Origin of the sequence: Streptomyces sp. NBC_01224 (assembly GCF_036002945.1) — a bacterium.
GTDB lineage: Bacteria > Actinomycetota > Actinomycetes > Streptomycetales > Streptomycetaceae > Streptomyces.
The window spans coordinates 3,393,136-3,449,211 of record NZ_CP108529.1 but is presented as its reverse complement, the minus strand read 5'-3'; the positions used below and the strand labels follow the sequence as shown (position 1 = coordinate 3,449,211).

Genomic DNA, 56,076 nt, shown 5'->3' with positions numbered 1-56,076 from the left:
CCCGACGGCGACGGGCCTCACGAAGGGGCCGCCATCGGCCGGCGGAGTCGACGGCCCGGCCCCTTGCGCGCGGAAGCCGCTTACGGCCTGATCCACTCTCTATCGTGCACCAGGCCGTTACTTCGTCACAGCGTTCAACGCGTTCACGATCCCCCGCCCGTAGAACCCGTTGTGGTTCTTCGGCCCCTTGCACACGGCGTCGATCTTGCCGTCGGAGTCGATGTCGTACGGATCCGTGCACGGCGTGGCGTCGGCCTGGGAGTACAGCAGGGCCTTCACCTGGCCGGCGGTGGCGTGCGGGTGCGTCGACTTGATGAGGGCGGCCACCCCCGCGACGTGCGGGGACGCCATCGACGTGCCCTTCTTGTAGGCCCACGTGCCGCCGGGCATCGTGCCGAGGATCCGACCATCGGTGGCCGGCGCGGCCGGGGGCTGGTAGAGGGGGGAGTCGCCTCCGGGCGCGGCGATGTCGATGACGTTCAGACCGTAGTTGGAGAACGACGACTTGATGCCCTTCGCGCCGGTCGCGGCCACGGTCACCACACCGGGCAGCTGGGGCGGTAGGACCAAGCACTTGTGCGGGTCGATCACGCGGTCGCCCGGCGTGCCGTCGTTCGGGGAGGCGGGGTCGGTGAGGGAGTCCGCGTCCAGGTCGCGGCTCTCGTTGCCCGCGGCCGCGACGTTGACCGTGCCCTTGCGCTCCGCGTACCGCGAGGCCCGCGTGGTGGCGTCGACGAGTGCCCTCTGGTCCGGGTCGTCGAGGCAGTTGAAGTTCCAGGGGTCGGTGTAATAGCTGTTGTTGGTGACGTCCACGTGGTGTTCGGCCGCCCAGACGAAGCCGCAGACCACGGCCTCGGTGTAGACGTAGTCCTCCGGGTCGGACACCTTGATGCCGGCGACCCGCACGCCGGGCGCGACGCCGGTCATGCCGATGCCGTTCTTGGCTGCCGCGATCACACCCGCGACATGCGTGCCGTGGGCGGCGCCCTCCGACGCGCTCGGCCGCCAGGCCCCGTCCGCGGTGTCCGGCTTGCCCGAGACGCAGTTGACGGACGCCTCGCGGTTGAAGTTCGGGGCGAGGTCGGGATGGGTGTCGTCCACGCCGGTGTCGATGACGGCGACCGTGACGTCGCGGCTGCCGAGCGTCTTCTCGTGGGACTTGTCCGCCTTGATGGCGGGCAAGTCCCACTGCGACGACTCCAGGGGGTCCTGGCCTTCGGCCGACTGAGCGCTCGCGACCTCCTTGGCGCTGAGCACCCGCGTCGCGCCGGCCTCGGTCGTCGACTGCGCGGCAAGGGGCGCGTTGCGGGTGACGCCGGCCGACTGCACGCCCGGAACCTTACGGACGGTCCGGGCGAAGTCGCGGTTCGAGGAGTGGACGACGATCACGCCGATCCGGTCGTACGAGATCACGATGGTGCCGCCCGCGTCGGCGATGGCCTTCTTCACCGTCGTGGACGGGCCTCGTCCGGTGGCGACGTTGACGATGTAGCTGAGGGAGGTCGCGTCGGCCGTCGTGGCCACCGTGGCCGTCGGGACCGCGTCGGCCGCCGACGCCGTGACGTTGGGGAGGAAGGCGAGGGCGGTCGCCATGACCATCCCCAGCGGAAGGGCGACGAGGCGACGGGAGCACGTGCGCGGCGCTGTCATAGAGGTCTCCAATTGGTTCGCGGTACGGGTGGTATGACGCGTGTGGAGACTCAACAAGTTGATCGACGGGGTCACTTGACTGTTCGCAGGGCGTTGACGATGCCGAGCCATGGAACCCGTTCACGCGCTCGCCACCCGTGCAGATCGCGTCCACGACCCCGTCGCGGTTGTGGTCGTAGCGGTTCTTCGGCCCGGATCAGCGGGTGCGGCCCGCTCCCCGTACCGCTCGGCCCGCCAGTTCCTGGGTCCGGTGGCCGTCCTCGATGACGAAGCGGCCGTCGATCAGCACATGCGGGATGCCGGCCGGCGGCGTACGCGGTTCCTCGAACGTGGAGCCCGCCGCCACCGTCGCCGGGTCGAAGAGGACCAGGTCCGCGCGGTAGCCCTCGCGTACGTGTCCCCGGTCGGTCAGACGCAGTCGCTTCGCCGGGCGGGAGGTGAGGTGGGCGACGCACTCCTCCAGTGACAGGACGCCCAACTCCCGTACGTACCGGCCGAGATACTGCGGGAACGTGCCGTACGCACGCGGGTGCGGCTTGTCACCCTGGAGAATGCCGTCGCTGCCGCCGGTGTGCACACGGTGGCGCATGATCTGCTGGACGTTCTCCTCGTGGCCCACGTGCTGGAGGATCGTGGAACCGAGCCGGTCCTCGATGAGCAGCCGGCGTGCGGTCACCCAGGGGGCCTCGCCGCGCAGGCGGGCGGACTCGGCCACCGTACGGCCGACATGGCCGGCGAGACCGGGCGCGCTGACGCCCGAGATCTCGATCGTGTCCCACTCGATCGGCACGCCGTGGCAGCCGTCCGAGCCCAGCACCTCCATGTGGTGCCGGATCCGCTCCGCCGCCCTGTCGTCCGCGAGGCGGGTGAGGATCGACTCGGGTCCGCCCTCGCTCGCCCAGCTCGGCAGCATCGCGACGAGGGTCGTGCAGCCCGGCGTGTACGGGTAGGTGTCGAGGGAGATGTCCGCGCCCGCGGCGAGGGCGTCGTCGAGCAGGGCGAGGAGGTCCGGTGCCTTGCCCTTGTTCACGCCGAAGTTCATGGTGGCGTGGGCGAGGTGGAGGGCGCAGCCCGCGTTCCTGGTGAGCTGCACCATCTCCTCGTACGCGCCGAGCGCGCCCGCCCCGTACGAGCGGTGGTGCGGGCAGTAGTAGCCGCCGTACCCGGCCACCACCCGGCACAGTTCGGTGAGTTCGGCGTCGTTCGCGTACATGCCGGGTGTGTACGTGAGGCCGGAGGACATGCCGACGGCGCCGTCCGCCATGCCCTGGGCGACGAGCTCCTTCATCCGGGTCAGCTCGGCGTCGGTGGCCGGGCGGTCCTCCCAGCCCATCGCGTACATCCGGACCGTGCCCTGCGGGATGAGGTAGGCGGCGTTGACCGCGATGCCCCGGCCGTCGAAGTTGCGGTCCAGGCGGTCCAGGTACTCGCCGACCGTGCGCCAGTCGAAGTCGAGGTCCGAACCGTCGCCGTTCCAGCCGGTGATCGTCTTCCGTACCTCGGCGAGCGTGCGGTCGTCGACCGGGGCGTACGACAGGCCGTCCTGGCCGAGGACTTCGAGCGTGACGCCCTGTGCGGCCTTGGCGCTGTGGTCGGGGTCGCGGAGCAGTGCGAGATCGCTGTGCGCGTGCATGTCGATGAAGCCGGGGGAGAGGGCGAGTCCGTCGGCGTCGAGGGTACGGCGGCCGGTGGGGCGCGGGCCGGAGGCGTGTTCGGGGTGGATCTGGACGATCCGGCCGTCGCCGATGGCCACGTCTGCGCGGTGGGCCGGGGTGCCGGTGCCGTCGATGACGTGCGCGTTACGGATGACCAGGTCCATGGGGTGGGCCGCCTTTCGCCAGGATCAAGCCCCTCCGGCGATCGAGGAGTGGGTGTCCGGGGGCGGAGCCCCCGGACACGGGGAGGGGCGGGCAGGGATCAGAAGAACGTGCGGATGTAATCCGTGACCGTGCCGTCCGCCTCCACCAGCGGAATCAGCTGCCACTTGTCGAAGCTCGTGCACGGGTGCGACAGACCCATCCCCACCCAGTCGCCCACCTCCAGCTCCGCGCCCGGCTCCGTACGCACCCATGTGTGCTGGTCCGACAGGCCGCTGACCGCGACACCCGTCGCGGGCCGGACCGTGCCGTCGCGGCCGGACCGGACGACCTGTGCCTGCGGGAGGTCGAGGTCGTACGCCGCGTCCCGCTTGCCCGCGTTGAGGAACGCCTGCTCGGGGGAGGGCCGGGAGACAACCTGGCCCCAGAGCCGGAAGGCGGGCTGCAGGGCCCCTTCCTCCGGGACGCGGTTGAACGGGGTGAGGTGGCGGTAGTGGCCGTCGTCGTGCGAGACGTACGCCCCGGAGCGCAGCAGCTTGAGCACCGGACCGGAGAGTTCCGGGATCCGGGTGAACACGTCCGCCACCGCGTCGAACCACGCACTGCCGCCCGCGCTGATCACAATCCCCTCGTCGGCCGCCGACGCCGCGAACCGGCCCGCGCGGTCGAAGGCGACGGCCAGCGCGACGAGCCGGCGCAGCCACTCCCGTACCCGCTCGCCGGACGCGTCGGGCACCTCGCCCTCGTAACCGGCCACGCCCACCAGACGCAGCGTCGAGGTCGCGGCCACCGCGTCGGCGACCGCCACACACTCGGCCTCGGTACGGACACCGGTACGCGCGCCCTCGCCCGCGCCCAGCTCCACGACGACGTCCACGGGGCGGGAGGCGCCCGCCGCCCGCAGCGCCTGGTCCATCAGCTCCACGCCGCGCACCGAGTCGACGTAACAGATGAAGCGGAAGTCCGGGTCGGAGTCCAGCTCACCGGCGAGCCAGCGCAGGGCCACGGCGTCGACGAGCTCGTTGGCCAGGAAGATCCGCCGGATTCCGTACGCCCGGTAGACCCGCGCCTGGTGCGGCACGGCCGCGGTGATGCCCCAGGCGCCGTGCTCCAGCTGGCGGGCGAAGAGCTGCGGGGACATGGAGGTCTTGCCGTGCGGGGCGAAGGCGAGCCCGTGGCGCTCCGCGTACGTCTCCAGAAGGGCGAGATTGTGCTCGACCGACTCGGCGGACAGGGCGAGCACCGGGGTGGTGAAACCGCCCGTGAAGAGATTGCGTCGCTCGGCGGCGAGGGCGCCGACGGTCAGGCCCTCCGCGTCAGGCGGGAGCGCCTTGAAACGGTGGTCGACCAGCTCGTCGGCAAGTCCGGCCACAGGACGGTCGGCGGCCAAGGGGGCCTCCTCGATCGAAGTCAGTTGCAGCATGTGCAACACCCATTGCGCATATCGCTTAACGCTGTCTAACATCCGAGCCGACGCCGGGTCAATGGCGAGAGCCGACAGCCGGCGCCGCACCGCCCCGAACCACTGCCCCGACGCACCCGCCACATCCGCCGCATCACCGAACCAGCCGACCCCGCGAGGAGCCCCGAGTGTCCGGAACCCAGGCCAGGACCGCCGACGCCGCCACGGCCGCCGAAGTCGTGTGCCTCGGCGAGTCCATGGTGACGTTCCTGCCCTCGCAGCCCGGACGCCTCGCCGACGTACCCTCCTTCGGCCGCGGTATCGGCGGCGCCGAGTCCAATGTCGCCTGCGCGCTCGCCGCCGCCGGGCACCGGGCGGCCTGGGTCAGCAGGGTCGGTGCGGACGGGTTCGGGGACCATCTCGTCGAGGCGGTCGCCGGCTACGGGGTCGACACCTCCGCCGTGCAGCGCGATCCGGCGCGGCCCACCGGGATCTACTTCCGGACGGCGACGGACCGGGCCACCGATGTGCACGAGGTCGCGTACTACCGGGCCGGGTCCGCCGCCTCCGCGATGTCCCCGGACAACGTCCCGTACGAGGCGCTGTTCGCGGGCCGCGTCCTGCATCTGTCCGGCATCACGGCGGCGCTCTCCGTCGACTGCCTGGCTCTGCTCCGCGACCTGACCGCCCCCCGGCCCGGACGCCCGCTGATCTCCTTCGACGTCAACCACCGGCCGGGCCTGTGGCGCGACGCCGACGCGGCCCCCGAGGTGCTCCTGGACCTGGCCCGCCGCTCCGACCTGGTCTTCGTCGGCGAGGACGAGGCGGAGGAGGCGTGGGGGATGAAGGGCGCGGAGGCGATTCGCGCGGCGTTGCCGGAGCCGGACGTGCTGGTCGTGAAGCGCGGATCCGACGGGGCGGCGGTCTTCTCGGACGCGGGCGAGGCCGACGACGTCACCACCGTCCCCGCCCTCCGGGTCGACGTCGTCGCCCCCGTCGGCGCCGGTGACGCCTTCGCCGCCGGGTTCCTCTCCGCCACCCTCCGCGACCTCCCCGTGCGCGACCGCGTCCGGCACGGCCACCTCATGGCCGCCGCAGTCCTCACCGTCCCCGGCGACCTCACCGCCCCTGCGGCCCGCGCTCACGCCGACGCCCTTGCCGCACTGGACGACGAGGCCTGGGGGAGACTGCGTCTCGGCCCCGGGTGGACGGGGGACGACCAGGAGGTACGTACGACGTGAGCGGGCGCAGCGAGCGAACAGACAAGAGGGGCGTCCCGGGCGAGGACCGGGCCGAGGGCAGCGAGGCACGCGCATGAGTCAGACCGTCGACCGGGCGCTGAGCATCCTGCCGCTGCTCGCCCAGGGGCCCGCCGACCTCGGGCAGGTCGCCGAGCGGCTCGGCGTCCACAAGTCCACCGCGCTGCGCCTGCTCCGTACGCTCCACGAGCACGGACTCGTCTACCGCCAGCAGGACCAGCGCTACCGCCTCGGCGCCCGCCTCTTCGCGCTCGCGCAGGAGGCCGTCGAGAACCTCGACGTACGGGAGATCGCCCACCCCCACCTCGTCGAACTCAACGAGAGCTGCGGCCACACCGTGCATCTCGCGGTGTACGAGGAGCACGAGGTCCTCTACATCGACAAGGTCGAGAGCCGCTACCCGGTCAGGATGTACTCGCGGATCGGCAAGCCCGTCGCGATCACCGTCGCCGCCGTCGCGAAACTGCTTCTCGCCGATCTCACCGAGCCCGAGCGGCGCGCCATCGCCGAGAAGCTCGACTACCCCATGTACACGTCCCGTTCGATCCCGAACGCCGGTGCGTTCCTCAAGGAACTCGCTGTCGTCCGCGAACAGGGCTGGGCCACCGACCTCGGCGGCCACGAGGAGTCCATCAACTGCATCGGCGCCCCCATCCGGGGTGCGGACGGGCGGGTCGTCGCCGCGATGTCGGTCTCCGCACCCAATGTCGTCGTCACGGCCGAGGAACTCCTCACCCTGCTCCCCCTGGTGCGCCGCACCGCCGACACCATCAGCCGGGAGTACTCCGGCACCAACCAACCCAAGAAAGCCTGAACAGCCATGACCGAGAAGATCGCCCTCACCCCGAGCACCCACACCACGCCGCCCGCGAAGTTCTCGCACGGCGTGAAGAAGGGGAACATCCTCCAGGTCGCCGGCCAGGTCGGCTTCCTCCCCGCCGTCGAGGGCCAGGCCCCGACCCCCGCCGGTCCGACGCTGCGCGAGCAGACCCTCCAGACCTTCGCCAACGTCGAGGCGATCCTGGAGGAGGGCGGCGCGAGCTGGGACGACGTGATGATGATGCGCGTCTACCTCACGGACGTGGACCACTTCGCCGAGATGAACGAGATCTACAACGCCTACTTCGGCGAGCAGAACCTCAAGGCGGCCCCCGCCGCCCGTACGACGGTCTACGTCGGCCTCCCCAAAGGCCTGCTGATCGAGATCGACGCGCTCGCGGTCCTCGGCTGAACCAGCTGATCCACTTGCCGCACCCGCTCCACCGCATCACCACGCACGGCACGGCGCCCCGCACCACGGGAGCGCCGTGCCGCGCTCCCCCCTACCCAAAAGCCCTCTCCGACAACGGAGTTACCCATGCTGCTCGCCGCCACCCCACCCCCGGCCGAGACACCACCCCACACCGGTGGACTCCTCCTGCTCATCGACGGCACCGCCGGTCTGCTGACCGTCGCGGCTCTCGGCATCGCGCTCCTCCTCTTCCTGATCATCAAGGTCAGGCTGCAACCGTTCGTCGCGCTGCTCGCCGTCTCCATAGCCGTCGGCCTGGGCGCCGGTCTCTCCGTCACCGAACTCTTCGGCACGGTCCAGAAGTCCGCCGCCGTCTCCGTCATCGAATCCGGCATGGGGGGCATCCTCGGCCATGTCGCGATCATCATCGGCCTCGGCACGATGCTCGGCGCGATCCTCGAAGTGTCCGGCGGCGCCGAGGTGTTGAGCGCCCGCCTGCTGAACCTCTTCGGTGAGAAGCGCGCCCCGCTCGCCATGGGCCTGACCGGCCTCATCTTCGGCATCCCGGTCTTCTTCGACGTCGGTATCTTCGTCCTCGCGCCGATCGTGTACGCCGCCGCCAAGCGCTCCGGCAAGTCGATCCTGCTCTACGCGATGCCGCTGCTGGCGGGCCTCTCGATGACCCACGCCTTCCTGCCGCCGCACCCGGGACCGGTCGCCGCCGCCGGGCTCTTCCACGTCTCGCTCGGCTGGGTCATCCTGATGGGCGCCGTCGTCGGCATCCCGTCCGTGCTCGCCGCCTGGGGCTACGCCGCCTGGATCGGAAAGCGGATCTTCGTCGAGGTGCCGCAGGACATGGTCGACGCCGCCGAGGAGGCCAAGGCCGCGGTCGTCGCCGAACAGCGGGCCGCCGGGGTCACCCCGCGCGAGGAGCCGGTCGGGCTCGCCACCGTACTCACGATCATCGGCACCCCGCTGGTGCTGATCCTCGCCGCGACGTTCTCCTCCATCGCGCTGGACCCCTCCACCTTCCGATCGGTCATCGAGTTCTTCGGCAACCCCTTCGTCGCTCTGACGATCGCGCTGCTGCTCGCGTACTACCTGCTGGGCATCCGCCGCGGCTGGTCCCGCAAGTCCCTCGAATCGGTCTCCACGTCATCCCTGAAGCCGGTCGGCAACATCCTGCTGGTCGTTGGCGCGGGCGGCATCTTCGGCGCCGTCCTCAAGGCCAGCGGCATCGCGGACGCACTCGCCGACACCTTCAACGACGTCGGCCTGCCGGTCATCCTGCTGGCCTGGCTGATCTCCGTGGTCCTGCGCGTCGCCCAGGGTTCGGCGACGGTCGCGATCGTCACCACCGCGGGCATCGTCGTGCCGCTGGTCGAGGGCCAGGACATGTCGCAGGCGCACCTCGCCCTGATCATCATGGCGATCTCGGCCGGCTCGATCTTCGCCTCGCACGTGAACGACGGCGGCTTCTGGATGGTGTCGAAGTACTTCGGCATCTCCGAACGCGACACCCTGAAGTCCTGGACGGTCCTGGAGACGGTCCTGTCGGTGGCGGGGTTCGCGGTGGCGGCGCTGCTCAGCCTGGTGATCTAGGGTCTGCCGGACAGGATCCGCCGGACATTCCGATCGGGCTGTCGCCGATGGCGTGATGCCGCGGTCAGTCGACCGCCATGGTGCAGAGCGCCGTCTTTCCGGCGTGCACGGTGTAGATCCAGTAGCGCTCCTGGTCGTACCGGGACTGGGAGCAGAAGCCGTTCCCGTACGACTTCTGGCTCCGGTAGAGATCGGTGATCTGCAGAATCCTGTTGTACCCGTTGGGAACGGTGTCCTTGCCGCAGTCCCAGACGGTCATCAGCCGCGCCTTGGTCATCTTGTCGCCGTCGGCCTTCGCCACGAAGCACTCGCCCTTACGGAACTGGCGCGACACACAGAGGGTGGTGCTGAACGCCGACTGTGATCCCGCGTGGTACCAGTACCACGCGCCGATGTCGGTCGGACAGTCCGTGATGGCGATGCCGCGATACGCCGAGGTCACCAGGAGGTAGGCATTGGCGGCATCGCAGTCCACCGTCTCCGGGGTCCGGGTCGACCACGCGTCATAGCCGTCGTCGTAAGCGTTGATGCAGTCGCCGCTTGATACCGAACGGAAGGCGACATCGCTGGCGTCAGGGGTCGGGGAGGGCGGCGGGGTGTACTGGCTGCCGCCGGTACTGGTACTGGTGCTTGTGCTTCCGCTGCTCGTCCTGCCGCTGCTGCCGGTGTCGGACTCGCAACTGTTCCAGAGAAAGAGTCCGACGATGAGAAGCGGGATGATCACCCAGCCGTCGGAGGACTTCTTCTTGGCGGGAGTGGGAGTGGGAGCGGGGGGCGGGGTGGCTGCTGCTCCGGCCGCTGTACGCGGCGGACGCGGCGGTGTGCGTGCCGACGACTGCGCTGACGACGCCTCGGAAGAAGACGCCCGGGCCCGCGCCTGCGCGCGCTCACGTTCGGCCCGTTCCTTCTCCGCCTGCTCCCTCTCCGCCCGCTTCTTCTCCTCCGCCGCCATGCGTGCGGCTCGCTCACGTGCCGCACGTCTCTCCTGCCGGGCGGCCTCGGCGCGGGCATGTTCACTCGCTGCCCGCTCGCGTTCGCGGTCCCGCAGTTCCTGCTGGCGTGCGGCCCGGGCCGCGTCGTCGTGCGTCTGCGTGTACACCCGCGTCGGACCCGGAGGTGGTGTCACGCTCGTACGCTGATCGACGGTGGGTGCGCCGGGATCCACCTGGACCGTCCGCTCCAGATCACGGCCCTGACGCTCGTACACCTCGATCAGCTCGGTCCATCGCTGCGGCAGCCACCGGCTACCGCTCCTGGACACCGGCAGGCCGGCCAGCGACTTCCTGAACCAGCTGAGCATGTCGGCCGGCCGGGGCCGCTCTGCCGGATCGGCCGCCAGGCACGGGCGGATGAGCGGCGCGATCTCCTTCGGCAGCCCCGTCAGGTCCAGTTCACCTCGTTGCACCCGGGCCAGAAGGGCGAGTGTGTCCCCGTCCACTCGGTACGGCGGCCGGTTCATCGCCAGGTGGAAGAGGGTCGCACCCAGCGAGTACACATCGGAGGCCGACGTCGAGGCATCGCCGCGTGCCTGCTCGGGAGAGGTGAAAGCGATCGTGCCCAGGGTCAGGCTGGTCCGGGTGATGTCGGCGGCGTGCGAGATGCCGAAGTCGATCAGGCGGGGGCCCGCCAACGGCAGCAGGATGTTCTGCGGCTTCACGTCCCGGTGGACGATGCCCTCGCCGTGCAGCGCGACGAGCGCCTCCGCAGTGCCCGCCGCCAGCCACTGCACGGCAGAGGCGGGTAACACCCCTGCGGTGCTGACCAGTTCGGAGAGGGAGGGGGCGGCGATGTAGTCGATGGCCATCCAGGGCATTTCGGCATCCGGGTCGGCTTCCCTCACCCGTGCCGTGAACGCGCTGTCGATCCGTTGCGCCACCTTCACCTCGCGGGCGAACCGGCGCCGGTCGATGGCGCTCACCTCGCCCTCGGCCAGCAGCGTCTTGACCGCCACGAGCTGCCCGTCGGCGGCCCGCGCCAAATAGATCCGCCCCATGCCGCCGGACGCCAGCCGACCGAGCAGTCGGTATGCCCCGAGTGCTGCCGGATCGTTCTCGCTCAGTCCCTCCAGCTGTGCCCCCGCCATGTCGCTCCCCCCCCGTCGCTGCATGGTGCGGTGAACAGGGTCCCACGAGGGGCCGGTGGACGACATGACTCTCTCCGTACCGGATCGGCAACTCCCCTTCCTCATCCGGGAGATGGGTGAGGAGAGGTCAAGGATGTGATCCGGACCCGGACGTGCAGCAGCGCCGCCGGGGGAGCGGCGGCGCTGCTGGTCACTGAAGCCGGACAGTGGTTACGGCAGGCCGTGTACGTGCGGGGCCACCGCGTTCGACCAGGCGTTGCCCGACTTGGCGTCCCAGTTGGTCGACCAGGTCATCGCGCCGCGGAGACCCGGGTAGGTCTTCGCGGGCTTGAACGTGCCGCAGTTGGTGCCGACGGCCAGGCAGTCCAGGGCCGCGTTCACGATCGACGGAGAGACGTAGCCGCTGCCCGCGCTGCTGGTGGAGGCGGGGACGCCGAGGCCGACCTGGGACGGGTCGAGGCCGCCCTCCAGCTGGATGCAGGCGAGCGCGGTGAGGAAGTCCACCGAGCCCTGTGAGTAGACCTTGCCGTCGCAGCCGAGCATCGAACCGCTGTTGTAGTACTGCATGTTGACGACGGTCAGGATGTCCTTGGTGCCGAGCGCCGTCTTGAAGTACTCACCCGAGGTGGACTGCATGTCGATGGTCTGCGGCGCCATCGTGATGACGAGGCCGGAGCCCGCCTTCTGTGACAGCGAGCGCAACGCCTTCGTCATGTAGGTGGAGTTGAGGCCGTTCTCCAGGTCGATGTCGACGCCGTTGAAGCCGTACTCCTGGATGAGCGAGTAGACCGAGTTGGCGAAGTTGGTGGCGGAGGCGTCGCTGTTGACGGAGACGGACCCCTTCTCACCGCCGACCGAGATGATGACGTTCTTCCCGGCCGCCTGCTTCGCCTTGATGTCGGCCTTGAACTGGTCGACGGTGTAGCCGTTCAGGCCCGCCGTGTCCAGGTTGAAGGTGACGGCACCCGGTGTGGTCGTGGCGTCGGCGAAGGAGACCGCGATGATGTCGTAGTTCGCGGGTACGTCGCCGAGCTTCTGCACGGTCGCGCCGTTGTTGAAGTTCTGCCAGTAGCCGGTCACCGCGTGCTTGGGCACCGAGGTGCCGGGGTTGGGGTTGCCACCGCCGTCCTTGGCCGTACGGCCGCCGACAGTGGCGGACTTGACGGACTCACCGGCCGCGTTGGTGGCGCTCACCGCGAACTGGTACGCCGTGTCGGCGGTCAGACCCGTGATCGTGGCGGAGGTCCCGGTGGCCGTGGTGGCCTTCGCGCCGTCCTTGTAGACGGTGTAGCCGGTCGCGCCGGACACCGCGTTCCAGGACAGGGCGATGGACGAGGGCGTGGTCGCGCCGACGGTGAGACCGGCGGGCGCCGCGGGGATCTCCGGAGTGGGGTCGGTGCCGCCACCGCCGTCGGGGCCGCTGACCGAGATGTCGTCCGCCAGGTAGGCGGCCTGCCCGTACCAGCCGTGCGTGTACACCGTGACCGAGGTGGTGCTCGGGCCGGTCTTGAAGCTGGTGGTGAGCTGGGTCCAGCTGCTGGAGCCGGGGGACCAGGTCGATACGTCGGTGGTTCCGGTACCGCTCGCGCCGAGGTACGCGTACCCGCCCTGCACCCAGGAGCTGAGCGTGTACGTCGAGTCGGGCTTCACGGCCACGGCCTGGGTGCACTTCGCGTTGTCCTGGCCGGCCGGGGTGGCCTTGAGGGCGGCGGTGCCACCGTGCACGGGGGAGGAGACGGTGGTGCCGCTGCCACCGGAACAGGTCCAGTTGGCGAGCCCCGACTCGAAGCCCGCGTTCTTGGCGACGTTGACATCGGCGGCCTCGGCGTTGCCGACGAGACCGGTGGCGGTCAGCGCGCCGGCTGCGAGGACGGCCATGGCTCCGCCGAGGAGCGGCCGGCTGTGGCGCCTGCGGATTCTGTGGCCGCTGACGGGGGAAGGTTCCACTTGCTGCCTCCGTGGGGGAGTTGGGGATGCCGGGCCGGGTACCTGGGACGAGCCGGCGGGGTCGACCGGCGGTACCCGGGCTGTCCGGGGGGTGGCGTGGAGATGAAGGGGGAGTGCAGTTGAACGACGGTGGTCACCGCTGGCCGATAAGTTGGTCCAGACCAATCGAGTTGTCAAGACCTCTGGCGCTGCCGACCGTTCGGTCCGTGCTCGCCGGGCGCTCCGAGGCCGCCCCGTCGGCCACCCGTGAACGACCGTTCAGGGGTTCCGCAACGGCCGTGGGCCGCCGAAGAATTGACGATTTGTTGAGCATGCTCGCCCCCCGTGCGGGTGATGCGGCTCAGATGCCCGGACGGTGACGATCCGCCACCGCCGGAGCCCTGTGTGGCAGGTTTCGCATCCGGCCTGACGTGCGGAGATGAATTTCGGGCCGCAGGTAATCGGAAGGTGGATTCGTAACACTCCGCAGTGGTACAGGAGTTAACGATTTTCGATTTGATCCGATTTAGCATGGAGATGTTGTGCAGGCGGCTCGCACAGGTTGTCGTACTGACCTCCGAAAAGTGTTCTCTGCCAGGTAGGACGTGGATAAAGTGCTGAGGCAGAACCGCGGAGCAGGAGCGATTGCGGCCGACGTCATGACCGTCGTTTGGCCGGAGCCGAAACGGGGAACAGCGTGCCGACCGCAATAGCAGTGACCAGTGCTGATTTGGTACTACCTCCGACCGACCAGCAGACACCGACAGCAGCCCTGCTGCAGGCTCCCGACGCCCAGGCGTTGGAGATGGCCATCGGTGACATGCATGTGCTGCTCGAACAGCACGGCTACGTCGTCGCCGTCTACCCGACCGGCATCGCGCCCGCCCATGAACGCCGGCTCTACTCCGTACGGTCCGTTCTGGAGAGCGACCGCATCGCCCTGCTCAAGGTGGACCTCCCCCCCTTGGGCGTCGCCGTACTCGTAAGGCAGCTCCGCCAGTTGTCCATCTGTGACTTCAGCCCGGGAGTGGTCGCCTCCGCCGCCCGGCTGCTGTCCCACTACATCCACGCGGGCGCCCTGCTGAACTCCGTCACCAAGTTCGACCGGGTCCCGGTCGACCTCAGGACGCACGCCAAGTCCTGGGTGCCGGGCTCCCAGTTCGCCGTGGTCGCGGGGCCGGACCCGCAGCTCGTCAAGGTCGGCCCGAAGGCGGACCCACCGACCGGCCCGGAATTCGCCACGGATCTCTTGATCGCCAAAGGGCAGTCGCAGTCCGAGTGGGTGAAGCAGACCCTGGCACCCGCGTGGCAGGTCCAGTCCATTCACGAGGCCGCGCTTCCTTCCGAATCCCCGGCATGGTGGGGAACCGGGAAACTGGTTGAATTCGCTGCCTATCTTCCAGACATCTCCACCCTGTACCAACTGGTGTCCTCCGTACGTCGCGAGAACTGCCACTGGTGCGGAATGGACCTCATCGGTGACCGCTGCGGGTTCTGCTCCTCCCCGCTACCCGCAGCTGAGAGCCGAATGCACCCTGCCGGTGTCCTCAGCCATGGAGCGCCCGCACCACCGCAGTCCTAGCGCTTCCGCTTTCCTCCGTAGACGCCCTTCTGTCCGCTGCCCCACGCATCCGATTCGAACGAGGTTGTCCGGCCCATGAACTCCCGCCAGCGCCGCGGCGTGATACTCCTGCTTTTGTCGGTTCTGTGCGCCTTCGGCGCCTTCGCCGGCGTGCTCTCGGTGATCAGCGATGTCAACACCAAGGTCGGCCCCGAGGTCTCGGCCTACCAGCTGAGGTCCGACGTAGCGCCCTATACCGCCCTGTCGTCCGGCCAGTTCGAGAAGATCTCGATGCCGAAGCGCTGGCTCTCCACCAACGCGGTGACCGACCTCTCCGAGGTGAACGGCAAGATTGCCGTCACCCAACTGCGCAAGGGCTCGCTGCTCCAGTCCGACATGATGCAGAAGCGCCCCGAACTGCAGCCCGGGGAGCAGGAGATCGCCATCATGATCGACGCCGCGACCGGCGTCGCGGGCAAGATCACCCCCGGTGCCACGGTCAACATCTACGCCACCTTCGCCGGTGAGCGCGACGGCGACCCCTCCCAGTCGAAGGTCATCGTCTCCAACGCCAAGGTGCTGGACGTCGGCAAGCTGACCGCCCTGGAGCCGAGCCGCGACGGCAAGTCCAACATGGGCACCGAGGCCGTCCCGATCACCTTCGCGCTCAACACGCTCGACACCCAGCGCATCGCCTACGCCGAGTCCTTCGCGGAGCACGTACGCCTTGCGCTCCTGGCCTCCGGCAGCGACAGCACCATCAGGCCTGGCGATCGCACCTACACGCTCAACAAGGACAAGTGAGGATCGAATGACCACCAGGATCCTCCCGGCCGTCGGTGACGTCGACGCGGCCAGATCCGTCACCACCCTGCTCAGTCAGCTCCCCGACGCGGAACCGGCTGCTCCCGTCGGCGACTCGACGCAGCTCATCGACACCCTCGCCCGGCTCGCGGGCGAATCGCTCGACGAACTGCCCGAGGTGGTGGTGGTCCACGAGCGGATCGGCCCGGTGCCGGCACTGGAACTGATCCGGGAGGTCTCCCTGCGCTTCCCCGCCATCGGGGTCGTGCTGATCACCGCCGATGTCACCCCCGGTCTGTTCGCGTCCGCGATGGAGTCGGGGGCACGCGGTGTCATCACCCTGCCCCTGAGTTACGAGGAACTGGCCAACCGGATCCAGTCCGCCGCCCAGTGGTCCGTCGGCGTCCGCCGCCACCTGAGCACCGGAGCCGATGTCTTCACCGGCCCCGGCGGCACGGTCATCACGGTCAGCGGCGCAAAGGGCGGGGTCGGCGCCACCGTCACCGCCGTACAACTCGCCCTGGCGGCCCAGGCGTCCGGACGTACCGTGGCCCTCGTCGACATGGACCTCCAGGCCGGCGACATCGGCTCGTACCTCGATGTGCAGTTCCGACGTTCCATCGTCGACCTGTCGACCATCACCGACATCTCGCCGCGTGTCCTGTCCGACGCCGTGTTCACCCACGGCTCCGGCCTCGCGCTGCTCCTGGCGCCCGGTGAGGGCGAGAGCGCCGAGGAGGTCAGCGACCGATCGGCCCGGCAGATCGTCAGCGCCCTGCGTTCGCGCTACGAGGTCGTGGTCATCGACTGCGGCAGCCAACTGCAGGGAGCCAGTGCCGCGGCCATCGAGATGGCCGACTCGGCGCTGCTGGTCACCACACCGGATGTGATCGCGGTGCGCGGTGCCAAGCGCCTCGTACGGATGTGGGAGCGGCTCCAGATCCGCAAGGCGGAGGAGACGGTCACCGTCGTCAACCGGTTCATCCGCAACACCGAGATCCAGCCGCAGCTGATCGAGAAGATCACCGGAACCCGGACGGCCAACACGGCCGTTCCCGCGAACTTCAAGGAACTCCAGAGCGTCGTCGACGCGGGCCGGCTGCACGAACTCGATTCCAAGAGCACCGTCAAACAGGCCCTCTGGGCCCTTGCGGGCGAGCTGGGCATCGTGAAGGTTCCTGAGAAGGCGGAGAAGAGCGGCGCGAAGAGCGGCGGAATGTTCAAGAACGACCGGGGCTCGATCGGGCGCCCACGCGTCGGCCGACGCGACGGCGACGCCCGGAACCGGGCGACGACCAAGGGGGCAAGTTGACCAATGGCACTTACCGAGACGACAGACACGGAGATACGGGGAAGGCGTTACGGTGATCCGTCCCCGGCGCGAGGCCGGGTGCGGGGCTCGGTGCATGGCCGGATGCTCGGCCGCAGGCGTGACCGCGGCCAGACCGCGATCGAATTCCTGGGCGTCACACCGCTGATCATCCTGCTGGCGGTCGCGCTCTGGCAGTGCGCGCTGATCGGATACACGTTCAGCCTGGCGGGGAACGCGGCGGACAAGGCGGCGCACCAGGGGGCCATCACGGAGGGCCTGCGGGTGCAGGAATGCCGGCAAGCGGCCAAGGAGCACCTGCCGAAGGCCTGGCGGAAGTCGATGAAGCAGACGACGTGCCGTTCCAGGTCCGGCATGTACAAGGCCGAGGTCAAGCTGCAGGTGCCCGTCCTGGTGCCCGGTGTACTCAACTGGCCGTTCCGCGTCGAAGGCAACGCCGCATTCCCGCTGGAGGGCTGAGCGATGAGCAAGCGCACGCACACACCCGGCCGGACGGCCGCTACCACCACCGACACCCCCCGCCGCGACCGCGGCCAGGTCGCCATCGAGTATCTGGGCTTCCTCCCCCTGCTGCTCCTGGTCGGCCTCCTCGCGATTCAGGCGGGCCTCGCCGCGTACGCCGCCAACCAGGCAGGGACCGGGGCCCGGGCGGGAGCCCGTATGGCCAGCATGTCGACGGGCGACTGCGACGAGCAGGCAGCCAAGGACGCGATGAGCGGCTGGACCGCCGACCGGGTCGATTTCCCGCCCACCCCCTCCTCCTTCGACGAGGTCACCTGCACCGTCAGTGTCGACGTGCCCGACATCATCCCGGGCGTCCATATCTGGGGTCGGGCCGAACGCAGTTCCACGATGCCGCGCACCTGACCCCGCGGCGCACGTGCCGCTTCCTCACCAGCGGTTCAACAAGCAAGTCGGAACGAGGAGTTACGGAATGAGTCTGCGGGCACGCATGACCGCCCCCGAGAAGAACGGCGGGGCGCGGGAGGACAGCCACATGGTGGCCACCTACCGCGCCAAGCTGCTCGAAGAGATCGACCTGGCGGAGATGTCCTCGCTCGCCGCCGCAGACCGGCGGGCCCGGCTGGAGCGTGTACTCAGCCACATCATCAGCCGCGAAGGACCGGTCCTCTCGACCGTCGAACGCACCCAGTTGATCCGCCGGGTCGTCGACGAGGCCCTCGGTCTCGGCATTCTCGAACCGCTCCTCGAAGACGCGTCCATCACCGAAATCATGGTGAACGGACCGGACCAGATCTTCGTCGAGCGCAGCGGCAAGGTCGAACAGCTCCCGATGCGCTTCAGTTCGCACGAGCAGCTGATGCAGACCATTGAGCGCATCGTCTCGACCGTCAACCGCCGCGTCGACGAGTCGAACCCCATGGTTGACGCGCGTCTACCCAGTGGTGAGCGTGTCAACGTGATCATCCCGCCGCTGTCGCTGAGCGGCGCCACCCTCACCATCCGACGGTTCCCGAGGGCCTTCACGCTCCAGGAAATGATCAACGTCGGCTCGCTCGACGAGCAGATGCTGATCCTGCTCTCCGGACTCGTCCAGGCCAAGCTGAACGTCATCGTCTCCGGCGCCACCGGTACCGGGAAGACGACGCTCCTCAACGCGCTCTCCGGCCTCATCCCCGACAGCGAGCGCATCGTCACCATCGAGGACTCCGCCGAGCTCCAGCTCCAGCAGAGCCATGTGATCCGGTTGGAGTCCCGTCCGGCGAACGTCGAGGGGAAGGGCCAGATCACCATTCGTGACCTGGTCCGCAACTCCCTGCGTATGCGCCCCGACCGCATCGTCGTCGGTGAGGTCCGTGGTGGTGAGTCGCTCGACATGCTCCAGGCGATGTCGACCGGTCACGACGGCTCGCTCGCCACCGTCCATGCCAACAACGCCGAGGACGCGCTCATGCGTCTGCAGACTCTGGCCTCGATGTCAGAGATCAAGATCCCGTTCGAAGCGCTGCATGACCAGATCAACAGCGCCGTCGACGTCATCGTCCAGCTCACCCGGCACGCCGACGGTTCCCGCAAGATCACCGAGATCGCCGTCCTCGACTCGCACGGCCGCGATCCCTACCGCATCGTGACCGTCGCCCGGTTCGACGCTCAGCCGATGGACGCCGAAGGACGGATCAACGGCGAGTTCAGGTACCTCCCGATCCCGCGCAAGATCGCCGAGCGTCTCTACATGGCCAGCCAGCCCGTCCCGCAGGCCTTCGGGGTCGCCGAATCCGCCGAACAGCTCGCCACCCGAGAGGCCAACTAGGTATCGTGCCATGACGAATCTCCCTCTTCTCACGATCGGCGTCACACTGCTCTGCGGCGTCACGGGCGTCACGGGCCTGCACGCCTACTCCGGCGGAAAGGCCGACCGGGACGCCCTGGTGGACCGCCTTTCGCACACCGGCCACATCCCGGAGACCGGGCGCCGCCGCCGATTCCGGGGACTCGACAGCAGGCTGCGCAAGACCGGCCTGGGCCGGAAGCTCGAACTGAAGCTGGCCGCTACCGGCCTCGACATCACACCTGGCGAGTTCTTCGTCTACGCGCTCGCCGCCATGGCCGGCCTCTGGTTGATCGCCTCGTCCATGCTCGCCAGCTTCTTCGGCCCGGTCGCCGCCCTCATCGGCCTCTGGGGCACCAACGCCTTCCTGAACTGGCAGCGGACCAAACGCACCGAACGCTTCATCAACCAGCTCCCTGAGCTCGCCCGTATCCTCGCCAACGCCACGCAGGCCGGACTCGCCCTGCGTACGTCCATCAGCATGGCGGCCGACGAGATGGAGGACCCGGCGGGCGAGGAGCTGGCCCGGGTCTCCCGACGCCTCGCCGTTGGTGAACCCCTCGAGGACGCGATGAGCGAGCTGACCGACCGGCTGCCCTCCCGCGAACTCGTTGTCCTCGTCACCACCCTCGTCCTGTCCAACCGAGCCGGCGGTACGGTCGTCAGCTCACTGCGCAACCTCACGGAGACGCTGGAGGAGCGCAAGGAGACACGGCGCGAGGTCAAGACCCAGCTCTCCCAGGTCACCGTCACCGCATACGCCGTCCCGATGTTCGGCCTGGGCGCCATGCTCCTGATGAACGCGGTCATGCCCGGCGCACTCGACCGCATGACCGGTGCCTTCATCGGCCAGGTCGCGGTGGTCGTCTCCATCGCCCTGTACACGATCGGATTCATCGTGATCCGCCGCATGTCCCGGATCGACGTCTGATGGGCGGGGCGCACATGGGCCTGCTGCTCGCCGGCGTCATGGGTCTCGCGGTGTACGGAGTCATCGCCGGCATCCGCATGTACCGGCGCGATGCGAAGCTCCCCGGCGACCTCGCGATCGCCCTGGAAGTCGGTTCCACCCGCACCAGCGCGGTCGGTTCCGGCATCGACCGGCTCGGCATGCGCTGGGCCCCTGCGGTCCTGCGGATGATGGGACCCAAGGCCGTCAACAAGAAGCGCCGCCAGATCGACCTGGCGGGCAACCCCGGCGGTCTTACGATCGACCGCTACGCCGCCCGTCGCGCTGTCTACGGCGGCCTCGGCGCGCTCGGCGCCTTCACGATGCTCCTGCGCGGCCAGATTTTCCTTGCGCTACTGCTGATCGCATTCGGCATCTTCTGGGTCGAGGTCGGCATCTGGTCGGCGGTCCGCGTCCGTCGCGACCACATCGACCGGACGCTCCCCGACTTCCTCGACGTCCTCGCCGTCGTCGTCTCGGCGGGCCTCGGCTTCCGCCAGGCGCTGGGGCGCGTCGCCGAGAAGTACGAGGGCCCCTGGGCCGACGAACTCCGCATCACCCTGCGCCAGATGGACATGGGTGTCAGCCGACGCGAGGCCTTCGAGCAACTGCGCAAGCGCAATGACTCGGAGCAGGTGGCGATGTTCGTGACCACGCTCCAGCAGGGCGAGGAGCTCGGTGCGCCGATCGTCGAGACGCTGATCCAGATCGCCAACGACATGCGCCGCACCGACGCCCAGAACGCCCGCCGGAAGGCGGCCAGGGCCGTACCCAAGGCGACCTTCGCCGTCACGACGTTCCTGCTTCCCGGAACGCTGGTGCTACTGACGGTCGGCTTCGTCTATGGGGCCGACATCGACCTCGGCTTCCTCACGGGCGGATGACGTGAACGAGGCGGACGGTGGGCACGACGGTCGGAAGGAGGTGACAGGCACATGTCGTTCCAACTCGGTGGCATTCAGGCGGGACTGAATGCTGAGGTACGCCGGGCGATCGCCGATCCCGGTTCACGCCCGGCGTTCGCGATCCAGCTGAACGCGCTCCAGGCGATGTGCCGCCAGGTCTTCGGCTTCCGGCTCGCGATGATCGCCATGGCCACACCGTTCGCCATCGGTCACACAGCCTCCGGCCCGGCCTCCTGGCTGATCGGCTCGGCCATCCTCGTCACCTTCATGGGCAGTTACGTCCTGTTCCGCGACTGGGAACGCTTCGGACCTGTCCTCCTCCGCCACCCCTGGCTGCTCGGCATAGACGCCTTCTTCGGCGCCCTGCTGCTGATCACCGCCAGCCCCGAGTCCACCCTCGCGTACGTCACCGTCTGCACCCCGCTGTTGGCCGGACTCGTCTACGGCTGGCGTGGCGCTGCGGTTTTCGCCGCACTCCAGACCGTCATCGTCCTCGGCGTATACGCCACCGACCCGAAACTGCAGCCCGCCGACGCCACGGCGTTCCTCCTCCCCGGCTTCTGCGTCATCGCGGGCGCCGTCGGCGTCACCCTGCGCAATCTGCTCCTCCGCTTCGGGGCGGCCAGCCAGGCCCTCACCGAAACCAGGGCCCGCCTCGCTGTCAACGAGGCCGTGGAGGGCGAACGCACCCGGCTCGCCCGAGAAATGCATGACTCGGTCGCAAAGACCCTGCATGGCTTGGCGCTGGCAGCCGACGGCCTGGCCGGCTCCTCCGATCGCCTGGACCCGCTCACCGTCAAACATCAGGCCGAACTGGTCGCCCGCGCCGCCCGCCGGGCCGCCGCCGAGTCCCGCGAGCTCCTCTCCGACCTGCGCCGTGAGTCCGGACTCGATGGCGGCGTGGATGTCGTACGCGAACTCCGGGCTCGCGCTGACGACTTCACCCGACGTCACGGCCTCACCGCCACCTTCAGACTGCTCAACGACGCGCCGATCCCGCACGTCCCCCAGGTCGTCGCGCGCCAGCTGCTCACCGTCGCCTCCGAAGCGATGGAGAACGCCCACCGCCATGCTCAACCCACCTACCTCGTCGTACTGGCAGGTGTGGCGGGCGGTGTCCTGCGCGTCAGTGTGTACGACGACGGGCGCGGCCTGCCCGCAGGCACGACGCTCGACGACCTCCGGCACGCCGGGCACTTCGGCCTCGTCGGCATGGTCGAACGCGCCGCATCCATCGGCGCCCGCATTCGCATCGGAAAGGGCCAGGCGGCAAAGGGGACCGAAGTGCGCCTGGAACTCCCGATCGCCGCTCTCAGTACCGCTCTCGAAGCAAAACAGTCCGACTGAACAGCTCAAACTCCACCCTCACCCCCCATAAAACCCTGAGAGGAGGTCGCAGATGCCGGACGACGTCTCCCGCGCTTCGGGCCAGAACTGGGCAGCACAGAACCACGCCTCCCAGCACACGTCCTCGCACGTCACCCCGCTCAACTCGGAGCCCAGCTCCGATGCGTTCCCCGTCCCCCAGCAGTCCGCGGCATCCGAGTCCATGCCTGCCTTCCCCGCGGCGCTGCCCATGACCGTCCCCGGTGCCCTGCGGGTTGTTGTCGCCGACGACAACCCGGTGGTCCGGGCCGGCCTGGGCGTCCTGCTCTCCGGCCGCGACGACATCGACGTCGTGGCCGAGGCCGCGGACGGCCGCCAGGCCTACGACATGGCCGTTCTGCACCGCCCGGACGTCGTCCTGCTGGACGTCCGCATGCCCGGTGTCGATGGCATCTCTGCTCTGCCCCACCTCGTCCAGGTTGCACCGGTCATGATGCTGACCTACAGCCGCGAGAGCGAGATCGTCCACGAGGCGCTGCGCCTGGGCGCGAGCGGCTACTTGGTCCACGGCGAGTTCACCGCAGACGAGTTGGTGCAGGCCGTACGCGACACCAAGAACGGCAGAGCCCACTTCACGGCCACCGCAGCCAACGCCCTTCTGGCCCACATGCGCCAGGGATCCGGCCCCCAGGGGCGAGCGCTCCCGGAGGGTCTCGGCGCGGCCCTGACCACGGGTGTTCCCTACCAGGGGCCCGGCTACGAAGGCCACATCCCGAGTTCCGCTCAGCAACACGGTGCACCCGCACATGTGCCCAAGGCCGAACCGTCTCCACCTGCGGCGCGATCGACCCGACCCGCGCAGGGTCTTTCGCATCTGCAACCGGTTGTGGCACAGTCTTCCATGACCGGGAGGCCGAGCGTGGGTCCCAACAGGCGGCAGTACGGGCTGAGTTCACGGGAGGTGGAGGTCATGGAGCTGATCGCGTCCGGCATGAGCAATCAGCAGATCGCCGCCACCTGCTTCATCAGCGAGAAGACGGTCAAGAACCACATCAACCGCATCTTCACCAAACTGCACAGCGCCACCCGCAGCGAGGCTATCGCCCGCTGGCTCGGCACGGCCCCCACGGCGGGTCCAGGGGCACACGGGACCGGTGGTCATCGTGGCTGAACGTCGCAGCGGGAGCGCGGTGGTACGTGCGGGGCGTGGGGCCCCGCACATGTCGGCGCGTGAGGCCCAACGCACGCTTTGGGCCCGGGAATGGGCCCTGGGGCCCTCCGGCGAGCAGGGTATGCCGCCGTATGTTTCTCACGTCGCCGGCGGTTCCGGCCAGGAGGAAGCCGGAACCGATGGCGACACCCAAGAAACGTGCGAGTCGGCCGCCTACCGGTCGGCCGAACCCGGAGGGGAACACCATGTCGGACATCACCCTGAAGACCGCCGTCCGCGTCAACGGCTGGGCCAACACCGCGGTCAGCGCGATCCAGAAGCGCTACGAGGCCAAGGACCGCGGTCAGACGGCGTTCGAGTACCTGGGCATCATCCTGGTGGTCGTGGCGATCATCGGTGCGATCATGGCCACGGGTATCGGCGGCGCGATCAGCACGAAGATCCGGAACCTGGTGGACAGCATCACCACTCAGTGATGACTGGTCGTTCGCGCAATGATGCAGGGCAGGCCTTCCCCATCTACATAGTGATGGTGGCGGGCCTGCTCTTCCTCGTGTTCGCATTCTTTGCCGTCGGCAAGGCGTCAGCCTTGCGCAATGGAGCCCAGGGTGCGGCGGACGCAGCCGCGCTGGCTGCCGCTCAACAGAATCGTGAGGACTTCGAGGCCCCGTTCCTCGCGTCGCTCCCCGGGGACATGCTGGAGCAGTTCCTTCAGGCCCACGCGGTTTACGGGTGCCCTGCGGCTAAGGCACTTGCCGCAGCGAATCAGGCGAAACTCACCGGCTGCTGGCCGACGCTTGGTGGCCATCGAGACCAGATCAAGGTTGAGGTCAAGGGCCGTAAACCGGTGGACTCGTCGGTGATTCCCCGTACGAAGAGGATGTACGCGAAGGCCACGGCCACTGCCATTGTCGAGTTCCGTTGCCCCGGGTGGAAGGCCTTGGACTTCAACGATGACGGTGTCAAGGACTTGTACATCTTCAACTGCCAGGGCGCCGGGATGGTCGAAATCGCGCCGGGCAGCCCCCCGCCCTGGTCTGAGGTGAGCAAGATTCTCTACGACGTGCACCTGGTCGACAATTGACAGCGAACGACGAGTAAAGGAATCCGAACCCATGAGCATTCGGCGCTCCACCAAGTCCCGAAGGGCAGTAGCAGCCGTCTCGCTGACGGCGGCACTGGCCCTGGCCATCTCCGGCTGCGGCACTGATGGTGGCGGAAAGACGAACGACGTCGGTTCGTCGCCGTCCTCCGCGCCTTCCAAGTCCTCTGATGAGAACAAGGAGGCGAAGCAGGAGGACACTGCTGCCGGGGACAACGTGGACCCGAATGTAAAGCTCGCCGAGGTCAAGGGAGATGGGCTGACGCTTGTCATCAATCAAGTGAAGCGTGACTCCGGAGGCTTCGTCACCGTTCAGGGGCAGATCAAGAACGAGAGCGGCGAGACGCGCAATACCAGTACTTGGGCGGGCACCGAGAGCACGGTTTCCTCCAGGAACCCGAACTCTGTTGCCGGTGCCACGCTGGTGGATAAGACAGGGAAGAAGCGTTATTACGTCCTGCGTGACACGGAGGACCGGTGCCTTTGCACCACAAGTATCCCTCCGTTGCTGGCCGGTAGGACGACTCCGGTCTTCATGCAGTTCCCGGCACCTCCGAGTACGACGACCGAGGTTGATTTCACGCTGCCGTCGTTTGCGACGGCTTCCCTGAAGATCTCAGGGTGACGGCTGACATGACCTACAACCGAACCCGGCTGAAGCCAATCGGTGTCGCCGGACTCTCTGTCGCGTCAGCCATGGTGGTGGCGAGCACCACCCTGTTCGGGGCGACTCCGGCGCTCGCCGACGACGGCCCGAGCGTGCCGCCAGGCACCGAGGCGACGTCGGCGCCTCCGGTCAAGCTCGACCCCAACGATCCCGACCTGAAGATGCCCGAAGGCGGCACGCTCGCCCCGGCCAAGGTTCTCGACATCGTTCAGGTGATCGAGGACGAGGGTGGCGAGGAGCGTCGCGAGGACAGCAACGCGAACATCAAGTTCGCGCTCCAGGCAGAGGTCCTCTTCGGCAAGGACAGCGCCAAGCTGAGCTCCGCCGCCAACGCGCGTATCGCGGCCATCGCCACCGAGATCAAGAAGCAGAACGCCACCAAGGTGCGCGTCTTCGGCTTCACCGACAATCTGGGTTCCTCGGCCCACGGTGACGTGCTGTCCAAGCAGCGCGCCAACGCCGTGCAGTCGGTGCTGGTCAAGCAGTTGGGCCCGAACATCACCTTCGATATCCGTGGTTACGGCGAGCAGTACCCGATCGCCGACAACAGCACGGAAGAGGGCCGCAAGAAGAACCGCCGTGTGGAGGTCTCCTTCCCGCGCGGCGGCGCTTCCTGACGTACCCACACGCAGAGGCCCGGCACCGCGAGCGCGTCGCGGTGCCGGGCCCTTGTTGTCACAGCAGGTGGTCGGCCTTGCCGGCCTTGATGTCACGGATCATCTGCTGAAGCGCTTCGCGGCTGTCGGTGAGGAAGTGCTCCTCAGAACCCACGACGCCGATGTAGCTGTTGCCCCGTTCGTCTGTCCCGAGGCGGTAGCAGCTGGCGCCTTCGCCACAGAATGGTTCCTCCCACGCGACGTCCTGCATGGTGACTCCCCTCAGAGGTGACGTGCGATGTCATGGATGAAGTCCCGCGACTTCTGGGGCGGCAGTGCGATCCGCTCCATCCAGTCAAGATGTGAACGATACTTCGCCAACTGTTCTTCCCCGTAGAGGAATTCGGGACCATGGGTGCTGTCCACTTGAACTGTGTCCAGCTGAGGTACAGGTCCCTCTGCGTAGTTGACCGTCTGCCCCGCGCCGGGGAAGGCGCCCGCTTCGAATGGGATGACTCGCAGCGTGATGTGATGGCTTTCGGAGACGGTGAGCAGGTGGTCGAGCTGCGCTCGGGCCACTTTGCGACCGCCGAACTGCATCCGTAGTGCCGCCTCGTGTATAACGCCCACGTACTCGGGTGAGGCGGCGCCCTCCAGGACCTGCTGTCGTTCCACGCGATGAGCCAGCCGCAGAGCGACTTCGTGTTCCGGGAGGGCCGGGACGACTACTCGGAAGATGGCCAGAGCGTGGTCACTGGTCTGGAGGATTCCTGGGATGTGTACGGAGTGAGCAGTCCGCATCCGTAGGGCGTTGGCCTCCAGCTCTGCGATGTCGAGGAGTCCTTCCGGAAGCGATTCGCGATACCGTTCCCACCAGCCCCGCCTCGCAGGCTTCACCATGCCGGCCAGTGCCTCGACGTACGCCTGGTCCTGACAGGCGCAGGCATGGGCGAGAGTGCGCAGACGGTCCTCGCTGATGGCTCGGATGCCCTGCTCGATGTTGGAGAGTCTGGGCCGGTCGACCCCGAGAAGCCCCGCAGCAACCTCGGCGGAGACGTCGGCGGCCAAGCGCATCTTCCGGAGTTCGCGCCCCAGGCGCTTCTGTCGTTCGGTCGGGGACGTTCGCGATGCCATGTCAGTCCTTCCGTGACCTTCTCCGTGAAGTCTGCCGTGTGGATGGCACCCTGAGCCACGCAAGGGTCAATTTTTAGGGATTGGGTGGCCAATATGACCCACAGCACCCTACATTCAGTAACGCACCGCTCACACAGCGACGACGAGCTGGAAGTGCATCGCGCGGTCCTGCCTGCAACCTCCTGCCCTGGGAGGGGCAGTCCCGCGCCAGGGAGACAAGCCACTGCTCGTCCACAACGCAACCGTGTGAGCCCCTCGTGCGCACCCACGCGAAAGAGAGACTTCGCCAACTCGCCACCCGTATCAGGGGAGTCAGCCATGCACTCATCTCCATTCACCGCACTCTGTCCGGCCGTCGCCGAGACGCGTACGCCGGTCCCGTATCCGTATCCGTATCCCGGCAGCCCGTATCCCAACACCCAGCAGTACCCAAAGCCATATCTGCGCTCCAAGGGCCGCTCCAGCCGTGGGCTCGCGATGAGCTTCACGCTGCCCGGCGACGTCCGCAGCGCGCGCATCGGCCGTACGGCGATCGCCGCCGCGCTGAAAGCGCACGCGCTCGCCCCGTACGTCTGGCCGACCACACTCGCAGCGACCGAACTCATCGCTGTCACCGCCAGGATGAGCCCGGGCAAGGAGCTCTACGTATCTCTGCGCCACCGGGACGACGCGCTCCGCCTCCTCGTCTGGGACCAGCACCCCCAGCACTCCGAACCGGACGTGGCCACACTCTGCGAGACGCGGCGTCGGCGGGCGCTCTGGCTGCTCGCGGCTGTGGTCGACGACTGGGGCGGTGAGTGGGGTGCCTGCGAAGCTTCACCGCCGCAGCTGGGTATCAAGTCCTGGGTTCTGTTGCCCCGTTGATCTTCCGATCGGGAAACTGTGCCCCGCCCAAGCTGCCAGAGATTCCCCGCTCACGGTGCCCACCGGCGCTCAGTTGTGCTGCCTGGGCAGTAAGCGGCGAACACGAAGGGCCGCCCCTGCCGCATCTCCACCCATCCCTGTAGCGCCGCCTCACTGGCCTGGTGCATCGTCTGCTGTTTCCATTCGTGGCGCTGTTCGGCACACTGCGGAAGTGGACTCCAACCTCTATCCCGATCTCGCTGCTGTGGGCAGCCTGGCCTCCGCGCTGGAGCGGGCGGCGGCCGGTCTCGGTGTCGATCTCGTGACGGTGCCCGGCGGCTGGGGATCAGCGGTTTCGGCGGGCATCGCTGCCTCGGTTCCTGAGCGCGAGCCGCTGTCCGTGCACATCGGGGCCGAGTACCGCTGGTTCGGCTTCTCCGGCTGGAGCCGAGGGGTCGAGCTCATTACCGGAGCGACATCAGCCCTCGAAGATGTCGTGCGGGCAGGCGTGGCGTGGGGAGAAGGAAGGAGCCTGCGGGCACTGCAAGAGTTGCTGCCGTTCGTGCATTTCAGTGAGCTCACCGAGGCCCACGAACGCGGGCCGGCCGCGGCGGTCGAGGTGCGGTGGCGTCTGATTCGGGAAGAGGCGGCTGAGGCGCCGGACTTCCCCGAGTTCGGCCTGCTCGTGGAGGCGGCGCATGCGGAACCGCGGTTGCGACAGTTGTACCCGTTCTCCAGCCACTGGACGCTCGGCTTTAACGCCCGCACCGGTATACCTTGCCCACCCGAGGTCGCCATTGCCCCGTCGTACGAGGGCCTCCCCTATCGTGTCCAGAAGTTCCCTCACGGCGGTGTCATCGCCGAAGCCGTCACCGTGGAGGAGGCAATCGCCCTCGCGGTTGCTCACCTCCCCGCTGGTCTTGGGGCCGCCGTCGCGGGAACTTCCGAACCACCTCGATGATGAGTGCGGGACAGGGGGCGAGATGACGCAACTGTTGCGTGGGGGCATTCGGCAGAAACAGGGGGCCGCACCGTCGTCGGTCTCGATGGCTGTGCTGTGGGTGGAGGGCTTTGGTCTGCTTCTGGCGATGCCGCTCTTCGGAGTAGTGCCAGAGGCGAGGTCAGTCTTTGTGCTGCCCCTGGTTCTGTTGGCTCTTCTCTTTATCGGCTCGTTGGTATCTGCCGCGTACGTACTGCCTTCCGTTGCCCTCGGCCATTGGATGGGGGAGCGTTGGGGCAGCGGAAGGCGTTGGTGGTGGGTGGTGACCGCTGCCATGTTGGTACTGGTGCCCGTAGTGGGCCTGCCGCTGGTCGTGGCCTTCTACGGACGAGGGCCTGTGTTCAGTTCATGGCAGGACATCCTCGACTGGTTGTTGTACGCGTCAGCCCTCTACTGCATCTCCATACCGGCCGCGCTGGCCGCGCACAGAACGGTTTTGCGTGAGGACGCCGGTCACCCGGTTCGGTCTGTTGGCCAGATCCTCGGATACGGATCACTCGTGTTGCTGGTGGAGTTGGCAGGAGTCCTGATGGCGTTGATGGTGCTCGACTGAGGCGGACCGACTGTCAAACCGGAGTGGCGGGCCCGCTGTTGAGCCCTACCTTCTTTGCCGCCGGTCAACGGCTGTCAGAAGCCTGCTCCTCAGAGTTGTGGCAGGTGCCGCGCAGTCTGCGGATCTCGTCGCATGCGGTCCCGAGGCGCCGAGACGCCTGGTGAGGTCACGAGGTCATACGGGCCCGGCCACCGCGAGCGCGTCGCGGTGGCCGGGCCCTTGCTGTTACAGCAGGTGGTCGGCCTTGCCGGCCTTGATGTCGCGGATCATCTGCTGAAGCGCTTCGCGGCTGTCGGTGAGGAAGTGTTCCTCCGCACCCGCGACAGCGATGTAGCTGTTGCCCTGTTCGTCGGTTCCGATCCGGAAGCAGGAGGGAAGCTTTTCCTGGCCGGCCGACCACGGGCCGGGACCCTGACTCCTGCGGTCCCGACCCTTTCGCATGCGCTTTCTCAGACGCCCACGGTTCGCACCCGGTCTCCGCAGAGTTTGTTCATGTCGTCCACGTCCGATGTGACGACGACCCGTGGACCCGCGTAACTCAATGCCGTTGCGGCCACGACGGAATCGATGGCGTACTTGTGTCCATGGAGGTTCGCATTGCGAAGCAGGTCGATGGCCTGCCACGTGATCGTCTCGGTCACAGGTAGCACTTCGAGACGGGACACGTGCCACCGAAAGCGGTCCATTCGGACCTTTGAATGCCAGGTCTCGATCAGCGTCAGGTTGCTGACAGCGACCAAGGTGTCCTTGGACTGCGCAGCCCGGACCAGTCCGACGATCCGGGGATCATTGTCGACGAACCGGTTCAGCCCTTCGGAGTCGAGGAGAAGGACGCCGTGGCTCAGCTGGCCTTGTGGGCGTCCCACCTGGATTCCCCCTCCGCTGTCGGCTCGACGCTTTCCTGCAGCGACAGGCCTTCGGCTTCCCGGAAGATTCCCGCAGCCCAATCCTGGATCTCCTGGTTCGGTGGGCCGATCTCTGCTTCCTTGGCCTGGAGCAGCTCCTCCAGCAGATCACGCTGTATCTGCCGCTCCACGGCCGCACTGATGTAGGCCGAGAAGCCGCGGGCTCCGACCCGTGCCTTCACGGCAGCGATCCGGCCGGCGGGCATGGAAACGCTGACCTTCTGGGCGGGGCCCTCGTCGGGTCCGTATTCCGCAGGAGTATCCATGAGCCGATGGTAGCAATTGATGTGGTAAATCTCTCACCGGGCGTCTGCTGCCCCGCGCGCGCGGGGGGAGCGCTCTGAGGGCGGTGGGCGACCGGCGGCCTGCTGCAGCAGGTGGTCGGCTTTGCCGGCCTTGATGTCGCGGATCATCGCCGTACCCCGCCGGGCCGGTGGATCGGCCGGTCCGCAGGATTACCGGGAGCCGGGGTCACCACTCGGAGCCTTGACCGTGACCAGCAGGCCGGCGAGCAGGCCCGCGAGTAGCGTGAGGCCGACCGCCCACCAAAGGATGACGGAGTAGCCGCCCAGGACCGCCCTGTCCATCTCCCTCACGACGCCGGACAGCGCTGCCGGAAGCTTCTGTCCGCCGAGCAGGACGCCTTGTTCGGCTGCTTTGTTCATGCCCTCAGGAGCGCCTGATGTGTGGTCCAGCCGGGCGGCGACCGCCGAGGCGAGGATGCCGCCGAACAGGGGCGAGGCGGCCCAGCCGCCCGACTGCTGGGCCGTGTTGGCCATCGCCGCGGTCCCGCCGGAGTCCTGCGGGGAGATCCCGCCGGTCGCGGTGGCGAAGAGCGGTACGAAGGCCAGGCCCAGACCGAAGCCGATGAGGAGAGTGCCGGGCAGCACCTGGGTGGCGTACGCACTGTGGGCGTCGAGGCCGGTCAGGAGCGCCAGGCCGATCGCCACCAGCACCAGGCCCGGCACGATGATGCCGCGGGGCGCCAGCCGGCGGTACAGGCGGGCGGAGACCTGGGTGGAGGCGATGACGACCGCACCGGCCATGGGCAGCAGGGCCACGCCGATCTGGAACGGGGTATAGCTGAGGGCAAACTGCAGGTACCTGGTCAGGACCAGGTGCTGGACGAACATGCCCATGCCGATGAAGGTCAGGGCGAGGCAGGAGCCGACGCGGTTGCGGTCCTTGAAGACGTACGGCGGCAGGAGCGGGCTGGTCGTACTGGTCTGCCACCAGGCGAAGACCAGGAGCAGGGCGAGCCCGCCCACGAGGAGGACCACGACCAGGAGATCGGTCCAGCCGCGAGGCTCGGCCTGGCGGAAGCCGTAAACGAGGGCGGCAAGCCCGACGGAGCCGAGCAGCAGGCCCGGTACGTCGAGGCGGGCAGGGGAGCGGACCGGGCTGTCGTGCACCAGGGCGGCCGCACCGATCAGGGCTGTCACGGCGAGCGGGATGCCGGCATACAGGCACCAGCGCCAGCTCAGACCGTCGATCAGCCATGCGCCCGTGAACAGGCCGATCGCCGTCCCGCCGCCGGTGATCGCCGCGTAGATCCCGAAAGCCCTGCCTCGCTCCTTCGGATCGGTGAAGCCGGCCGACACCAGGGCCAGCACGGCCGAGGAGAGCAGCGCTGCGGACGCGCCCTGCAGGACGTTGGCCCCTATGAGCACGCCGAAAGAAGGGGCCGAGCCGCCGATCGCGCACGCCACCGCGTAGCCGGCCAAACCGGTGATCAACGTCCGTTTACGGCCGAGGAGATCAGCAAGGTGTCCGCCGATCAGCAGCAGTATGCCGAATGCCAGTCCAGAGGCGAGGGGTATCAAGTCCAGGTCGTCGGCAGAGGGGTGCAGCTCGGCGTAGATCGACGGGATCGCCACGCTCATGGTCGTCGTGCCGATGAGCACCAGCAGCTGCGCCAGCGCGGCCACTCCCAGTCCCCACCACCGCCTGGGGTGCGGACCATGGACGTCGGCCGGGGCCGGTGACGGAGGCCAGGCACCTGGCACCGGGCCTGCGGACGGTGCGAACCACGGCGGCGCCGGGTGGAGGTCCGCCGGGGTCGTCGGGGTGTAGGCGGGAGGCGGGGGAAGTGGCTGGGGCTGCGGTGGACGCTGGGCCTGGGCAGGGATGCGCGGGTCCGGCTGCGCGGCCCGCGTCTCCGGAGTGAAGTCCAACAACTGGGCGGCATGGCGTCCGAGTTGGGCGAGCACGGAGCCGGGTAGCCATTCGCCGTCCTGGTCGGTGGCCGTACGGGCGGCCACGTCGGCGGGCGTGGGCCGCTGTGCCGGGTCCTTGTGCAGGCATGCGCGTACGAGATCGACGAGTGACTCCGGTACGCCGGTCAGGTCCGCTTCCTCCTCCGCGATCCGGAAGAGGTGTGCGTTCAGGCCGGTTTCCGTGGCGCCGAAGAGGAGGCGGCCGGTGGCGGCGTAGACGAGGACGGCACCCAGGCAGAACACATCACTGGCCGGTGTGAGGTCGAGGCCGCGTACCTGTTCGGGCGACATGAAGCCGGGGGATCCGATGAGCATCCCGGTGCGGGTGTGCAGGCTGTCCCCGGCGAGGCTGTCCATGGCCCGTGCGATACCGAAGTCGATCACGCGCGGGCCGTCCACCGTCACCAGCACATTGGACGGTTTCAGGTCGCGGTGGATCAGGCCCGCCCCGTGGACCGACTGCAGAGCCACTGCCAGGCGGTTGGCGAGGGTGCGGACCGAGTGCTCGGGCAACGGCCCGAAGTCCTTGGCGACCACGGTGGTCAGATCGGGCCCGGGGATGTACTGGGTCGCCACCCAGGGCACCGGGGCCTCCGTGTCGGCGTCGAGCACGGCTGCCGTCCAGGTGCCGCCCACCCGGCGGGCAGCCGCCACCTCGCGTGCGAACCGCCTGCGGAATTCAGGGTGCTGGGCGTGCTCGGCCTGCACCACCTTCACAGCCACTGTTCGTCCGGCTTCGGAGCGGCCCAGATACACCAGGCCCATACCGCCCGCGCCCAGCCGGGCTATCAGGCGATACGGACCGATGCACATCGGATCCTCGGTGATCAATTGGTCCACGGCAGTAAGGTAGTTGAGCCGCCCTTACCTCGGTGTCGAATCACGGTGAATCACCGATGCAGTGTGCCAACGCCATGCAGTCGGTACCGGTCAAGGGGTAGGGCGGGCCGTGACCTTCGAGATCCGTGGTTACGGCGAGCAGCACCCGATCACATGCTCCACACCGGCATCCAGTGGGAGTTCCTGCCCTTAGAACTCGGCTTCGGGTCGGGCATCACGTGCCGACGTCGGCTGCGGGGCCGGAACGACGCCGGGGAACAAGGGGCGTGCGACTCCCGGCCGTCGGTGTCACCAGCCGCTGTGGCCGCTGCCCCCGTGACCGCCGCCGTGGTGGCCGGTGCCGCCTGCGCCACCCTCGGACCAGCTGCCCGGGTCCAGGTCATGGCCGAGGCCGTGGCCGCCGGTGGTGAAGTCGGCGTAGAGGTCGCTGAGTTCGTCGGTGAGTTGTCGGGTGAGGACGTCGGCGCCGGTGGTCAGTGCCGCAGCGAGTTCCTCGTCGGCGGCCGGAGCCGCTCCGGCGGTTGCGGGGGCGAGGCGGCCGGTCGCGGTGAGGGCGGCCAAACGGCGGCGGTCGGTGATGCCCCGCAGGCCGGGGTAGACGGCAGGGGCCAGGCCCGCGGCCTGGACGAGGGCGGCGAGGGTCAGGTCGCGGTCGGCGGTGGACGTCGCGGAGCCGGAGCGGATCACGCTGTCGAGGCGGGCCAGCAGTGCCTGGCGGCGCGGCAGGTCGACGGAGAGAATGTCGTGGCGCTTACGGCCGCTGGGGTCGCGCCACCGGCGGACCCGGACCGCCCTCTGGTCCTCCAGTCGGGAGAGGTACTCGGTGGCGAGGGAGCGCGGTGTCCGGCGCAGCCAGTCCTTGAGGCTGGGCGGGGGCGCAGTCGCGCCCAGACTGTGCAGGATGTTGTTCAGGCGGCGGTCCTCGACGCGCCGGGGGTCCATCACCTCGATCCGTCGGGGGCGGAGGGCGATCCGTCCGGCCAGGCCCAGGTCCGCCAACTCCGAGGCCCGCAAGGCGAACCGGAGCCGGTCCTCGGCCCGTATCCGGATTCGCCGCCTGCCCGGGACTATCGCGAGCAGGAGCAGTTCATCCCCCGTGGTCATACGTGCCAGGGTATGCGCGGCCGTACGCGGAGGGGAGTCCTCCGCGTACCCTCCGTGCCGGCTTCCGCAACCGGCCGCCCGGAGAGCAACGCGGCGTACTCGGCTTCCGATTCCTGGGCGCTGCCCGGTGCCGCAAGCCCGGCGGCCGTCCTGACCGTCCCGGCGGGCCCTCACAAGGGGCGGAAACAAGCGGCAAAGACTCGCCATTGACGACCTTCCGCCAGTCGTGGCTGTTCCGGGGCGGTGAGCCGGTCCGCTTCACTTCCACGGTCATGCTCGGTTACGACGTGCCGTTGAACATCCTGAACCAGGCGGCGGCCGGCCGGGCGTTCGCCTTCACCGTGGACGCCGGTCGTCCCAAGGGCTGGACCGGGTCCGGCGGCATCGCCGGCGCCAAGGTGTCGGTCTCCTACGACGACGGGGCCACCTGGAAGTCCGCCAAGGTGCTGCGCAAGGACAGCAACTCCTTCCGGGCCCTTGTGCTGCATCCCAAGGCGGCGGACACCAACGGGTTCGTGACCCTCAGGACCGAGGCCTGGGACGCCGCGGGCAACCGCACGGTCCAGACCATCACCCGGGCCTACGCCCTCAAGTAGCGCTCACGCCGGGCTGGACGCGGCGACTTGCGTGCTCGGCGCGAGCCCGTCGTTCAGCTCGGCCCTGTCCGAGGCGAGCAGCCAGGACCCCGAAGGGCCACGGGTGAAGGTCAGTGTGTGAGGAAGTGAGTACTCCTCGTACTCCGGGGCTCCTTCCGCTGCTTGAGCGGAGGTGAACGGGTGGTGGAGGCGGGTGTCCTCCGTGATGTGCAGTGTCACGGTGTCACCCTCCTCCGCCGCGTCGTTCACCGTCACATCGACCGTGGCGCGGATGTACCCGCCGTCGGCCTGCCGGTAGGCGCGGCCTTGACGGACCAGCGCGGCGAATTCCGTCCGCAACTCGGTCCGCATCGACGGTGTGGCCGCGGCCGGTGGTTCGGGGGTGGGGGACTGCGCGACGGCCCGGGTCACCAGGTCGGCGCGTTGTTGCAGGTAGCTCCGAGCGAGCTGGGACAGCCGGGCCCGGTCTGCCGCTGCGGGTGTCCGGGGAGCGAAGTTCCCCGATGCTGTGACACCACCCGCGATTGCTGCCGCAGTCAGTGCCGCGGCGAGGACGCTCATACGTGACCCGCGTGCGCGCACGTGTTTCCTCCCCCGTAGGCGTATGAACGGTCGGGATCGAGGATGTCCTTCGCAACGTCGACGTCGCGAGCGAGGCGAATCAGTGTCCGAGAAGGGCCCATCTTTGACCCGTATGCGTCGGCCGGGCGGCAGGAGCGGTGCTGTGACGCGCGAGCCGCACACCCCGGCGACCCCGGCGGTATCCGTGGCCTACCCGTGCCGAGCGCAGGGTCCGCTCGGCCGGGCGTGCCGAAATGCCGATGAATCCGACCTCGCGTAGCGTGACGAGTGACTGCATAGCGTAATTGAATGGATGCGAACGGGCTCACGGAACGTGCCACCGCCGCGAGGAACCTGCCCGACCGCGAGTACGTGAGCGTCGACGCGGTGCAGAGCGAGTACGCCAAGCACGCGTCCTGAACACTTCGGCCGGGACGGCGACGCCGTCCCGGCCTGCTCTCCCTTGACCCGCGGAGGTCGGACGTGAATCTCGGCTTGCACTACTGGAACTACTCGACACCGGCCGACCCCGCGCTCATCGCGCCGACGCTCGCGGAGTCGGTGAGGATCGCCGAACAGGCGGGGATCTCGTCGTTCACCGTGATGGACCACTACTTCCAGATGGAGACCGGGCAGACCGTCGCCGACGACCCGATGCTGGAGGGGTACACCACGCTCGGCTACGTGGCGGCGGTGAGCGAGCGCATGACACTCGGCCTGATGGTCACGGGTGTGATGTACCGGCACCCCGGGCTGCTGGCGAAGATCGTCACCAGTCTCGATGTGCTGTCGCGTGGCAGGGCCAGGCTGGGCATCGGCGCCTCCTGGTACGAGCGGGAGCAGTACGGGCTCGGAGTGCCGGTGGTTCCGGTTGCCGAGCGGTTCGAACGGCTGGAGGAGACGATCCTGATCTGCCTGCAGATGTGGAGCGACGACAACGGCCCGTTCCGGGGCCGTCATTACCAGCTCGCCGAGACGCTGTGCGTGCCCGAGCCGATCGGCGAGCGCCCGCCGATCATGATCGGCGGCGGGGGCGAGAAGAAGACCCTGCTCCTGGCCGCCCGCTATGCGGATGCCTGCAATCTGTTCGCCACCGACCAGGAAGAAGTGGCGCACAAACTCGATGTGCTGCGCGCCCACTGCGCCGCGGAGGACCGTGACTACGACGCCATCGCGAAGACCGTGATGTACAACGGCCCGGTGCTGGCCAGGCCGGACGCGTTTCTCGCGGACGCGGAGGCGTACGCGAACCTGGGCATCAGCGAGATCCAGGTGCTGCCCGACCGGCACCCGGTCAGCTTCACGCACCAGATCGCCGAGCACATCGCACCTGGCATTGCCGCGATGGGGTAGCCGGACAGGGAAGGACTCCGGGAGGCCGGAGTTGTTCACCACCCCGGCGCCCCTGGCACAGCACCGCCCGACCAGGTGTATTGACCACAGTGTCGTTGGCGCGGGCGATGGACGGGTTGCCTCGGACTGGTGAGGCGCGCGCGGCGCGGCGCGGTCATCATGGGAGACGAGGGCGATGGCGCCTCACCCCCGAGCGCTTGGCGCCCCTCGGACGGATGCGTGGCAGGAGAGGCTCCTATGGCTGCGACGACAGATGCAACCCCGTCACCCCAGCCCGAGCGCCCGGGCATGAAGGATGGGGTGTGCAGCGAGTTCACCGTCTTCACCAAGATCAAGCCGGGGCATGCGGATGCGCTGCGTGAGGATCTCGCCACGCTCGCGGGCGGGTCGGCTGACGAGGCGAACCGTGCGGCGCTGCGCCAGATCGGCACCCTGCACGATGCACGCCACGTGATTTTCGACAATGACACCCGGCACATGTTCGCCAGCGTCTTCGACGGCTCCTGGGACACCTACATCGACGACTTCGGCAAGACGGTGGTCGGGGGCCGCTTCGACAAGGTCTTCTCGCACACCGAAGGGTTCCCCGGCATCGCCGATCCGGGGGTGAAGGACTGGTTCGTCGCCCAGCAGGCGCCTGCGGGGGTCTTCGTCAGCTCCTATCCCGATCTGACCGTTCAGCAGATCTGGAAGGACCAGCGCGTGAACAAGGCGTTCCAGGCGGTGCTGGACACCCCCGAGTTCCGGGCGGCGCTGGACAACCCGGCCAACGCCGAGTTGCTGGCTACGCCGGCCTTCCAGAAGCTGATGGAGGAAGCCGCAGCCTAGAAGCCGGACACGACCAACCTCGGCGCGTCACGGACCGCGTCGGCGGGTGCGAGTCGGCCGCCGCGGGGTCCTCCGGTTGAAGACCGATGTGGAGGCACAAACGATCATGAACGCGGCGGCAAGCGCGAGCGGAGCGGGCGTGGGCGTCGAGATCGACGACGTCCAGAGCGGGGCATTGCGTCCACGGCCTGTGCCGTACGAGGGAAGGTTCATCTTCCTGCGTGTCGATGACCGCCACGCCGGGCGTTCCCTGCTGAGGCGGCTGCTCCCGGCGGTCGAGGGTGGTTTCCCCAGTGCGGACCCGAGCCGGGATGCCTGGGTGGCGGTGGCGTTCACCTACCAGGGGCTGCGGGCCCTGGGGGTGCCCCAGGAATCGCTGGACAGCTTTCCGCAGGCGTTTCGTCAGGGCATGGCCGCGCGTGCGGACCTGATCGGCGACGTGGGCGAGAGTGCCCCGGCCCATTGGGAGCCACCGTTCGGAACGGCCGATGTGCATATCGCGTTGAGTGCCCTCTCTCCCGATGCGGCGCGGCTGGACAAGGCTCTGGAGCGGGCCCGCGTCGCCTGCCAGGACACGCCCGGTGTCCAGGTGATCTGGCAGCAGGAGGTCCACCAGCTCCCGACTGGACGCACCACCTTCGGCTTCCGCGACGGCATCAGCCATCCGAACATCGAGGGCCTCGGGCTGCCGGGCTCCAACCCCCAGGAAGCCCCCATCAAGGCCGGCGAATTCATCCTCGGCTACCCCGACGAAACCGGCAGTCCGCCACCCATGCCCAGCCCCGACGTGCTGGGGCGCAACGGGACCTATGTGGCCGTGCGCAAGATTCACACCAAGGTGGCGGCCTGGCGCCAGTACCTGCGCGCGAACACCTCCAGTGCCCAGGAGGAGGCGCTCCTGGCGGCGAAGATGGTGGGGCGCTGGCCCAGCGGGGCGCCGCTGACGCTGGCCCCTGAGCACGATGACGCGGCGCTGGGTGCGGATCCGCACCGCAACAACGACTTCCTGTACCGGGAGAACGACGATCGCGGTTTCCGGTGCCCCGCCGGCGCGCACATCCGGCGTACCAACCCCCGCGATGCCACCATCATCGGCGACGCACGGATGCACCGCCTCATCCGCCGCGGCACCACCTACGGCCCGCCGCTGCCGGAGGGGGTGCTGGAAGACGACGGCGCCGACCGGGGCCTGGTCGGAGTCTTCATCGGAGCCCACCTTGAACGACAGTTTGAATTCATCAAGGCCGAGTGGGTCAACGACGGCAACTTCATCGGCTACCCCGGCGAGAAGGACCCGGTAGCCGGGCATCACGACGGAACCGGCAGCGCCACCATCCCGGAGAAGCCGGTCCGGCGCCGCCTGCGGAACCTGCCCAGCTTCGTGGTCACCCGAGGCGGTGAGTACTGCTTCCTGCCGGGTCTGCGCGCCCTGCGCTGGCTCGCCGAACTGGAGGACTGAGGGCCTGCCCCGCCGGCCCACCCGAGATGCGGTCTGCCTCGCCGGCCGACCAGGAGTTCGGCGAGCGCCGCACGGAGCCCGGTGAGGTCGCGGCGGTGGACGCCCAGGAGGTGCTGAGGGTCATATGGGTGCGCGACGTCTGTGGGATCACCTCCAGGAACATCCAGTCGGCGGTGGGCTGGTGGCGGTCCCGTTCGCGCTGATTGTGACGATCACCGCGCTGGATATCTACACCGGGCACGACATCCAGCTGGGTCCACTGCTGGTCATCGCGCCCGCTCTGACCGCCTCCCTCGCCGGGCCACGGCTCACCGCTGTCGCCGGGGTCCTGGCAGTGGCGGCCCAGGTGTTCATCGCTGTCTTCCTCGGCGAACTGGCCACGACCAACCACATAGCGCAGATCATCGCGCTGACCGCGCTCTCCGCCTTGGCGGTTTTCATGCGGTTTGTGCGGGAGCGGCGCGACCGGGCGCTGAGCCGGGCACGCTCTGTGGCGGAGGCGGCTCAGCGGGTTCTGCTTCGGCCTCCGCCACGCCGGATCGGGCCGTTGCAGGTGGCATGGCTGTATATGTCCGCGGAGGACGAGGCCGAGATCGGGGGTGATCTGTTTGCGTTCGCCCGCGCCGCGCATGCCGCGACCCGGGTGGTCATCGGCGATGTCCGGGGCCACGGGCTGGCCGCCATCGGTGAGGCCTCGCTGGTGCTGGGGGCATTCCGTGAGGGCGCTCACCGGTATGCCACCCTCCCCGGGCTGGTAGCTGCCCTCGGAGACAGCGTCTCCCGGAGCCTGGAGGACGTGACGGACACCGAGCACGACCCCGGCGAGCACTTCATCACCTGCCTCGTCCTGGAGATCCCCGACGACGGCCCGCCGACCGCCGAGATGATCAATTGCGGACATCCCCCCCCTCTGCTGGTGCACGATCAGCAGGTCACGGTCCTGTACGCCCGACAGCCCCTGCCTCCGCTGGGTGTGTGCGAACGACCGATCGAGGACGACCGCGTCGACCCGTTCACCTTCGAAGGCGGTGACATGCTCGTCCTCTACACCGACGGTGTCATCGAAGCCCGCTCGCCGTCCGGAGCGTTCTACCCGCTCGCCGAACGGGTCGCCTCCTTCCCCGTCACCAACCCCGATACTCTGCTGCACCACATCCACCGCGATCTGCTCACCCATATCGGCAGCCGGCCGGCCGACGACGCCGCCCTCCTGGTCATCGAACGCACGCCTTCTCGCCGGCCGCATCTCACGCCCCGTCCCACCGACGGCCACCACCGGCACCACCCCGGTGGAGCCGGCACGTAGCTCCAGGTCGACGCCGTTGTCGGATTCTCGCCAGCGGACGACCAACGGCCAATGTTTGACTGCTCGCATGATCACCGCGCAGCCGGACAAAGCCCGCCTCTTCCGCTCCCTGCACACCCTCGCCGGACCCCTCGCGCTCGCCAACGCCTGGGACGTCGCAAGCGCCCGCGTCATCGAGTCCGCGGGCGCACCCGCGATCGCCACCACCAGCGCCGGCGTCGCCTGGTCGCTGGGCTCCCCGGACGGCGACGCCCTCGCCCGCGAACAGGCACTGGAACTGATCTCGCGAATCACCGCCGCGGTCGCGGTTCCGGTCACCGCCGACATCGAGGGCGGGTACGGGCAGGACGCGGCCGACATCGCCGAGACCGTCACCGGGGTACTCGCGGCAGGCGCCGTCGGCGTCAACATCGAGGACGGCACCCGGCCCCCGGGCGAGCTCGCGACACGGCTGGCCGTCGCCCGGCGGACCGCTGACCGGGCGGGCGCGGATCTCTTCCTCAATGCCCGTATCGACACGTACCTGTTCGGGCTCGGGGACCCGGACACCCGACTGGCGGAAACCCTGTCCCGGGCGCGCATGTACGTCGACGCCGGCGCGGACGGCATCTTCGTCCCTGGCGTCACCGACACCACCACGATCGCGGCGCTGGCCAAGGACATCGCCGTACCACTGAACGTCATGGCCGGACCGGGCGCCCCGACCGTCGCCGAGCTGGGCGCCCTCGGCGTGGCCCGCGTCAGCCTCGGCTCGGGCGTGGCGCAGGCCGCGTACGCTGCCGCCCGCCGCGCCGCGCGGGAGCTCTTCGACAGCGGTGACTACGGCTCCCTCGCCGATGGCATCGCCTTCCCGGAACTCAACGCGCTGTTCTCCGGGACGCGCTGACCGGGCCACACACGATTCAGCATGACAACTACGGCGCCTCGGCACGCCATGCCGTTGTGACCGAGCGGCTTGTCCGGCTAGACGCCGGTGGTGCCGTCGACGATCTCCCGGATCATGTCGAGGTGGCCGTTGTGCCGGGCGGTCTCCTCGATCAGGTGCAGAACGATCCAGCGCAGATCGGGATACCGGCCGTCTCTGTGCGGGCGCTTGGCCGACGTGTCCAGCTCGTGGGAGGCGACCAGTTCGCGGTAGCGGGCGGTCCGCGCCTCGTACTCCGACAGCAGATCGGCGAGCGGCATGTCCACCGCGATGCGCATCTCGCGGTCGGGGTCCTCGTCCGTCCACGGCCCTTCGTCCTCGCCGCCGAGGAAGGCTACCTCGAACCAGTAGTACTCGACCCAGCTGAGGTGGTTGATCAGCCCGGAGACCGTCATCAGGGGCGAGCCGGGCAGCGGGGCGCGGCGGGCATCTTCCGGTGAGATGCCCTCGCACTTTGCGCGTGCGGTGTCGCGGGCGTAGTCGAGGAAGGTGGCCAGCTGGGTGCGCTCGTCCCGTGCGGGAGGCGTATCGGTGCGTGTCATCGGCGTACACGATGTGCGATCCGCTGCCCCCTGTCCATCGCTTTGTTCCATTGGGGCCCGCCCCTGGGTCCGTGGGCCCAAGCCCGGGCGGGCAGAGCTCATTACGCTCGTACGCGACCAACCATGAGCCCACCTGACCAGGCGCCCGCCACGAGCGCCTGTCCGGTGTGCCCATGCGCACCTGGATCTTCACGCTCCACCACTTCTTGGGGTGATGTGTCGATGAGTGACGGTTTCTTCTACTCGTACCACCTCGGCTGGAGCCGCCCGGATGCCGAGTCGCTCTTCGGCGATCTCGACGCGGCGGGACTGCGGCTCAGGCACCCCGTCACGAGGCGGGTCACGCTCCTCGGCCCGGGGCCGGATCCGTGGGGTACTCCGTCGTGGGTGACCAGGGAGCAGCTCGTACTCCTGGCCGGCCTGCAGCGGCTCGACAGGGTCGACTTCCTGCTGTGGGTGAACAGCGGAGCCGAAGTTCCGGCGCGCATCCGGCGGATGGGGGATGGAGTCGTCGCGCTCGAATTCGGATTCGGGCGGCTGACGCGGGACGAACAGGAGGTGGCCGCGCGGGCGATCAGGGAGGCGATAGGGAGGGCTTCCGTGCTCTGCATCGGCTTCGTGGTCGATCGCGAGGGCGCCTCGGCGGCGACCGACTGGAGCGGTGTCGTCATCAACGGCACGACATTCTTCGACAGTTGGCCCGACACGCTCGCAGTGCGGCATGAAATCGCTGCGATGCAACCGCAGTTGTCCGGAGTGGCATCATTCGACCAGTCGCCGTGGATGCTGTTCGGGAGCGAGGTCCCCAGCCGGTAGCGGAGGCGGGTCCCTGGCCTTCTGCGTATCTGCAACTCCGGGCGGAATCCGCAACTTTGAGCCTCGCATTGGGTCCTGAGGCCCATGCCCGAAGGGTGCCGATGTGGTCGGATGCGTGGAGTGGCTGAACTGTGGCTGCACACCGGCAAGCTGGGGGACTCGTCGTGTCTGGCATAGGCGGATTTGCGGTTTCGGGCGGCGCCGGTGGGGGCGCTGCCGTGACTCAGCAGGGCAGGCAGCCGTTGCCGCGCCCGCTGCAGGCGGTACTGATCCTCGTCCGGGTCCTCTTCGCGGCCGCGGTCCTGGGCGGTGCCGGTGTGCTGACGGTGGCGTCGGCGGTCAATGAGGTCGACGGCCAGCTGCTCGGGCTCCTGCTGTACGCGGCGCTGCCGAGCGTGACCGCATTCGTGCTCTCGTTCTATCTGCGGACCGGTGGCATCTGGATCTGGCGCGGACTCCTGGCCGTACACGTCTGGCTCACCCTCGGCGCGCTGGCGACCCTCGGCGGGGACGGCGGCGGGCGAGGCGTGACGCAGCTGGTGATGCCCGTCGCCGTTGTCATCATGCTGTTCCGGCCGAGCTCGCGCGACTGGTTCGAGCTTCCCCTCGAACAGCGTGTGCCGCACCGGCCGTTCAGCATCGCGCGGATGATCAAATGGCGCCGCGACGACGGCGGTCAGACCGCGATGGAATACCTGGGCATGGTCCTGGTGGTCGTGGCCCTCATCGGCGGACTGATCGCCACGGGGATCGGCGCCCAGCTGACCGGTCAGATGCAGAACGCGATCTGCCGGCTGACCGGAAGCGCGTGCCCTGCGCCCGGGGGCGATGTGGTGGCGGGGGACGGGGAGCATTCCGGGGGTACGGAATCCGGCGGGTCCGTCTCGGGCTCGGGTGGATCGGACTCCGGTGGGGCGGTTGCGTCCGGTGGTACGGATTCGGGTGGCGCGGTTGCGTCCGGTGGTACGGATTCGGGTGGGGCGGCCGCGTCCGGTGGTACGGACTCCGGAGGGGCGGGCGCAGCCGGTGGCTCCAACGCAGCCGGTGGCTCCAACGCGGCCGGTGGTTCCAACGCGGCCGGTGGTTCCAACGCGGCCGGTGGTTCCAATGCGGCCGGTGGTTCCGACGCCGCCGGCGGCTCCGGTTCCGGCAGCTCCGGCGGAGGCGGCACCGCCACCCAGGTCGACGACGGCGGCGACGACGTGGACACCTCCGGGGAACCGGACGGTGGCGACGTTGTGGACAACGGCGGCAACGGCGGCGACGAGAAGCCCGGCGAGAGCTGCACCTCCGGCGTCGGGGCGTTCTTCTCCTGTGCCGCGCACCAGACCGGTGGCTTCTTCAAGGGCCTGGTCGGCGACGGGCTGTGGGGCGACATCACCGGCACCTTCGACACGATCATCCACCCCGTCAAGGCGTGGAACGGCCTGATGGACTACGGCAAAAGCCTCGGTGACAAGTGGAGCCAGGACTCCAAGGACGCCGGGGACAAGTGGTCCAAGGGTGACTACCTCGGTGCGGTCTGGGACTGGACCAAGGCGTCCGGCGGCACCGGGGTGAAGGTCCTGGACGACATGTTCATCGGCGACGACGTACGCGACATGTGGAAGAGGGGCGACGAGGGCCAGGCGATCGGCACCGGCCTGTGGAACATCGGCTCGCTGTTCATCCCCGGCTACGGCGAGGCCAAGCTCGTCGGCAAGTTCGGAAAGCTGGGCAAGCTCGGGAAACTCGGCAAGCTCGGCGAAGTGGCCGAGAAGGCCTCGGAGGCCGCGTCCAAGGCGAAGAAGGCCGCCAAGGCGGGCGATGTCGCGGGCGCCGAGAAAGCCGCGAAGGAAGCGCAGCAGCACGCCGATGACGCGGCCGAGCAGGCCGGCCTCAAGGGCTGCACGGTCGGCATGGGCGGTCGCGTACGAGTGCCGTACGCCGGTGACGACGCGGGCCCGGGCCTGCCGGGCATGGGCCTGCCGGGCTCCGGCACCGGCGTCCTGGCCGCGGCCCGCACGTCCGTGCCCGTCGGGTTCCTCACCGGAAAGTGCGACGAGGCCGACCCGGAGAAGAAGGCGGCCGCCGACGAGGCCCAGAGGCTGGCCGACGAGGCGAAGAAGGCGGCTGACGCGGCCAAGCGACGGCAGAACCTGGAGCGTGCTCAGAACGAACCGAAGCCGGCCTGGTACAAGGACCTGAAGGACCCGCCGGCCGGGGCCAAGGACGGCGGGGTAGGAAACTGGCAGGAAATCAAGCCGGGCGTCTGGAACTACCCGACCGAAATGGGCGCCCGTTATCAGGAGCAGATCTCCAAGGTGGGCCGCGGAAAGGAGTACCGGGTTCCGCTGGACAAGCTCACGGGGAAGCCGGTCGACTTCGACGGCTGGGACGCCTCGCGCGGCACCTACCTGGAGGCGAAGTACGGGTACAAGGGCAAGGACTTCTACAACGCCGAGACCGGGGAACTCACCCCGAAGGTCGCGGACCGGTGGGCGGATCAAGCCGCCCGGCAAGTGGACGCGGCGCGTGGGAAGCCGGTCGAATGGCACCTGTCCGATCCGGACGTCGCGGAGGCGGCCAGGGAAATGTTCGAGGCCCGGGGCATCAAGGTTAAGGTGATTCACACGCCTGGTGATGTGACGGGCTGAGTACGGGCGGCCGAGGACCGGGCAAGCGGAACGGGAAGCAAGGCTGAAGGGAAAGCCGTGTTGTACGTCGTGGCCAACGGCCTGTGGGGTGTCCGCGAAGAGAGCACATCAGCGATTGCCGAACGCTGGCTCACTACCCTGAACGGGCTCAAGGGCATTGACGGTCCGACGTTCGACGGGTGGCACGAGGCGGAGGACGGGGTCGCTTCGGACCCCGTTCTGGAACCTTCGGTCGACACACTGACCGCCTACATCGAGCGGAAGAACGTAGCACCGGACATCGGCGTGATCGGAATGACGTCCTCGCTCTGGGCGCAGAACCCGGGGACGCCGCGCGTGACCGTGGCCGTTCACGCGGGCGGCACTTCCCAGTGGGTCACGAACTCCCTCGCGGTCACCTTCCGCTCCCGTGAGGTGAAGGAATCGGCAGAGGTGATCCGTCGCACCCCCGAGATGCTTCGCGTCATTGCCGAGGCCTGGGACATCGATGCCGGTCAGGTGTACAACAAGTCCGAGTTCCGGGCCGTGTCCGATGAGTTCGACCGCGAGAATTCCCATCCCCGCTGCGGCCGAGCGGTCTACCTCTCCGCAGGGCGGGCGGCGTCGGCACCCGAAGGGCTCGACGGCACCTACACGCGTACCGCGGACGGCGGCCTGGTCATCGACCTCACCCGGGGTGGTACGACCGTGCCGAGCGTCGAGGCGATCGTCGAGGCCGACAGGGAACTGCGGGCGGCCGGGGCGCTGGAGCCGATCCCGGAGCCGTACGACCGGGACAAGTTCTGACGCCTGCACGCCGGCTCGCCTGCACGCCCGTCAGAGCAACCCCCGCATCGCCGCGAACCCGACCAGCAGTCCCACCGCGAACACCCCCGGCACGACCGTGAACACCGCAGGCATCACCACCGGCCCCCACGCCCCCGGGCCCGCCACCGTGGCGTGCTTCGACGGGGCCGCGGGGTCGTAGCTGACCCGGACCGGCGCCCCGACCTCGAAGCCGAACGGCCCTGGGGCGTGGTCGGTGAATTCGATGTCGCGGCCGTCGCGGGTACGGAAGGCGAAGACGTACTCGGTGACGTGACTCCGGTCCATGCCCGGCCCCCGGTCGACCGTCCGGCGGTCCGCGCACCGGCCCTCGGCGTGTTCGCCGTGCCGGACCAGCCGCAGCACCCGATTCAGACGCAGCGCCGAGCGGACGGCGAACGCGCCGAGGAACAGGCCGAACAGCAGCAGGAACGTGGCCGTGCCGCCGGGCAGGATCTGCATGAACGAGCGCCCCTGATCCGCTACTTGACGGTGATCGACTCGACGAACGCGTCGAGGTCCTGCCGGCTCAGCGAGCCCTTCACGGCATTGATCCGGACCGCGAACGGCACGTCCTTCGAATCGACGCCCGCCACCACGACACCCGTCATCTCGGTGCCCGGCGCCGGGGTCTGCTCCTTGCCGCTCGACGTGAACTCGTAGTCGATCCTGCGCGCCTCACGGGCGCTCTCCGCGCCCGCCAGCCGCACGTCCGAGGTCTCCTTGCGGGTCGCTCCGAGACCGATACCGGCACCCGCCGCAGCCGCCGCCTCACCGGCGTCGTCCACGCCCGTGGCGAAGTCGAGCTGTACGGAGACCATGCCGGTGCGCAGCCCGCCCTCCTCCTTCAGCGCGACGGCGGCGTTGGCCTTGGCCCGGTCGGCCGCGGGCTGCTCCTTGTAGCCCTTCTTCTCGGGGTAGCCGACGGAGAGGCTCTTGGTGTCGAGCTTGCTCCAGCCCTCCGGAACCGCGGCGGCGTCGTCGCCGCAGCCGGTGAGCAGGGCGAGGCCGATGGCGGCGGCAGCAGCTGCGCCGATTGCCCGGGACATCTTCATCGTCGTCGTCATCGCCTATCGCCTCGTCGTCGTGCGTGGTTGCTGCGCACCGTAGCCGTACCCGGTGTATGAATTACTTCGCGCAGTAGCTGTACGGAAGGTACGAGCGCTTGTCACCCTGCGGAGCCCCGAGGAACTGCGCGTCCGTCAGTGTCTCCTTCTTGTGCTCGTCCGAGATGGAGAATCCGAGACTCATGCCGAGCGAAACCTCGAAGCCGAACTCCTGGGCATCCGTCTCACCGTGGTACTTCATGCTGCTCGACAGCCCGTCCTGGAACATCAGCTGGTCGAACGGGTCGGTTCCGGTGGGCTTCTGCTGCATGGAGTGGTCGCCGAACATGTACTCGAACGGGGCGGTGTTGTTGCCGGAGCCGTTCAGCCACTGCTCGGCGACGGCCCGCTTGTCCTCGGTGGCCTTGTCGGTGTCCTTGCCGAAGATGATCGAGTTCGTCCGGACCTCGATGCCGGTCTCGCTGGAGGAGTCGGTGCCGCTGACCTTGCCGCCGCGCTTGTCGCCGTCCTTCTTGCCGTTGTCGCCGCTGATGTCGCCCTTGTCGGATGTGGAGCCGCCCTCGACGGTCTGGGTCATGTCGATGCGGACGATCTTGCCGGTCTTCTGGTCGCGGGTGACGGTGATCGCCCCGGTCCGGCTGTCCTTCGCGGTGGCCGTGCCGCCGAGCGGACCGGCCGAACCGCCGACCTTGCCCTCCAGATCGAGCTTGGCGGTGTACGTGTACGACTCGTTGCCGTTGACGTCGTCCTTGGTGATGGTCACCTCGGGGGAGAACTTGGCCTTGCCGCCGAGCTTGGCACCGAGTTTGGTCTCGTCGCCCGCACTGATGGAGAGGCCGCCGTCCGCGTACACATTGAGGCCGACGGTCGAGTACGAGATCTTCTTGTCACCGATCTTGCTCTCGACGTCCTTCTTCTTGTCGGCCCACTTCATCCCGGAGTACCAGCCGCCGCCGTAGCCACCGCTGTACTTGGTGGAGGTCTCCCACATCTTCATTTCCTCGATGTCGTCCCGCATCTTCTTGGCGTCCTCCTCGCTCTTGAAGACCCAGGTGTCACCGTTGGTGATCTTGATGCCGCCGCCGACGTCCACATCGGCCTTGCCCAGCTTGCCGAGCTTGACGCCGGGGGTGCCGGCGGTGGCACCGGCCGAGGCGGCATCCGTGAACGTCATGTAGACCAGCTTGTCGTTCTCGTCGACCTTGCCGTCCTCGTTCACATCCGTCTTGGCCTGGCTGACCTTCTGCTGGAAGCCGTACTCGTTGCCCCACTCGAACCAGCCGATCTTGACCTTGTCGCCGACGGTGTCGGAGATGCTGGAGACCTGGCACATCTTGGGCTCGTAGTCGGCGTCCGTCTTCGGCTTCGCGGTGGTGTCCCCGCCGCCGGTGGAGCAGCCGGCACCGCCGCCGCCCATTGAATTGATCGCACAGCGGATGCGTTCCCCGATCTGCCCGCCGACACCCGCCATCGCCATCGCGCCGATCATCGTGACGACGAGGACGATCACCCCGAGGTACTCCATGGCGGTGGCTCCGCCGTCCCGCCAGGAGTACGGGTGGTACGGCGCGGGCGACTGTTCCTCGCGGTCGTGGTCGTCCAGCAGCCGGTCGACGGCCAGCCCCACGGCCGAACCGGTCACCAGCGAGACGATCGGCATCAACGTGCCCTCGAAGCCCACGAGATGCCAGGACACGGCGAATCCATAGGCGAGCGCGGCCAGCGGGACACCCAGGGAGGCGAGCAGCGTCAGAAGCCGGGACTCGCGCTGTTCGTCGGGCAGGACGCGGGCCGATGCCAGGACCGTGAGCACGGTCGTGATGACGTTCGGCACGTGCAGCAGGGCGAGGCGCCAGCCGAAGGACGTGAGCCGTTCGTCGGTGGCGAGCATCTCGACGAGCCCGCGCGACACCAGGTATCCGGCGGCGATGTAGACGAGAGCACCGGCGGCCCAACTACGGGTCAGTGCGAAGAACGCACCCCCGCTCGCGCCGGAACCACCACCCCCGCTCCCCGGTGGTATGTGGCCCGCGCCTCCGCTTCCCCAGCCCCCGCCACCAGTCACGGTTCTTTCCTCTCCGACGCCCACTTGCCATGCCTGTGCCCGCAGTTCTGCATTCGGGTGTGGGCGTGAGCGTACGGGCGTACGGGCCGGGTGACCTGGGCCCTTGGCCCCAAAGTCGGGCCCAACGAGCGATGCCCGGCTCCCCGCGGGGTGCGGGCAGCCGGGCATCGGGGAGAGGTGGTCCGGGATCAGTCCAGATCGTCCGCGAACGTTCCCGCGCGTTCGGCGACTTCCGGCTTCCGGACCCGCAGCACGGCGAAGCCGACGACACCGACGACCAGCGCGCCCACGAACACGTACGGCAGCACGTTCAGCGGCCAGGCCGGGACGGGCCACAGGTTGCGGTAGAAGACGTAGATCATCGCGGCTGCACCGATCAGCCCCAGGCACCAGGTGACGATCAGGCCGCGGGCCCCGATCCGGCGCACGAACAACGGCGCGGCCAGACACACCAGGGTGTAGCTCAGCATGTAGCCGAAGACGCCGATGGTGTCGATGTACGACGTCGCATCCAGCGGCTCGGTCCCGGCGCCGACCACGAGCACCGCGGGGAGGGCGACGAACGGGGCGACGGCCCAGATCGCCACGGAAGGGGTCCGGTGACGGGGGTGGGCGACACCGAGCCGGGCCGGCATCACACCCTCCTTGGCCATCCCGAACAGCAGGCGGGCGGCGACGGTGATGCAGGCCATCACCACGGCCACGAACGACGCCGCGAAGCCCGCGTGCAGGAAGAACTTCAGGAAGCCGAGGCCCGACAGCTCCGCCAGTTCGTCCATCGGGTCGGAGCTCTTCGCCAGTGCGTCCGCCCCACCGAACCCGGCGACCTGTGCGTACGTCGCGAACATGTAGAGCACCCCGGCCAGCACCGCACTGCCCATCACCGAGCGGGGAATCGCCTTGTACGGGTCGGTGGCCTCGGCCCCGAGCGATGCGGCGCCCTCGAAACCGACGAAGCCGAGAACGCCCAGCACCACGGCGAAGACGACACCGTCGAGGGTCGAGCCGCTGAGGCTCAGCTGGTCGGTGTCGATGATGTTCCCGCTCTTGAAGAAGGCGGGAACCAGTACGACGACGATGAGGACGATCGACACGACCTCCAGTACGGAGGCGACACGTGCCGCCGTCCGCACACTGGCGATCGTCAGCCGGATCGCGACGGCGGCCAGCAGCACATCGAGCAGGATCTGGCCGGGGATACCGGTGAAGAGCCCGATGCCGATCTGGTCGAGGGCGCGCGCCGTGTAGTAACCGGCGCCCGCGAGTGAACCCGAACCGATGCACACCGCGCCGATGAGCAGGGCCCAGCCGGTCACGAAGGAGCCGGGCGCCCCGAGCGAGAGCCGGGAGAAGGCGTACAGCGAACCGACCCCGGCGCGCCTGCGGGCGAAGACGCAGATGCAGTACGCGATGGCGAGGACGGCGGCCATGGCCAGGAAGAACGAGAACCAGGCGCCGTTGCCCGCGGACGCCGCCATGCTGGCGGGGGCGAACGCGATGACGGCGCTGGGCGCGACATTCGCGACGCTCTGCGCGCCGACCTCGAACGTGGAGACGGAGCGGTGGGCCAGCCCGTCGGCAGGCTTTCCGGGCGCGGCCTGCTTTCCGGCGGTGCTCATGTCCGGTCCTCCATCATCAGCAGCTGACGCAGGGCGTGCCCGGCGGCGAGGTCGGCCAGTGCGTCGCCCGCCTCGTCCAGCGGGCGCCGTGCCGAGATCATCGATTCCACGTCGAGTTCACCCGACACCACGAGGTCCACCAGATCCGGGATGTCGCGAGCGGCGTCGACCGAGCCGTAGTTGGAGCCGAGAATGCGCTGGTCGGCCTCGGCGAGTGCGAGCGGGTCGAAGCGCGCGGTGCGGCCGGTCGGCGGCAGGCCGACGATGACGGCGGCGCCGCCCTGGCCGAGCGCCGCGATGGACTGCTCGGTGGTCTCGATCTTGCCGATGGCGTCGAACACGTAGTCGAGGCCCTCCGGGACCAGGGCCCGCAGCGCCTCGACGACATCGCCGTCACGCGCGTCGACCGCGTCCGTCGCACCGAGCCGGCGGGCCAGCTCCAGCTTCTCGGGGACGACGTCGACGGCGACGATGCGGCCAGCCCCGGCCAGCCGGGCGCCCTGCACACAGGACAGGCCCACACCGCCGCAGCCGATGACTGCGACGGTGGCCCCGGCCTCGACCCCCGCGGTGTTGCGGACCGCGCCGACACCGGTGGCGATGGCACAGCCGACCAGGGCGATCACATCGAGGGGTGCGTCCTTGCGCACCTTGATCGCGCCGGAGGCCGGGACCACGACGCGCTCGGCGAACGAGGAGACGCCCAGGTAGTGGTGGGCCCGCTCGCCGTCGACCGAGAGCCGGCTGGTGCCGTCGTACAGCACCCCGCCGGGCGCCACGACCTCGGCGACCAGGCTGCACGCGGCCGGGCGCCCGGAGAGACAGAATCGGCAGGTGCCGCAGGAGGGGACCCAGGACAGGACGACATGGTCGCCGGGTTCGAGGCCGGTGACGCCCTCGCCGAGCGCGGTGACCACGCCCGAGCCCTCGTGTCCCATCACGACCGGGGTGGGGTGGTCCCACTCGCCGCGGATGACATGCAGGTCGGAGTGGCAGACACCGGCCGCCGCGACGGCGACCTCGACCTCTCCGGGGCCGGGCGGGGCCAGGGTGACGTCGGTGACGGTCACCTTCTGCCCCGGGGAGCGGAAGACGACGCCGCGCACGGTGCGTGCGGTGCTCGCTCGGTAGGACGGGGAGCTCATCGGCTTACTCCTCGGGTGGTGCGGGACGGGCAGGGAGGGGGAGGGGCGGCACGGCAGCTCACCAGGAGGCCTTGTCCGGTGCCCCGCCCGGCGCCTTGTTTAGCGCCATTAAACTTTCGTCAATGTTTTACAGCACTAAACTCGATGGGTAAAGACCCTTGTGACCTGCATTTCTCCCCGGCCACTCCCCGTGACTTCCTCGACAGGTAGCGTGTCCGCCATGCCCGAAGCCCCTGACAGTCACATGTCCACGATCGGTCCGCGGCTGCGTGAGCTCCGCCTGGCACAGGGGCTGACGCTCGCTCAGGTCGCCGATTCCGCAGGCGTGACCAAGGGGTTCGTCAGCCTCGCCGAGCGCGGCAAGACCTCGGTCTCCGTCCCGACCCTGATCCGTATCTGCGAGGCGCTGGGCACCGGCATCGCCGCGCTCTTCGACTATCCGGACCAGGACGTCGTGAAGGGCGGCCTGGGCGCCAAGCTGGAGATGGGCGGGCACGGCATCGAGGAGTTCCTGCTCACGCCGGCCGAGGAACGGCACGTCCAGGTCATGCGGACGATCCTGCGGCCCGGCGGCGGCTCGGGCGGCGCGTACAGCCTGGAGGCCGAGACCGTCTTCGCCTATCTGGTCCGCGGCACGCTGCGCCTCAGCGTGGACGGCGAGCCCAGGTTCCTGGAGGCTGGTGACTCGACGACCTTCTCGGCCCGCGCCGCGCACGCCTGGGACAACCCCGGCGAGGACGAGGCCGAGGTCCTCTGGTCGATCGCCCCCGCCCTGCCGCTCTCCCGCACCAAGCTCCGCCCGTAGCCGGGCGCCGCTGCCCGGCCCGTGGCGGGTGGGCCCACCCGCTGCGGAGATAATCGGCAGCATGCCCGACGACGATCCGGCCGCTCAGGCCACCGCCCCCGCACAGCAGCTCGTGCGGCAGCGCAGCCGCCGAACGCAGCCGCAACCGCCGCATCCCCCCGTCCGAGGCCGCCTCGCCACGGCCCTCGCGGCGGCGGCACCGGCCCTCGGGGCGTACGCGGCCGTGCGTCTGATCGGTCTCGTCGTCCTCGCCGCCGCCGCGTCCAACGCCGACAAGAGCGCCTTCCACCTCCTCGGCGAGCGCTGGGACTCCGTCTGGTACCAGCGGATCGCCGAGAACGGCTACGGCCACACCGTCACCCTCCCGAACGGCGGCATCCACTCCGACCTGGCCTTCTTTCCCCTGCTGCCCGCTCTGGAACGCGGCATCGCCGAGCTGACCCCGCTCTCCCTCGCGGGTGCCGGACTGCTGGTCGCCTGGGTCGCCGCGCTCTTCGCCGCCTGGGGGATCTACGCCGTCGGGGCGCATCTGCACGGGCGTCGGGCAGGCGTGGTGCTGGCCGCGCTGTGGGGCGTGTACCCGACGGCGTTCGTCCAGTCCATGGCGTACACCGAAACACTGTTCACCGCGTTCGCCGCCTGGGCGCTGTACGCCGTACTGACCCGGCGCTGGATCGTGGCCGGCGCACTGTGCGTACTCGCCGGGCTGACCAGGCCCTCCGCGGCTGCGCTCATCGCCGCCCTCGCGATCACCGCCGCGGTCACGCTCGTACGGGAGTACCGGGCCGGCCGGACGGACGGCATCGTCCGCCGCAACGCACGGATGCTGACCGGTACCGCACTCGCGCCGCTGGGCTGGCTCGCGTACGTGGTGTTCGTCGCCGTACGGGAGGGCGGCCCGTTCGCGTACTTCGACGTCCAGGCACAGTGGGGCAACAGCATCGACGGAGGCGTGGCGCTCGCCTCGTTCATCCTCGGGCTGCCACTGCCCGGCGCGCTCGGGCTGTGCGCGGCGCTGGTGGGCCTGGGATGGGTGGTGTTCCTGTGCGTACGGCAGCGCCAGCCGCTCCCCGTACTCGCCTACTGCATCGCCGTCGTCGTCATCGCGCTGATCGGCTCCGGGTACTTCGGGTCCAGGCCGCGGCTGATGATGCCCGCGTTCCCGCTGCTCCTCCCGCCCGCCGTCGCGCTGCTGCGGCTGCGCACCACAGCCCGCACGGTGACGTTCGTCGCCGTGCTCGCGGTGGCGTCGGCGGCCTACGGGGCGTGGACGCTGCTCGGCTCCGGCCCGCCGTGAGCGCGAGCATGTGCGTGAACCCGGTCAGGGCCGGGGCGGGTCCAGCGGGACGCGACGCGTCGCGCGGCCCTGGGTGTCCAGGAGCCAGCCCATGCGCTTGGGGGAATGCAGCGCCACCGTGCGGTCCTTGACCTCCAGCGTCGGGAAGCGTTCCGCCAGCAGCATCTCGAACGGGCCGATGGCGTTCAGGCCATGGAGCCAGACGATGACCAGGAGGTTGTGCGGTCCGCTTACGGAGACGCACATACGGACCTGCTCCATGCGGGCCAGCGTGTTTCCGGTGTGTTCGAGGTGGGCGTGCGGGACGGCGGCCCGGTAGATCACCATGGTCGACAGACCGGCGAGGGGGTGGGCGATGTCGCAGCGGAAATTGACGTCGCCGTGGTGGATCAGGCGCTGGAGCCGGCGCCGGGCGGTGTGCTCGCTCATCCCCGTCGCGGCGCCGAGCTCGGTGTAGCCGAGCCGCCCGTTGGCGCCGAGGGCGGTCATCAACGCCCGGTCCTGCGGGGACGGCCTCTCGCGCATGTCCGTGCTGTACGTGGCCTGCCGCGTGGCACGCGGAGCCGGGAGCGTGGCACGCCCCGCCGGGTCCATCGCCCGGATCCGCCAGTCGCCGCCTTCGCCGTAGAGCGTGATCCCGAGCCGGGTACGGGTGGAGCGCAGCCCCGGCAGGCCGCCGATGGTGCGGTGGACCGACTGGCCGAGCGTGGGAAGGTCGGGGGCGGCGACGGACAGGAAGAGATCGAAGTCCCCGGCGGTCTCGTCGATGCTGAAGACCCAGGGCAGTTCGGCCAGGGCGGCACTGACCGCTTCGAGGGAGCTGGGCCGGCAACGCACCTCGACATAGGCGACCGTGGCCGATTTCGGTGCGTCGTAGGCGGTGATCCACGCCAGGCGGTTGGCGCGCAGACGCTCCCAGCGGCGGGCCGCGGTCGTCGCGTCCACGCCGAGCGCCCGGCCGATGCGGGTCCACGGTGCACGGGGCGCGGCCTGGAGCGCGTCGACGAGGGCGAGATCCAGTTCGGAGAACCGTGTGTCGGAATCCGGCGCATCCGGTGAGCCGACGACGCTTTCCTGCATTTTCGGTCCTCCCTCGCGCACAGGCCGGATCGTAAGGGCACTTCCCGGCCGACAGCCAGTATCGGCCACTGGAGAGAGGAGTGCCGTGCCTGCTCTGCGCCCGCGAATCCCGCGCCCCGAGGCCGCGAACCGCACGGTCAGGACCACGGTGGTGCTGCTGTTCGCCGCCTGGCTGGTCGACTACACCGACCGGCTCGTGATCAACCTCGTACTGCCGTCCATCGGTGAGGACTTCGACCTCGACCGGGGACAGCAGGGCCTGATCGTCTCCGCCTTCTTCCTCGCCTACGCTGCCTGCCAGATCCCCGGCGGCATGCTCGCCGACCGCTTCGGCGGCAAGCGGGTCACCTGCTGGGCTCTGCTGGCCTGGTCCCTGTTCACGGCACTGACCGGCTTCGCATGGTCATTCGCCGCTCTGCTGGTGCTGCGCTTCGCCTTCGGAGCCGCCGAAGGCATCTTTCCGCCCGCCGGGACGAAGGTGCTGGTCGAGCGGACCACGCCCGAGGAACGGATGGGTGCCAACGGGCTGATCATGAGCTCGAACGCCCTCGCCGCGGTGGTGACACCGCTCGCCGTCGCACCGCTGATCGGCGTCTTCGGCTGGCGGTCCGCCTTCTTCTCGACGGCGGCGCTCGGTGTCTTCGTCCTGGTGGCGATACGGATGCGGCTGCCGGATCCGCTGCCCCGTGCGGAGCCGGACGCCGGGGCGCAAGATCGCCGGGGCGTCCGTGACCTGCTGCGCATGGGCGTGCTCTGGCGCTTCGCGCTGATGATGTTCGGCTACTGCGTCATCGTGTGGGGCCTCAACACCTGGGTTCCGTCCTATCTCAGCGAAGAGCGCGGTATCTCTCTGACCTCCGCCGGAGCCCTCGTCGCGATTCCGGCACTGGGGGCAGCCGCGGCCAC

General features: G+C 68.9%; 54 protein-coding genes and 1 pseudogene (1 of these 55 only partly in view). 35 read left to right on the top strand and 20 right to left on the bottom strand.

Annotated features, from left to right (window positions below; genetic code table 11):
* Positions 1-117: 117 nt before the first annotated feature.
* The 3 genes from OG609_RS14855 to OG609_RS14845 all read right to left on the bottom strand — a co-directional run bounded on the left by OG609_RS14855 (position 118) and on the right by OG609_RS14845 (position 4,890).
* On the bottom strand, positions 118-1,650 hold the full coding sequence (locus OG609_RS14855; RefSeq protein WP_327273259.1) for a S8 family serine peptidase: 1,533 nt from the start codon (positions 1,648-1,650) through the stop codon (positions 118-120).
* Between the two features lie 196 nt (positions 1,651-1,846).
* Positions 1,847-3,469, bottom strand: coding sequence for an N-acyl-D-amino-acid deacylase family protein (locus OG609_RS14850; RefSeq protein WP_327273258.1), 1,623 nt, complete (start codon positions 3,467-3,469; stop codon positions 1,847-1,849).
* A 98-nt stretch (positions 3,470-3,567) separates the two neighbouring features.
* A complete protein-coding gene (locus tag OG609_RS14845; protein ID WP_327273257.1) occupies positions 3,568-4,890 on the bottom strand; it encodes an amino acid deaminase in 1,323 nt (440 codons plus the stop codon).
* Positions 4,891-5,057: 167 nt separating this feature from the next.
* Between OG609_RS14845 and OG609_RS14840 the strand changes: the two genes are divergently transcribed.
* The 4 genes from OG609_RS14840 (at position 5,058) to OG609_RS14825 (ending at position 8,961) form a co-directional block, all read left to right on the top strand.
* Positions 5,058-6,110: a sugar kinase gene (locus tag OG609_RS14840; RefSeq protein ID WP_327273256.1), complete on the top strand. Its 1,053-nt coding sequence runs from the start codon at positions 5,058-5,060 to the stop codon at positions 6,108-6,110.
* A 73-nt stretch (positions 6,111-6,183) separates the two neighbouring features.
* Entirely contained in the window at positions 6,184-6,942 is a 759-nt protein-coding gene (locus OG609_RS14835) for an IclR family transcriptional regulator (RefSeq protein WP_327273255.1), read from the top strand.
* 6 nt (positions 6,943-6,948) lie between these two features.
* Positions 6,949-7,359 (top strand): RidA family protein, encoded by a 411-nt coding sequence (locus tag OG609_RS14830; protein ID WP_327273254.1) that lies wholly within the window; start codon positions 6,949-6,951, stop codon positions 7,357-7,359.
* A 126-nt stretch (positions 7,360-7,485) separates the two neighbouring features.
* Complete coding sequence (locus OG609_RS14825) at positions 7,486-8,961, top strand: GntP family permease (RefSeq protein ID WP_327273253.1); 1,476 nt, start codon at positions 7,486-7,488, stop codon at positions 8,959-8,961.
* A 64-nt stretch (positions 8,962-9,025) separates the two neighbouring features.
* Here OG609_RS14825 and OG609_RS14820 read toward each other — a convergent pair whose 3' ends face one another.
* Together OG609_RS14820 and OG609_RS14815 are read right to left on the bottom strand one after the other, a co-directional pair.
* Positions 9,026-11,044, bottom strand: a complete 2,019-nt coding sequence (locus OG609_RS14820) for a serine/threonine protein kinase (RefSeq protein ID WP_327273252.1) — start codon at positions 11,042-11,044, stop codon at positions 9,026-9,028.
* Positions 11,045-11,254: 210 nt separating this feature from the next.
* The gene (locus OG609_RS14815; protein ID WP_327278053.1) at positions 11,255-12,922 is read right to left on the bottom strand and encodes a chitinase; all 1,668 of its coding nucleotides are present in this window, start codon (positions 12,920-12,922) and stop codon (positions 11,255-11,257) included.
* 763 nt (positions 12,923-13,685) lie between these two features.
* On the opposite strand from OG609_RS14815, the gene OG609_RS14810 reads away from it, so the two are divergent.
* The 14 genes from OG609_RS14810 to OG609_RS14745 all read left to right on the top strand — a co-directional run bounded on the left by OG609_RS14810 (position 13,686) and on the right by OG609_RS14745 (position 25,692).
* Positions 13,686-14,552, top strand: coding sequence for a hypothetical protein (locus tag OG609_RS14810; RefSeq protein WP_327273251.1), 867 nt, complete (start codon positions 13,686-13,688; stop codon positions 14,550-14,552).
* Positions 14,553-14,627: 75 nt separating this feature from the next.
* Positions 14,628-15,335, top strand: coding sequence for a Flp pilus assembly protein CpaB (gene cpaB, locus OG609_RS14805; RefSeq protein WP_327273250.1), 708 nt, complete (start codon positions 14,628-14,630; stop codon positions 15,333-15,335).
* A 7-nt stretch (positions 15,336-15,342) separates the two neighbouring features.
* Entirely contained in the window at positions 15,343-16,647 is a 1,305-nt protein-coding gene (locus tag OG609_RS14800; protein WP_327273249.1) for an AAA family ATPase, read from the top strand.
* Positions 16,648-16,650: 3 nt separating this feature from the next.
* Complete coding sequence (locus OG609_RS14795) at positions 16,651-17,124, top strand: TadE family protein (protein ID WP_327273248.1); 474 nt, start codon at positions 16,651-16,653, stop codon at positions 17,122-17,124.
* A gap of 3 nt (positions 17,125-17,127) precedes the next feature.
* Positions 17,128-17,532 carry a TadE/TadG family type IV pilus assembly protein gene (locus OG609_RS14790; protein WP_327273247.1) on the top strand — a complete coding sequence of 135 codons (405 nt, stop codon included), beginning with the start codon at positions 17,128-17,130 and terminating at the stop codon, positions 17,530-17,532.
* Between the two features lie 67 nt (positions 17,533-17,599).
* A complete protein-coding gene (locus OG609_RS14785; protein WP_327273246.1) occupies positions 17,600-18,937 on the top strand; it encodes a CpaF family protein in 1,338 nt (445 codons plus the stop codon).
* A gap of 10 nt (positions 18,938-18,947) precedes the next feature.
* Positions 18,948-19,886: a type II secretion system F family protein gene (locus OG609_RS14780; protein ID WP_327273245.1), complete on the top strand. Its 939-nt coding sequence runs from the start codon at positions 18,948-18,950 to the stop codon at positions 19,884-19,886.
* 14 nt (positions 19,887-19,900) lie between these two features.
* Positions 19,901-20,788 carry a DUF5936 domain-containing protein gene (locus tag OG609_RS14775; RefSeq protein WP_327278052.1) on the top strand — a complete coding sequence of 296 codons (888 nt, stop codon included), beginning with the start codon at positions 19,901-19,903 and terminating at the stop codon, positions 20,786-20,788.
* A gap of 51 nt (positions 20,789-20,839) precedes the next feature.
* On the top strand, positions 20,840-22,156 hold the full coding sequence (locus OG609_RS14770; RefSeq protein ID WP_327273244.1) for a sensor histidine kinase: 1,317 nt from the start codon (positions 20,840-20,842) through the stop codon (positions 22,154-22,156).
* Positions 22,157-22,208: 52 nt separating this feature from the next.
* Positions 22,209-23,306, top strand: a complete 1,098-nt coding sequence (locus tag OG609_RS14765) for a response regulator transcription factor (protein ID WP_327273243.1) — start codon at positions 22,209-22,211, stop codon at positions 23,304-23,306.
* 245 nt (positions 23,307-23,551) lie between these two features.
* On the top strand, positions 23,552-23,782 hold the full coding sequence (locus OG609_RS14760) for a hypothetical protein (RefSeq protein ID WP_114246371.1): 231 nt from the start codon (positions 23,552-23,554) through the stop codon (positions 23,780-23,782).
* Positions 23,782-24,390, top strand: a complete 609-nt coding sequence (locus OG609_RS14755) for a pilus assembly protein TadG-related protein (protein ID WP_327273242.1) — start codon at positions 23,782-23,784, stop codon at positions 24,388-24,390. Before OG609_RS14760 ends, OG609_RS14755 begins: the two co-directional genes overlap by 1 nt.
* A gap of 31 nt (positions 24,391-24,421) precedes the next feature.
* Positions 24,422-25,033, top strand: coding sequence for a hypothetical protein (locus tag OG609_RS14750; protein WP_327273241.1), 612 nt, complete (start codon positions 24,422-24,424; stop codon positions 25,031-25,033).
* An 8-nt stretch (positions 25,034-25,041) separates the two neighbouring features.
* A complete protein-coding gene (locus OG609_RS14745) occupies positions 25,042-25,692 on the top strand; it encodes an OmpA family protein (RefSeq protein WP_327273240.1) in 651 nt (216 codons plus the stop codon).
* Between the two features lie 58 nt (positions 25,693-25,750).
* Here OG609_RS14745 and OG609_RS14740 read toward each other — a convergent pair whose 3' ends face one another.
* Both OG609_RS14740 and OG609_RS14735 read right to left on the bottom strand, forming a co-directional pair.
* Positions 25,751-25,942: a hypothetical protein gene (locus tag OG609_RS14740; protein ID WP_327273239.1), complete on the bottom strand. Its 192-nt coding sequence runs from the start codon at positions 25,940-25,942 to the stop codon at positions 25,751-25,753.
* Positions 25,943-25,953: 11 nt separating this feature from the next.
* The gene (locus OG609_RS14735) at positions 25,954-26,805 is read right to left on the bottom strand and encodes a helix-turn-helix domain-containing protein (RefSeq protein ID WP_327273238.1); all 852 of its coding nucleotides are present in this window, start codon (positions 26,803-26,805) and stop codon (positions 25,954-25,956) included.
* A gap of 318 nt (positions 26,806-27,123) precedes the next feature.
* On the opposite strand from OG609_RS14735, the gene OG609_RS14730 reads away from it, so the two are divergent.
* The 3 genes from OG609_RS14730 (at position 27,124) to OG609_RS14720 (ending at position 29,201) form a co-directional block, all read left to right on the top strand.
* On the top strand, positions 27,124-27,669 hold the full coding sequence (locus OG609_RS14730) for an ATP-binding protein (protein WP_327273237.1): 546 nt from the start codon (positions 27,124-27,126) through the stop codon (positions 27,667-27,669).
* Between the two features lie 211 nt (positions 27,670-27,880).
* On the top strand, positions 27,881-28,609 hold the full coding sequence (locus OG609_RS14725; RefSeq protein WP_327273236.1) for a DUF6193 family natural product biosynthesis protein: 729 nt from the start codon (positions 27,881-27,883) through the stop codon (positions 28,607-28,609).
* Positions 28,610-28,631: 22 nt separating this feature from the next.
* The gene (locus OG609_RS14720) at positions 28,632-29,201 is read left to right on the top strand and encodes a hypothetical protein (protein WP_327273235.1); all 570 of its coding nucleotides are present in this window, start codon (positions 28,632-28,634) and stop codon (positions 29,199-29,201) included.
* 225 nt (positions 29,202-29,426) lie between these two features.
* Here the strand turns inward: OG609_RS14720 and OG609_RS14715 are convergent, their stop codons facing one another.
* The 4 genes from OG609_RS14715 to OG609_RS14700 form a co-directional block, all read right to left on the bottom strand.
* Complete coding sequence (locus OG609_RS14715; RefSeq protein WP_327273234.1) at positions 29,427-29,642, bottom strand: hypothetical protein; 216 nt, start codon at positions 29,640-29,642, stop codon at positions 29,427-29,429.
* Positions 29,643-29,650: 8 nt separating this feature from the next.
* A complete protein-coding gene (locus OG609_RS14710; protein ID WP_327273233.1) occupies positions 29,651-30,067 on the bottom strand; it encodes a type II toxin-antitoxin system VapC family toxin in 417 nt (138 codons plus the stop codon).
* Complete coding sequence (locus OG609_RS14705) at positions 30,043-30,372, bottom strand: hypothetical protein (protein WP_327273232.1); 330 nt, start codon at positions 30,370-30,372, stop codon at positions 30,043-30,045. The genes OG609_RS14710 and OG609_RS14705 overlap by 25 nt, the downstream gene beginning before the upstream one ends.
* Before the next feature lie 189 nt (positions 30,373-30,561).
* Entirely contained in the window at positions 30,562-33,162 is a 2,601-nt protein-coding gene (locus OG609_RS14700; RefSeq protein WP_327273231.1) for an MDR family MFS transporter, read from the bottom strand.
* A gap of 153 nt (positions 33,163-33,315) precedes the next feature.
* Here OG609_RS14700 and OG609_RS14695 point away from each other — a divergent pair.
* Positions 33,316-33,417 (top strand): annotated as a pseudogene (locus tag OG609_RS14695) (IS5/IS1182 family transposase); the annotation flags it as partial.
* A gap of 33 nt (positions 33,418-33,450) precedes the next feature.
* Here the strand turns inward: OG609_RS14695 and OG609_RS14690 are convergent.
* Entirely contained in the window at positions 33,451-34,266 is an 816-nt protein-coding gene (locus OG609_RS14690; protein WP_327273230.1) for a GOLPH3/VPS74 family protein, read from the bottom strand.
* Positions 34,267-34,472: 206 nt separating this feature from the next.
* Here OG609_RS14690 and OG609_RS14685 point away from each other — a divergent pair, with 206 nt between their 5' ends.
* Complete coding sequence (locus tag OG609_RS14685; RefSeq protein ID WP_327273229.1) at positions 34,473-34,862, top strand: hypothetical protein; 390 nt, start codon at positions 34,473-34,475, stop codon at positions 34,860-34,862.
* A 3-nt stretch (positions 34,863-34,865) separates the two neighbouring features.
* On the opposite strand, the gene OG609_RS14680 is transcribed toward OG609_RS14685, so the two are convergent.
* Positions 34,866-35,444, bottom strand: coding sequence for a hypothetical protein (locus OG609_RS14680; RefSeq protein ID WP_327273228.1), 579 nt, complete (start codon positions 35,442-35,444; stop codon positions 34,866-34,868).
* Positions 35,445-35,906: 462 nt separating this feature from the next.
* Here OG609_RS14680 and OG609_RS14675 point away from each other — a divergent pair, with 462 nt between their 5' ends.
* From OG609_RS14675 to OG609_RS14650, 6 genes are all read left to right on the top strand, one after another.
* Positions 35,907-36,776 carry an LLM class F420-dependent oxidoreductase gene (locus OG609_RS14675; protein ID WP_382896445.1) on the top strand — a complete coding sequence of 290 codons (870 nt, stop codon included), beginning with the start codon at positions 35,907-35,909 and terminating at the stop codon, positions 36,774-36,776.
* Positions 36,777-37,013: 237 nt separating this feature from the next.
* The gene (locus OG609_RS14670) at positions 37,014-37,604 is read left to right on the top strand and encodes a hypothetical protein (protein WP_327273227.1); all 591 of its coding nucleotides are present in this window, start codon (positions 37,014-37,016) and stop codon (positions 37,602-37,604) included.
* 106 nt (positions 37,605-37,710) lie between these two features.
* Positions 37,711-39,063, top strand: coding sequence for a Dyp-type peroxidase (locus OG609_RS14665; protein ID WP_327273226.1), 1,353 nt, complete (start codon positions 37,711-37,713; stop codon positions 39,061-39,063).
* 26 nt (positions 39,064-39,089) lie between these two features.
* The gene (locus OG609_RS14660) at positions 39,090-39,266 is read left to right on the top strand and encodes a hypothetical protein (RefSeq protein WP_327273225.1); all 177 of its coding nucleotides are present in this window, start codon (positions 39,090-39,092) and stop codon (positions 39,264-39,266) included.
* Positions 39,245-40,369 carry a PP2C family protein-serine/threonine phosphatase gene (locus tag OG609_RS14655; protein WP_327273224.1) on the top strand — a complete coding sequence of 375 codons (1,125 nt, stop codon included), beginning with the start codon at positions 39,245-39,247 and terminating at the stop codon, positions 40,367-40,369. Before OG609_RS14660 ends, OG609_RS14655 begins: the two co-directional genes overlap by 22 nt.
* Before the next feature lie 67 nt (positions 40,370-40,436).
* Entirely contained in the window at positions 40,437-41,255 is an 819-nt protein-coding gene (locus OG609_RS14650) for an isocitrate lyase/PEP mutase family protein (protein ID WP_327273223.1), read from the top strand.
* 77 nt (positions 41,256-41,332) lie between these two features.
* Here the strand turns inward: OG609_RS14650 and OG609_RS14645 are convergent, their stop codons facing one another.
* Positions 41,333-41,836 carry a DinB family protein gene (locus tag OG609_RS14645; RefSeq protein ID WP_327273222.1) on the bottom strand — a complete coding sequence of 168 codons (504 nt, stop codon included), beginning with the start codon at positions 41,834-41,836 and terminating at the stop codon, positions 41,333-41,335.
* A 222-nt stretch (positions 41,837-42,058) separates the two neighbouring features.
* On the opposite strand from OG609_RS14645, the gene OG609_RS14640 reads away from it, so the two are divergent.
* The 3 genes from OG609_RS14640 (at position 42,059) to OG609_RS14630 (ending at position 46,074) form a co-directional block, all read left to right on the top strand.
* Positions 42,059-42,652, top strand: coding sequence for a hypothetical protein (locus OG609_RS14640; protein ID WP_114249273.1), 594 nt, complete (start codon positions 42,059-42,061; stop codon positions 42,650-42,652).
* A 218-nt stretch (positions 42,653-42,870) separates the two neighbouring features.
* Positions 42,871-45,288: a Tox-REase-5 domain-containing protein gene (locus OG609_RS14635; RefSeq protein ID WP_327273221.1), complete on the top strand. Its 2,418-nt coding sequence runs from the start codon at positions 42,871-42,873 to the stop codon at positions 45,286-45,288.
* A 57-nt stretch (positions 45,289-45,345) separates the two neighbouring features.
* A complete protein-coding gene (locus OG609_RS14630) occupies positions 45,346-46,074 on the top strand; it encodes an Imm52 family immunity protein (protein ID WP_327273220.1) in 729 nt (242 codons plus the stop codon).
* Between the two features lie 30 nt (positions 46,075-46,104).
* On the opposite strand, the gene OG609_RS14625 is transcribed toward OG609_RS14630, so the two are convergent.
* The 5 genes from OG609_RS14625 to OG609_RS14605 all read right to left on the bottom strand — a co-directional run bounded on the left by OG609_RS14625 (position 46,105) and on the right by OG609_RS14605 (position 51,988).
* Complete coding sequence (locus tag OG609_RS14625) at positions 46,105-46,554, bottom strand: DUF3592 domain-containing protein (protein ID WP_327273219.1); 450 nt, start codon at positions 46,552-46,554, stop codon at positions 46,105-46,107.
* A 20-nt stretch (positions 46,555-46,574) separates the two neighbouring features.
* Complete coding sequence (locus OG609_RS14620) at positions 46,575-47,159, bottom strand: hypothetical protein (protein WP_385648161.1); 585 nt, start codon at positions 47,157-47,159, stop codon at positions 46,575-46,577.
* A 61-nt stretch (positions 47,160-47,220) separates the two neighbouring features.
* A complete protein-coding gene (locus tag OG609_RS14615; RefSeq protein WP_327273218.1) occupies positions 47,221-49,224 on the bottom strand; it encodes a hypothetical protein in 2,004 nt (667 codons plus the stop codon).
* A 188-nt stretch (positions 49,225-49,412) separates the two neighbouring features.
* Positions 49,413-50,843 (bottom strand): APC family permease, encoded by a 1,431-nt coding sequence (locus tag OG609_RS14610; RefSeq protein ID WP_327273217.1) that lies wholly within the window; start codon positions 50,841-50,843, stop codon positions 49,413-49,415.
* Positions 50,840-51,988, bottom strand: coding sequence for a Zn-dependent alcohol dehydrogenase (locus OG609_RS14605; protein ID WP_327273216.1), 1,149 nt, complete (start codon positions 51,986-51,988; stop codon positions 50,840-50,842). The genes OG609_RS14610 and OG609_RS14605 overlap by 4 nt, the downstream gene beginning before the upstream one ends.
* Positions 51,989-52,208: 220 nt before the next feature.
* Here OG609_RS14605 and OG609_RS14600 point away from each other — a divergent pair, with 220 nt between their 5' ends.
* Positions 52,209-52,793 (top strand): helix-turn-helix domain-containing protein, encoded by a 585-nt coding sequence (locus tag OG609_RS14600; protein WP_327273215.1) that lies wholly within the window; start codon positions 52,209-52,211, stop codon positions 52,791-52,793.
* Between the two features lie 61 nt (positions 52,794-52,854).
* The gene (locus tag OG609_RS14595) at positions 52,855-54,090 is read left to right on the top strand and encodes a hypothetical protein (protein WP_327273214.1); all 1,236 of its coding nucleotides are present in this window, start codon (positions 52,855-52,857) and stop codon (positions 54,088-54,090) included.
* Between the two features lie 24 nt (positions 54,091-54,114).
* Here the strand turns inward: OG609_RS14595 and OG609_RS14590 are convergent, their stop codons facing one another.
* Positions 54,115-55,170 (bottom strand): Lrp/AsnC family transcriptional regulator, encoded by a 1,056-nt coding sequence (locus OG609_RS14590; protein ID WP_327273213.1) that lies wholly within the window; start codon positions 55,168-55,170, stop codon positions 54,115-54,117.
* A gap of 85 nt (positions 55,171-55,255) precedes the next feature.
* Between OG609_RS14590 and OG609_RS14585 the strand changes: the two genes are divergently transcribed.
* A protein-coding gene (locus tag OG609_RS14585) for an MFS transporter (protein WP_327273212.1) crosses the window boundary here: on the top strand, positions 55,256-56,076 show its 5' portion. It continues 442 nt past the right edge of the window; only the first 821 of its 1,263 coding nucleotides appear in the window; its start codon is at positions 55,256-55,258; its stop codon lies off the right edge, out of view.

What these genes read in the sequence shown, in the direction of transcription:
- OG609_RS14740 (WP_327273239.1), bottom strand. Translation starts at nt 25,942, where the DNA reads ATGCAGGACGTCGCGTGGGAGGAACCATTCTGTGGCGAAGGCGCCAGC.
- OG609_RS14610 (WP_327273217.1), bottom strand. Translation starts at nt 50,843, where the DNA reads ATGAGCACCGCCGGAAAGCAGGCCGCGCCCGGAAAGCCTGCCGACGGG.
- OG609_RS14730 (WP_327273237.1), top strand. Translation starts at nt 27,124, where the DNA reads ATGCACTCATCTCCATTCACCGCACTCTGTCCGGCCGTCGCCGAGACG.
- OG609_RS14745 (WP_327273240.1), top strand. Translation starts at nt 25,042, where the DNA reads ATGACCTACAACCGAACCCGGCTGAAGCCAATCGGTGTCGCCGGACTC.
- OG609_RS14850 (WP_327273258.1), bottom strand. Translation starts at nt 3,469, where the DNA reads ATGGACCTGGTCATCCGTAACGCGCACGTCATCGACGGCACCGGCACC.
- OG609_RS14640 (WP_114249273.1), top strand. Translation starts at nt 42,059, where the DNA reads ATGAGTGACGGTTTCTTCTACTCGTACCACCTCGGCTGGAGCCGCCCG.
- OG609_RS14605 (WP_327273216.1), bottom strand. Translation starts at nt 51,988, where the DNA reads ATGAGCTCCCCGTCCTACCGAGCGAGCACCGCACGCACCGTGCGCGGC.
- OG609_RS14780 (WP_327273245.1), top strand. Translation starts at nt 18,948, where the DNA reads ATGACGAATCTCCCTCTTCTCACGATCGGCGTCACACTGCTCTGCGGC.
- OG609_RS14845 (WP_327273257.1), bottom strand. Translation starts at nt 4,890, where the DNA reads ATGCTGCAACTGACTTCGATCGAGGAGGCCCCCTTGGCCGCCGACCGT.
- OG609_RS14720 (WP_327273235.1), top strand. Translation starts at nt 28,632, where the DNA reads ATGACGCAACTGTTGCGTGGGGGCATTCGGCAGAAACAGGGGGCCGCA.
- OG609_RS14800 (WP_327273249.1), top strand. Translation starts at nt 15,343, where the DNA reads ATGACCACCAGGATCCTCCCGGCCGTCGGTGACGTCGACGCGGCCAGA.
- OG609_RS14820 (WP_327273252.1), bottom strand. Translation starts at nt 11,044, where the DNA reads ATGGCGGGGGCACAGCTGGAGGGACTGAGCGAGAACGATCCGGCAGCA.
- OG609_RS14785 (WP_327273246.1), top strand. Translation starts at nt 17,600, where the DNA reads ATGAGTCTGCGGGCACGCATGACCGCCCCCGAGAAGAACGGCGGGGCG.
- OG609_RS14760 (WP_114246371.1), top strand. Translation starts at nt 23,552, where the DNA reads ATGTCGGACATCACCCTGAAGACCGCCGTCCGCGTCAACGGCTGGGCC.
- OG609_RS14600 (WP_327273215.1), top strand. Translation starts at nt 52,209, where the DNA reads ATGCCCGAAGCCCCTGACAGTCACATGTCCACGATCGGTCCGCGGCTG.
- OG609_RS14750 (WP_327273241.1), top strand. Translation starts at nt 24,422, where the DNA reads ATGAGCATTCGGCGCTCCACCAAGTCCCGAAGGGCAGTAGCAGCCGTC.
- OG609_RS14650 (WP_327273223.1), top strand. Translation starts at nt 40,437, where the DNA reads ATGATCACCGCGCAGCCGGACAAAGCCCGCCTCTTCCGCTCCCTGCAC.
- OG609_RS14660 (WP_327273225.1), top strand. Translation starts at nt 39,090, where the DNA reads ATGCGGTCTGCCTCGCCGGCCGACCAGGAGTTCGGCGAGCGCCGCACG.
- OG609_RS14835 (WP_327273255.1), top strand. Translation starts at nt 6,184, where the DNA reads ATGAGTCAGACCGTCGACCGGGCGCTGAGCATCCTGCCGCTGCTCGCC.
- OG609_RS14765 (WP_327273243.1), top strand. Translation starts at nt 22,209, where the DNA reads ATGCCGGACGACGTCTCCCGCGCTTCGGGCCAGAACTGGGCAGCACAG.
- OG609_RS14775 (WP_327278052.1), top strand. Translation starts at nt 19,901, where the DNA reads ATGGGCCTGCTGCTCGCCGGCGTCATGGGTCTCGCGGTGTACGGAGTC.
- OG609_RS14595 (WP_327273214.1), top strand. Translation starts at nt 52,855, where the DNA reads ATGCCCGACGACGATCCGGCCGCTCAGGCCACCGCCCCCGCACAGCAG.
- OG609_RS14735 (WP_327273238.1), bottom strand. Translation starts at nt 26,805, where the DNA reads ATGGCATCGCGAACGTCCCCGACCGAACGACAGAAGCGCCTGGGGCGC.
- OG609_RS14815 (WP_327278053.1), bottom strand. Translation starts at nt 12,922, where the DNA reads ATGGCCGTCCTCGCAGCCGGCGCGCTGACCGCCACCGGTCTCGTCGGC.
- OG609_RS14705 (WP_327273232.1), bottom strand. Translation starts at nt 30,372, where the DNA reads ATGGATACTCCTGCGGAATACGGACCCGACGAGGGCCCCGCCCAGAAG.
- OG609_RS14665 (WP_327273226.1), top strand. Translation starts at nt 37,711, where the DNA reads ATGAACGCGGCGGCAAGCGCGAGCGGAGCGGGCGTGGGCGTCGAGATC.
- OG609_RS14645 (WP_327273222.1), bottom strand. Translation starts at nt 41,836, where the DNA reads ATGACACGCACCGATACGCCTCCCGCACGGGACGAGCGCACCCAGCTG.
- OG609_RS14670 (WP_327273227.1), top strand. Translation starts at nt 37,014, where the DNA reads ATGGCTGCGACGACAGATGCAACCCCGTCACCCCAGCCCGAGCGCCCG.
- OG609_RS14825 (WP_327273253.1), top strand. Translation starts at nt 7,486, where the DNA reads ATGCTGCTCGCCGCCACCCCACCCCCGGCCGAGACACCACCCCACACC.
- OG609_RS14770 (WP_327273244.1), top strand. Translation starts at nt 20,840, where the DNA reads ATGTCGTTCCAACTCGGTGGCATTCAGGCGGGACTGAATGCTGAGGTA.
- cpaB (WP_327273250.1), top strand. Translation starts at nt 14,628, where the DNA reads ATGAACTCCCGCCAGCGCCGCGGCGTGATACTCCTGCTTTTGTCGGTT.
- OG609_RS14830 (WP_327273254.1), top strand. Translation starts at nt 6,949, where the DNA reads ATGACCGAGAAGATCGCCCTCACCCCGAGCACCCACACCACGCCGCCC.
- OG609_RS14690 (WP_327273230.1), bottom strand. Translation starts at nt 34,266, where the DNA reads ATGACCACGGGGGATGAACTGCTCCTGCTCGCGATAGTCCCGGGCAGG.
- OG609_RS14715 (WP_327273234.1), bottom strand. Translation starts at nt 29,642, where the DNA reads ATGCGAAAGGGTCGGGACCGCAGGAGTCAGGGTCCCGGCCCGTGGTCG.
- OG609_RS14855 (WP_327273259.1), bottom strand. Translation starts at nt 1,650, where the DNA reads ATGACAGCGCCGCGCACGTGCTCCCGTCGCCTCGTCGCCCTTCCGCTG.
- OG609_RS14620 (WP_385648161.1), bottom strand. Translation starts at nt 47,159, where the DNA reads ATGACGACGACGATGAAGATGTCCCGGGCAATCGGCGCAGCTGCTGCC.
- OG609_RS14790 (WP_327273247.1), top strand. Translation starts at nt 17,128, where the DNA reads ATGAGCAAGCGCACGCACACACCCGGCCGGACGGCCGCTACCACCACC.
- OG609_RS14590 (WP_327273213.1), bottom strand. Translation starts at nt 55,170, where the DNA reads ATGCAGGAAAGCGTCGTCGGCTCACCGGATGCGCCGGATTCCGACACA.
- OG609_RS14625 (WP_327273219.1), bottom strand. Translation starts at nt 46,554, where the DNA reads ATGCAGATCCTGCCCGGCGGCACGGCCACGTTCCTGCTGCTGTTCGGC.
- OG609_RS14755 (WP_327273242.1), top strand. Translation starts at nt 23,782, where the DNA reads ATGACTGGTCGTTCGCGCAATGATGCAGGGCAGGCCTTCCCCATCTAC.
- OG609_RS14795 (WP_327273248.1), top strand. Translation starts at nt 16,651, where the DNA reads ATGGCACTTACCGAGACGACAGACACGGAGATACGGGGAAGGCGTTAC.